Origin of the sequence: Bradyrhizobium aeschynomenes (assembly GCF_013178945.1) — a bacterium.
In the GTDB taxonomy this organism is placed as follows: Bacteria; Pseudomonadota; Alphaproteobacteria; order Rhizobiales; family Xanthobacteraceae; genus Bradyrhizobium; species Bradyrhizobium aeschynomenes.
Genome location: NZ_JABFDM010000009.1, coordinates 169,787 through 227,457, shown reverse-complemented (window position 1 = coordinate 227,457; position 57,671 = coordinate 169,787). Strand labels below are relative to the sequence as shown.

Annotated in this window: 47 protein-coding genes; 17 read left to right on the top strand and 30 right to left on the bottom strand. The window is 66.0% G+C overall.

The features are described from left to right. Positions 1-415: 415 nt before the first annotated feature. A complete protein-coding gene (locus HL666_RS24905; RefSeq protein ID WP_172110017.1) occupies positions 416-607 on the bottom strand; it encodes a DUF1192 domain-containing protein in 192 nt (63 codons plus the stop codon). An 84-nt stretch (positions 608-691) separates the two neighbouring features. Here HL666_RS24905 and HL666_RS24900 point away from each other — a divergent pair, with 84 nt between their 5' ends. Beyond that, positions 692-1,690 (top strand): NAD(P)H-quinone oxidoreductase, encoded by a 999-nt coding sequence (locus tag HL666_RS24900; RefSeq protein WP_172110018.1) that lies wholly within the window; start codon positions 692-694, stop codon positions 1,688-1,690. Positions 1,691-1,858: 168 nt separating this feature from the next. Further along, positions 1,859-4,738, top strand: coding sequence for an EAL domain-containing protein (locus tag HL666_RS24895; RefSeq protein WP_172134417.1), 2,880 nt, complete (start codon positions 1,859-1,861; stop codon positions 4,736-4,738). Between the two features lie 163 nt (positions 4,739-4,901). On the opposite strand, the gene HL666_RS24890 is transcribed toward HL666_RS24895, so the two are convergent. After that, positions 4,902-5,381, bottom strand: coding sequence for a MarR family winged helix-turn-helix transcriptional regulator (locus HL666_RS24890; RefSeq protein ID WP_172134418.1), 480 nt, complete (start codon positions 5,379-5,381; stop codon positions 4,902-4,904). Between the two features lie 301 nt (positions 5,382-5,682). Between HL666_RS24890 and HL666_RS24885 the strand changes: the two genes are divergently transcribed. Both HL666_RS24885 and HL666_RS24880 read left to right on the top strand, forming a co-directional pair. Beyond that, positions 5,683-7,548, top strand: coding sequence for a feruloyl-CoA synthase (locus tag HL666_RS24885; protein ID WP_172184128.1), 1,866 nt, complete (start codon positions 5,683-5,685; stop codon positions 7,546-7,548). 244 nt (positions 7,549-7,792) lie between these two features. Continuing rightward, positions 7,793-9,778, top strand: a complete 1,986-nt coding sequence (locus HL666_RS24880) for a cache domain-containing protein (protein WP_172110022.1) — start codon at positions 7,793-7,795, stop codon at positions 9,776-9,778. 18 nt (positions 9,779-9,796) lie between these two features. On the opposite strand, the gene HL666_RS24875 is transcribed toward HL666_RS24880, so the two are convergent. The 7 genes from HL666_RS24875 to HL666_RS24845 all read right to left on the bottom strand — a co-directional run bounded on the left by HL666_RS24875 (position 9,797) and on the right by HL666_RS24845 (position 17,937). After that, positions 9,797-10,795 (bottom strand): ABC transporter ATP-binding protein, encoded by a 999-nt coding sequence (locus HL666_RS24875; protein ID WP_172110023.1) that lies wholly within the window; start codon positions 10,793-10,795, stop codon positions 9,797-9,799. Further along, positions 10,795-11,793 (bottom strand): ABC transporter ATP-binding protein, encoded by a 999-nt coding sequence (locus HL666_RS24870; protein WP_210262101.1) that lies wholly within the window; start codon positions 11,791-11,793, stop codon positions 10,795-10,797. The genes HL666_RS24875 and HL666_RS24870 overlap by 1 nt, the downstream gene beginning before the upstream one ends. Further along, on the bottom strand, positions 11,793-12,734 hold the full coding sequence (locus HL666_RS24865; RefSeq protein ID WP_172134420.1) for an ABC transporter permease: 942 nt from the start codon (positions 12,732-12,734) through the stop codon (positions 11,793-11,795). The genes HL666_RS24870 and HL666_RS24865 overlap by 1 nt, the downstream gene beginning before the upstream one ends. Then, the gene (locus HL666_RS24860) at positions 12,700-13,659 is read right to left on the bottom strand and encodes an ABC transporter permease (RefSeq protein ID WP_172184125.1); all 960 of its coding nucleotides are present in this window, start codon (positions 13,657-13,659) and stop codon (positions 12,700-12,702) included. Before HL666_RS24860 ends, HL666_RS24865 begins: the two co-directional genes overlap by 35 nt. A gap of 44 nt (positions 13,660-13,703) precedes the next feature. Next, a complete protein-coding gene (locus HL666_RS24855) occupies positions 13,704-15,497 on the bottom strand; it encodes a peptide ABC transporter substrate-binding protein (protein ID WP_172110027.1) in 1,794 nt (597 codons plus the stop codon). 256 nt (positions 15,498-15,753) lie between these two features. Next, positions 15,754-17,547 carry a peptide ABC transporter substrate-binding protein gene (locus tag HL666_RS24850; protein WP_172184123.1) on the bottom strand — a complete coding sequence of 598 codons (1,794 nt, stop codon included), beginning with the start codon at positions 17,545-17,547 and terminating at the stop codon, positions 15,754-15,756. Positions 17,548-17,679: 132 nt separating this feature from the next. Beyond that, positions 17,680-17,937 carry a DUF7662 domain-containing protein gene (locus tag HL666_RS24845; protein WP_172110029.1) on the bottom strand — a complete coding sequence of 86 codons (258 nt, stop codon included), beginning with the start codon at positions 17,935-17,937 and terminating at the stop codon, positions 17,680-17,682. Between the two features lie 132 nt (positions 17,938-18,069). On the opposite strand from HL666_RS24845, the gene HL666_RS24840 reads away from it, so the two are divergent. Further along, positions 18,070-19,575 carry a GGDEF domain-containing protein gene (locus tag HL666_RS24840; RefSeq protein ID WP_172184121.1) on the top strand — a complete coding sequence of 502 codons (1,506 nt, stop codon included), beginning with the start codon at positions 18,070-18,072 and terminating at the stop codon, positions 19,573-19,575. Between the two features lie 26 nt (positions 19,576-19,601). Here HL666_RS24840 and galU read toward each other — a convergent pair whose 3' ends face one another. Further along, positions 19,602-20,483, bottom strand: a complete 882-nt coding sequence (galU, locus tag HL666_RS24835; RefSeq protein WP_172110031.1) for a UTP--glucose-1-phosphate uridylyltransferase GalU — start codon at positions 20,481-20,483, stop codon at positions 19,602-19,604. Positions 20,484-20,701: 218 nt separating this feature from the next. Between galU and HL666_RS24830 the strand changes: the two genes are divergently transcribed. Continuing rightward, entirely contained in the window at positions 20,702-22,102 is a 1,401-nt protein-coding gene (locus HL666_RS24830) for a lytic murein transglycosylase (RefSeq protein ID WP_172184119.1), read from the top strand. A 150-nt stretch (positions 22,103-22,252) separates the two neighbouring features. Next, positions 22,253-24,088, top strand: a complete 1,836-nt coding sequence (locus HL666_RS24825; protein ID WP_172184117.1) for an SGNH/GDSL hydrolase family protein — start codon at positions 22,253-22,255, stop codon at positions 24,086-24,088. Between the two features lie 130 nt (positions 24,089-24,218). Here HL666_RS24825 and HL666_RS24820 read toward each other — a convergent pair whose 3' ends face one another. From HL666_RS24820 to HL666_RS24810, 3 genes are all read right to left on the bottom strand, one after another. Beyond that, complete coding sequence (locus HL666_RS24820; protein WP_172110034.1) at positions 24,219-24,587, bottom strand: CsbD family protein; 369 nt, start codon at positions 24,585-24,587, stop codon at positions 24,219-24,221. A 74-nt stretch (positions 24,588-24,661) separates the two neighbouring features. Further along, positions 24,662-25,396, bottom strand: a complete 735-nt coding sequence (locus tag HL666_RS24815) for an SDR family NAD(P)-dependent oxidoreductase (protein ID WP_172184115.1) — start codon at positions 25,394-25,396, stop codon at positions 24,662-24,664. 73 nt (positions 25,397-25,469) lie between these two features. Continuing rightward, on the bottom strand, positions 25,470-26,609 hold the full coding sequence (locus tag HL666_RS24810) for a PQQ-dependent sugar dehydrogenase (RefSeq protein ID WP_172110036.1): 1,140 nt from the start codon (positions 26,607-26,609) through the stop codon (positions 25,470-25,472). Between the two features lie 137 nt (positions 26,610-26,746). Here HL666_RS24810 and HL666_RS24805 point away from each other — a divergent pair, with 137 nt between their 5' ends. Together HL666_RS24805 and HL666_RS24800 are read left to right on the top strand one after the other, a co-directional pair. Then, on the top strand, positions 26,747-27,526 hold the full coding sequence (locus HL666_RS24805) for an SDR family NAD(P)-dependent oxidoreductase (RefSeq protein WP_172110037.1): 780 nt from the start codon (positions 26,747-26,749) through the stop codon (positions 27,524-27,526). A 133-nt stretch (positions 27,527-27,659) separates the two neighbouring features. Next, the gene (locus HL666_RS24800; protein WP_172184113.1) at positions 27,660-28,547 is read left to right on the top strand and encodes a TauD/TfdA dioxygenase family protein; all 888 of its coding nucleotides are present in this window, start codon (positions 27,660-27,662) and stop codon (positions 28,545-28,547) included. Between the two features lie 183 nt (positions 28,548-28,730). On the opposite strand, the gene HL666_RS24795 is transcribed toward HL666_RS24800, so the two are convergent. Beyond that, positions 28,731-29,381 carry a YqgE/AlgH family protein gene (locus HL666_RS24795; RefSeq protein WP_172110039.1) on the bottom strand — a complete coding sequence of 217 codons (651 nt, stop codon included), beginning with the start codon at positions 29,379-29,381 and terminating at the stop codon, positions 28,731-28,733. A gap of 136 nt (positions 29,382-29,517) precedes the next feature. On the opposite strand from HL666_RS24795, the gene HL666_RS24790 reads away from it, so the two are divergent. From HL666_RS24790 to HL666_RS24780, 3 genes are all read left to right on the top strand, one after another. Continuing rightward, positions 29,518-30,357: a protein-disulfide reductase DsbD domain-containing protein gene (locus HL666_RS24790; protein ID WP_172184111.1), complete on the top strand. Its 840-nt coding sequence runs from the start codon at positions 29,518-29,520 to the stop codon at positions 30,355-30,357. A gap of 102 nt (positions 30,358-30,459) precedes the next feature. Then, positions 30,460-31,833, top strand: a complete 1,374-nt coding sequence (locus HL666_RS24785) for a lipopolysaccharide biosynthesis protein (protein ID WP_172184109.1) — start codon at positions 30,460-30,462, stop codon at positions 31,831-31,833. A 176-nt stretch (positions 31,834-32,009) separates the two neighbouring features. Further along, complete coding sequence (locus HL666_RS24780; protein ID WP_172184108.1) at positions 32,010-32,669, top strand: L,D-transpeptidase; 660 nt, start codon at positions 32,010-32,012, stop codon at positions 32,667-32,669. 40 nt (positions 32,670-32,709) lie between these two features. Here HL666_RS24780 and HL666_RS24775 read toward each other — a convergent pair whose 3' ends face one another. The 14 genes from HL666_RS24775 to cysG all read right to left on the bottom strand — a co-directional run bounded on the left by HL666_RS24775 (position 32,710) and on the right by cysG (position 45,448). Continuing rightward, positions 32,710-33,261, bottom strand: coding sequence for an RNA 2'-phosphotransferase (locus tag HL666_RS24775; RefSeq protein ID WP_172134429.1), 552 nt, complete (start codon positions 33,259-33,261; stop codon positions 32,710-32,712). Between the two features lie 9 nt (positions 33,262-33,270). Further along, positions 33,271-33,522 (bottom strand): SWEET family sugar transporter, encoded by a 252-nt coding sequence (locus tag HL666_RS24770; RefSeq protein WP_006614646.1) that lies wholly within the window; start codon positions 33,520-33,522, stop codon positions 33,271-33,273. A 264-nt stretch (positions 33,523-33,786) separates the two neighbouring features. Continuing rightward, a complete protein-coding gene (locus tag HL666_RS24765) occupies positions 33,787-34,578 on the bottom strand; it encodes a 3-hydroxybutyrate dehydrogenase (protein WP_172184106.1) in 792 nt (263 codons plus the stop codon). A 5-nt stretch (positions 34,579-34,583) separates the two neighbouring features. Continuing rightward, positions 34,584-35,759, bottom strand: a complete 1,176-nt coding sequence (locus HL666_RS24760) for a DUF3734 domain-containing protein (protein WP_172110045.1) — start codon at positions 35,757-35,759, stop codon at positions 34,584-34,586. A gap of 142 nt (positions 35,760-35,901) precedes the next feature. Further along, on the bottom strand, positions 35,902-36,417 hold the full coding sequence (locus HL666_RS24755) for a CAP domain-containing protein (RefSeq protein ID WP_172110559.1): 516 nt from the start codon (positions 36,415-36,417) through the stop codon (positions 35,902-35,904). A gap of 383 nt (positions 36,418-36,800) precedes the next feature. Then, positions 36,801-37,838 (bottom strand): sulfate/molybdate ABC transporter ATP-binding protein, encoded by a 1,038-nt coding sequence (locus HL666_RS24750; protein ID WP_172110046.1) that lies wholly within the window; start codon positions 37,836-37,838, stop codon positions 36,801-36,803. Beyond that, entirely contained in the window at positions 37,828-38,730 is a 903-nt protein-coding gene (gene cysW, locus HL666_RS24745; RefSeq protein ID WP_172110047.1) for a sulfate ABC transporter permease subunit CysW, read from the bottom strand. The genes HL666_RS24750 and cysW overlap by 11 nt, the downstream gene beginning before the upstream one ends. A gap of 9 nt (positions 38,731-38,739) precedes the next feature. Beyond that, positions 38,740-39,573, bottom strand: a complete 834-nt coding sequence (cysT, locus tag HL666_RS24740; RefSeq protein ID WP_172110048.1) for a sulfate ABC transporter permease subunit CysT — start codon at positions 39,571-39,573, stop codon at positions 38,740-38,742. Positions 39,574-39,618: 45 nt separating this feature from the next. Further along, on the bottom strand, positions 39,619-40,608 hold the full coding sequence (locus tag HL666_RS24735; protein WP_172134433.1) for a sulfate ABC transporter substrate-binding protein: 990 nt from the start codon (positions 40,606-40,608) through the stop codon (positions 39,619-39,621). Between the two features lie 201 nt (positions 40,609-40,809). Continuing rightward, positions 40,810-41,535, bottom strand: a complete 726-nt coding sequence (locus HL666_RS24730; RefSeq protein WP_172134434.1) for a phosphoadenylyl-sulfate reductase — start codon at positions 41,533-41,535, stop codon at positions 40,810-40,812. Continuing rightward, positions 41,532-42,050, bottom strand: coding sequence for a DUF934 domain-containing protein (locus HL666_RS24725; protein ID WP_172134435.1), 519 nt, complete (start codon positions 42,048-42,050; stop codon positions 41,532-41,534). The genes HL666_RS24730 and HL666_RS24725 overlap by 4 nt, the downstream gene beginning before the upstream one ends. Beyond that, positions 42,037-43,692, bottom strand: coding sequence for a nitrite/sulfite reductase (locus HL666_RS24720; RefSeq protein ID WP_172184104.1), 1,656 nt, complete (start codon positions 43,690-43,692; stop codon positions 42,037-42,039). The genes HL666_RS24725 and HL666_RS24720 overlap by 14 nt, the downstream gene beginning before the upstream one ends. A gap of 10 nt (positions 43,693-43,702) precedes the next feature. Continuing rightward, the gene (locus HL666_RS24715; protein ID WP_011924226.1) at positions 43,703-44,017 is read right to left on the bottom strand and encodes a DUF2849 domain-containing protein; all 315 of its coding nucleotides are present in this window, start codon (positions 44,015-44,017) and stop codon (positions 43,703-43,705) included. After that, positions 44,018-45,448 (bottom strand): siroheme synthase CysG, encoded by a 1,431-nt coding sequence (cysG, locus tag HL666_RS24710; RefSeq protein ID WP_172184102.1) that lies wholly within the window; start codon positions 45,446-45,448, stop codon positions 44,018-44,020. 234 nt (positions 45,449-45,682) lie between these two features. Here cysG and cysD point away from each other — a divergent pair, with 234 nt between their 5' ends. Together cysD and cysC are read left to right on the top strand one after the other, a co-directional pair. Further along, entirely contained in the window at positions 45,683-46,477 is a 795-nt protein-coding gene (gene cysD / locus HL666_RS24705; RefSeq protein WP_172110560.1) for a sulfate adenylyltransferase subunit CysD, read from the top strand. Between the two features lie 15 nt (positions 46,478-46,492). Further along, positions 46,493-48,409: an adenylyl-sulfate kinase gene (cysC, locus tag HL666_RS24700; RefSeq protein ID WP_172184100.1), complete on the top strand. Its 1,917-nt coding sequence runs from the start codon at positions 46,493-46,495 to the stop codon at positions 48,407-48,409. A gap of 215 nt (positions 48,410-48,624) precedes the next feature. Here cysC and HL666_RS24695 read toward each other — a convergent pair whose 3' ends face one another. Beyond that, positions 48,625-49,656 (bottom strand): cytochrome-c peroxidase, encoded by a 1,032-nt coding sequence (locus HL666_RS24695; RefSeq protein ID WP_172184098.1) that lies wholly within the window; start codon positions 49,654-49,656, stop codon positions 48,625-48,627. A 1,176-nt stretch (positions 49,657-50,832) separates the two neighbouring features. Here HL666_RS24695 and HL666_RS24690 point away from each other — a divergent pair. Further along, positions 50,833-52,995 (top strand): malate synthase G, encoded by a 2,163-nt coding sequence (locus HL666_RS24690; RefSeq protein WP_172134440.1) that lies wholly within the window; start codon positions 50,833-50,835, stop codon positions 52,993-52,995. A gap of 65 nt (positions 52,996-53,060) precedes the next feature. Here HL666_RS24690 and HL666_RS24685 read toward each other — a convergent pair whose 3' ends face one another. Further along, entirely contained in the window at positions 53,061-53,216 is a 156-nt protein-coding gene (locus tag HL666_RS24685; RefSeq protein WP_172110058.1) for a Thivi_2564 family membrane protein, read from the bottom strand. Between the two features lie 186 nt (positions 53,217-53,402). Here HL666_RS24685 and HL666_RS24680 point away from each other — a divergent pair, with 186 nt between their 5' ends. Both HL666_RS24680 and HL666_RS24675 read left to right on the top strand, forming a co-directional pair. Continuing rightward, positions 53,403-55,496 carry a methyl-accepting chemotaxis protein gene (locus HL666_RS24680; protein ID WP_172184096.1) on the top strand — a complete coding sequence of 698 codons (2,094 nt, stop codon included), beginning with the start codon at positions 53,403-53,405 and terminating at the stop codon, positions 55,494-55,496. Between the two features lie 75 nt (positions 55,497-55,571). Next, positions 55,572-57,665 (top strand): methyl-accepting chemotaxis protein, encoded by a 2,094-nt coding sequence (locus tag HL666_RS24675; RefSeq protein WP_172184095.1) that lies wholly within the window; start codon positions 55,572-55,574, stop codon positions 57,663-57,665. Positions 57,666-57,671 lie beyond the last annotated feature (6 nt).

Here is a 57,671-nt window from a genome sequence, read left to right as displayed (position 1 = left end):
CGCGGCAACAATGTGCGGTAGTTGGACGACGATGAATTTATTCACTGTTGCGACGCACAGGGATGCGACCGGTGCGCGCCGATCCGCCGACCGGCACAGCTTCAAGACGATCCCGAGCTAACCGTTCCCGGCATGCGCCGACGTGCTTGCCGGGACGTTAACGGCCTCACGACGCTCCGGGTGATGCAGGGACGATCGCGCGCGGCCAAAAAAAGAGCCGCCGTTGCCGGCGGCTTTGAAGTTGATAACAGGGAGGCGTCAAACAGAGTGGACAGGAGCCACTCAGTGTCCAAACGAGGACGGTTACGGTTGTAAACGCGAAAGCTTAATCAACCGTAAATGGCACAAATTTTTCAAACTTCGTTAGCCATGTCGGCCACTGGCCGACCGTATTTCTACGTGCTGCGGAACCATTCTAGGACTTGAAGATGCTGGCGGCGGCATCGCGCGAGGCGCGCTTCTTGGCCAAGGCCTGCTCGATCCGCTCGATCTCCGAGCGCAGCAGCGCGGCGCGGCCGGTCAGCTCCTCGACCGACAGCATCGAGAGATCCTGCCCGATCTCGTGGGAAACGGCCTTGCGCGGCCGATCGTCGTCCTCGTGTGCCATCTCGCCCTCTCCCGGTTGCCAGCGGGGCCCGGGCTGGCTTAAGCACGCCCCAGCACCCGCTTGATCTCTTGCCAAGGATTTCTCATGGAACAGCTGCCCGCGCAAATGACCGTGGTCGCCATCAGCCAGCCGGGCGGACCCGAGGTGCTGAAGCCCGAGACGCGGCCCGTTCCCAAGCCGGGGCCGGGCGAGATCCTGATCAAGGTGAAGGCCGCCGGCGTGAACCGTCCCGACGTCGCCCAGCGCTCCGGCAGCTATCCGCCGCCGCCCGGCGCCAGCGACCTGCCGGGGCTGGAAGTCGCCGGCGAGGTGGTCGCGCTCGGCGACGGCGCTCTCCGGCACAAGCTCGGCGACACCGTGATGTCGCTGGTGGCCGGCGGCGGCTACGCGCAATATTGCATCGCCCAGGACGCCCAGGCGATGGCGGTGCCTCCGGCGCTGTCCATCAAGGAGGCCGGCGCCCTGCCCGAGACCCTGATGACGGTCTGGCACAACGTGTTCGAGCGCGGCGGCCTCAAGGCGGGCGAGACCCTCCTGGTGCATGGCGGCTCCTCGGGCATCGGCACCATGGCGATCCAGCTTGCCAAGGCGTTCGGCGCCACGGTGCTGGTCACCGTCGGCTCGCAGGACAAGGCGGAGGCCTGCGTCAAGCTCGGGGCGGACCGCGCCATCAACTACAAGACGGAAGACTTCGTGGCGGTGGTCAAGGAGGCGACCGGCGGCAAGGGCGCCAACGTCATCCTCGACATGGTCGGCGGCGACTACATCGAGCGCAACTACGACGCCGCGGCGACTGACGGACGGATCGTCCAGATCGCCTTCCTCGGCAGCGCCAAGGCCACGGTCAACTTCGTCAAGCTGATGGTGAAGCGCCTGACCCACACCGGGTCGACCCTGCGCCCGCGCAGCAATGCCGACAAGGCGGCGATGGTGGCCGCGATCGAAGCCAAGGTGATGCCGTTCCTGCGCGAGGGCCGCATCAAGCCGCTGATGGACTCGACGTTTCCACTCGCAGATGCAGCCAAAGCGCATGCACGCATGGAGACCAGCCAACATATTGGCAAAATTGTGTTGGAAATCTAGGCGCAGTCTAAACAGAGCGTGTTTGGAAACTCTTTGATTTTCCTCGCTTTCGTGCCAATGATCGCGCACATCTGAACCGTGCCTGGAACGGCTCCAAATCCTTTGCGAACGTGCCTTTAAGTTTGAACTGTTTCGCTGTGGTTTGGTGTCGAACGCGGAGATTTGACATTGCGTCTGATCAGGTGCCTGGCGTCCATGGTGGCGCTGGGCCTCGTGATGTGTGGTGCCGCTGCCCCCGCTCAGGCCGTTGACGCCGTCAGCGTTCGCAGCGACGCGCCTGCCATCGACCTGACGGGCATCCTCGATCACCAGCGCAGCGAAAACGACCGCATCCAGGTCTCGACCGCGCCCGGCACCGACGGCATCGTCCGCCGCATCGAAGTCCGCGCCCGCGAGGGCGGCCAGAACTGGATCGTGTTCGCGCTGGCCAACAATACCGATGACCAGCTCGACCGCCTGATCGTGGCGCCGCATTACCGCGTGGTCGGCTCCGGCGTGCTGTGGCCCGATCTCGGCCTGTCGCGAATCGCCACCATCACCCCCTCGATCGGCGACCTGCCGGAGCGGCAGGAGAGCCCGACCGCCGATGTCTTCCGCGTCACCCTCGATCCCGGCTCGGTCGTGACCTTCGTCGCTGAATTGCGCACCGACAAGCTGCCGCAGCTCTATTTGTGGGAGCCGGAATCCTACAAGGACAAGGTCAACTCGTTCACGCTGTACCAGGGCATCGTGATCGGCATCTCCGGCCTGCTTGCGCTGGTGTTGACCATCCTGTTCGTGGTCAAGGGCAGCATCATGTTCCCGGCCGCCGCCGCACTGGCCTGGGCGGTGCTGGTCTATATCGGCGTCGATTTCGGCTTCTGGGGCAAGGTCCTGGACATGTCGAACAACGCCGAGCGGGTCTGGCGCGCCTCCGGCGAGGCGATCCTCGCCGCCACCCTGCTGGTGTTCCTGTTCGCTTACCTCAACTTGTCGCGCTGGCACGTCCGCTATTCGCACATCACGCTGGGGTGGCTGTTCTTCCTGGGGTCGCTGGTCGCGGTGGCGCTGTTCGACCCCGCCGTCGCCTCAGGCATCGCGCGCATCTCGCTGCTCCTGATCGCGGTCGTCGGCTTCGCGCTGATCGTCTATCTTTCGAGCCACGGTTTCGACCGCGCGGTGCTGCTGATCCCGACCTGGTTCCTGCTCACGGTCTGGGTCGGCGCAGCCGGCATGACGGTGGCGGGCCAGGTCACCAACGACATCGTCGGACCTGCGCTGCTCGGCGGCCTGGTGCTGATCGTGATGCTGATCGGCTTCACCGTCATGCAGCACGCCTTCGCCGGCGGCGGCGCAACCACCGGCATCGTCTCCGACGTCGAGCGCCGCGCGCTGGCGCTGGCCGGCTCCGGCGATTTGATCTGGGACTGGGACGTCTCCGCCGACAAGGTGTTCACGAGCCCCGAGACCGAAAGCCTGCTCGGCCTGAAGCGCGGCACGCTCGAAGGACCCGCGGCGAAATGGCTCGAGGTGCTGCATCCGCTCGACCAGGACCGCTTCCGCGCCGCGCTCGACAGCGTGCTCGACCAGCGCCGCGGCCGGCTCGTGCAGGACTTCCGGCTGCGCACGCCCGACGGCCACTTCATGTGGTTCGCGCTCAAGGCGCGCCCCGTGGTCGGCTCCGACGGCGAGGTCTCGCGCGTCGTCGGCACGCTCACGGACGTCACCGAGTTCAAGAATGCCGAGGAGCGGCTGCTCCATGACAGCGTGCACGACAATCTGACCGGCCTGCCCAACCGCAAGCTGTTCATCGATCGCCTCGCCGCGGTCGCCAATTTCGCCAAGACGATGCCGACGCTGCGGCCGACCTTGATGGTGATCGATCTCGACCGCTTCAAGCAGGTCAACGATTCCGTCGGCATCGCGGTCGGCGATTCCATCCTGCTCACGCTCGCGCGGCGGCTGTCGCGCATCCTGAAGCCCCAGGACACGCTGGCGCGGCTGGCCGGCGATCAGTTCGGTCTGATCCTGCTGTCCGAGCAGGATCCCGCCCGCATCACGGCGTTTGCCGAGACCATCCGCAAGACCATCCGCGCGCCGATCGCCTTCAACGAGCGCGAGATCTTCCTGACCGCCTCGATCGGACTCGCGCTGTCCGACCCGCAGACCCAGCTGTCGGAAGACATCATCAAGGATGCCGAGCTGGCGATGTATCACTCCAAGCGCATCGGCGGCGACCGCATCGACGTCTACAAGCCGGCGATGCGCGCCCGCAAGAACGACCGCCTGACGCTCGAGAGCGAGCTGCGCCGCTCGATCGAGCGCCAGGAGATCACGATCCTGTACCAGCCGATCGTGCGGCTGGAGGATCGCTCGATCGCCGGCTTCGAGGCCTTGGCCCGCTGGGATCATCCGAAGCTCGGCCGGATGTCGCCGATCGAGTTCATCACCATCGCCGAGGAGATCGGCCTGATCGTCGATCTCGGCACCTTCGTGCTCGACCAGACCGCGCGGCAGCTCTCGGTCTGGCAGCGCGCGACGCGGCTGCGCGAGCCGATCTTCGCCAGCGTCAACGTCTCGTCGCGCCAGCTGCTCCGCCACGACCTTATCCACGACATCCGCTCGGTGCTGGCGCGCTCGTCGGTGGCGCGCGGCTCGCTCAAGATCGAGCTGACGGAATCGCTGGTCATGGAGAATCCCGAGCACGCGGCGCAGATGCTGACGCGCATCCGCGAGCTCGGCGTCGGCCTCTCGATCGACGATTTCGGCACCGGCCACTCCTCGCTCGCCTATCTGCAGCGCTTCCCGTTCGACACCTTGAAGATCGACCAGTCCTTCGTGCGCACCACCGCGCGGGGCACCCGTCCGGTGATCCTCAAATCGATCATCGCGCTGGCCCACGATCTCGGCATGGATGTGGTGGCGGAGGGCGCGGAGACGGACTCCGATGCCGTCGAGCTCTATCAGCTCGGCTGCGAATACGCCCAGGGCTACGCCTTTGGCGAGCCGATGGACGCCGACGCCGCGATGCGGCTGTTGACCGAAGAGCGGCTGGAAGCGGCAAGCTGAGGGCTGCAATGCATCCAGGGGCGCGACAGCCTCAGGATGCATCTTTTCTTTTGCTTCGTTTCAGGTAGAGTTACCGCGGTACCGCGTAGAGGTGCCGTGTGAGTGATGACCGATGCGTGCTTGCGAGGCAGAAGGCTCGCGACATCGCCTGTTCGCGACGCGCCTAGTCCGTCTCGAACTGCGACAGCGCCGTGAGCGCACGGCGATAATTGTCGGCGCCGAGGCGGCGCGCCACGCGCTTCTCGTGGGCAGCCACCGCGACATTCGCCTTCTTCAGGATCATGCGGCCACGCGGCGTCAGGCCGAGTGCATGCGCGCGGCGGTCCTGCTCGGAGCGCTCGCGCACGATCAGCCCGGCCTGCTGCAGATCGTCGAGCAGGGCGACCATGCGCGCGCGCTCGATGCCCAGCGCCCCGGCGACAGCGATCTGCGTGGCGCCGGGATTGGCGGCGATCGTCTCCAGGATCGAATAGAGGATGACGTCGAGCTCGATCGGTGCAAGCGCCGCGTTGACGTCACGGAAGATCCAGTGCTGCAGGCGCCGGACGAAATAGCCGAGATGGCTCTCGAGCTCGCCGAGGCCGATCCGGGCGTCCTGTCTCGCTACGTCTCGTTGCGCGCGTGCGCGCTCGCTCTTGGGCATGCTGGCTCACTGATATGAGATGCCCATGCCTAGACCCGCGGCATCGCCAGAACAAGCCGCCGCAACTGGTCACGGGAACAATAATTGCAACTTACAACTATTCTGTTAGTCTGACGGGCAACGAATATCAGATGGGAGGGAGGAGCCATGTCGCGCTCAACGACTGCGGCTGACCGCATTGTGACGGCAATGCAGCGGAGCCATGGAGCGGATCGCACGCCGCAGCGCACCGTGTTCTCTCGCCGCGGACCTGCGGGCACGGCTCCCGTCGACATCGCCTCCAACGCAGCGGAGGCCTCCCATGGCGAATGCTGAACGTCGCACCGAACCGCAACCCGCCATGTTTGCCGAGCCGTCGATCGAGGCGATCAGGCGCAAGGACGGCGCCATCATCCTGCGTTCACGCATGGAGCTGCTGCCCGCCGCACGCTGCACCGGCGAATGGCTGGAGCACTGGGCGGGCACCGTCCCGGACCGGACGTTCCTGGCCGAGCGCCGCGGCGAGACCTGGACCTGGCTTACTTATGGCGAGACGCTCGCACAGGCTCGCGCCGCAGCCGCCTGGATGCTGGCGCAGGGACTAAGCCCCGACCGCCCGCTCGCGATTCTCTCCGACAACAGCATCGCGCATGCGGTGCTGGCGCTCGCCGCACAGCATGTCGGCATTCCCGTCTGCGCGATCTCGCCGGCCTATTCGCTGATGTCGACCGATCACGAGAAGCTGCGAGCGATGATCAAGCTGCTCGATCCCGGCGCCATCTTCGTCGCCGCGCACGGCCCGTTCGCCCGCGCGCTCCAGGCGATCGACGGCCTGCACCGCGCGACGATCATCACCGGCGATGGCGAGGGCTCCGGCGCCGTGCCGCTGCAGACCTTGACCACGACGAAGCCCGGCCCGGAGGTCGACCGCGCCTTTGCCGCAGTGACACCCGACACGATTGCAAAGCTGCTGTTTACCTCGGGCTCCACCGGCCAGCCGAAGGCCGTGATCAACACGCACCGGATGCTGACGATGAGCCAGCAGGCCAAGGGCCAGCTCTGGACGTTTCTGCGCGAGGTCGAAGGCGGCCCCGTCATCGTCGACTGGCTGCCATGGAGTCACACCTTCGGCGGCAACCACAATTTCAACCTGGTTCTCGCCCAGGGCGGCTCGATCTATATCGACGGCGGCAAGCCCGCGCCCGGCCTGTTCGAGGCCTCGCTCGCCAATCTCAGGAGCATGGTGCCGACGATCTATTTCAACGTGCCGCGCGGCTTCGACATGCTGGTCGCAGCGCTCAAGACGGACAATGAGCTGCGGCGGAAATTCTTCTCCGGCGTGAAATGCATCCTCTATGCAGCGGCGGCGCTGCCGCAGAATCTCTGGGATGCGCTCAACGAGATGAGCATGGCGACGATCGGCCGCCCGGCGCCGCTGGTGTCGGCCTGGGGCGCGACAGAGACCTCGCCACTCGCGACCGACTGCCACTTCTTCGCCGAGCGCGCCGGCAATATCGGCGTGCCGATTCCTGGCACCGAGCTCAAGCTGGTGCCCACCGGCGAGAAGCTCGAGGTCCGCGTGCGTGGCGCCAACGTGATGCCCGGCTATTGGAAGGCGCCCGAGATCACCGCCGCCGCCTTCGACGAAGAAGGCTTCTACAAGATCGGCGACGCCGTGAAGCTCGCCGACCCCGATCATCCGGAGCGCGGCCTATTCTTCGACGGCCGCATCACCGAGGACTTCAAGCTCAGCTCCGGCACGTGGGTGAATGTCGGCGCGTTGCGTATCGCCGGCATCGCCGCGCTGGCGCCGCTGGTGCAGGATATCGTGATTGCCGGCCACGGCACCGACGAGGTTCACTTCCTGATCGTGCCGAACGTTCCGGCCTGCCGCAGCAAGGCTGGGCTGGCGGACACAGCCTCAGTCGGCGAGGTGCTCGCGCATCCCGCAGTGCGCCAGGCGGTTGCGCAAGGGCTGACGAGACTGCGCACCGAAGCCATCGGCTCGTCGCGCTACGCGACCCGCGCGCTGCTGATGGCGGAGCCTCCCTCGCTCGACGCCGGCGAGATTACCGACAAGGGTTACATCAACCAGCGTGCAGTGCTGAGCCGTCGTGCCAATCTCGTCGCAAGGCTGCAGGACGATGCGGCGTCCGACCTCATCAGGCCGAGTCCAAGCTCCTCCTGAGCGACACGAGGAGCCGAGGCCCGACACCGCGTGCGTCCCCGACAACCGCCGGTGGGGCGGCGCCGGAGCCGAGCCGCTGCGTTGAGTTCGTCTCCGTGCGAACCTTTCGGCCGCGTAGTCCGTAGTACTACGTGCAAGACGGCCTCAATTCGGCATGATGCTACCATGGTCACTTAACCGGGCATCAACTGCGATTCCTTAAATTCGCTCGGGAATTTGATCCTTCTCGTGCCCGGGTACATTCATGGCTCAGCCGCGCTTTTCTCTTGCCCTGCGGATCTACGCGATCATCGGGCTGTCTTTCTGTGGACTCATCGGGCTCGCTGCGACGCAAAGCCAGAATCTCGCGACGGCCCTGAAGGATCAGCGGCAAAGCGAGCTCACCCATCTGACCGAGACCGCCCTCAGCATCGCGCGCGAGGAATACGATTCGATCGCGCGCGACAAGATCGCGCCCGAGGCCGCGCAGAAGAAGGCGGCGGAACGAATCGGCAAGCTGCGCTATGGCAGCGGTGACTACTTCTGGATCAACGACATGACCCCGAAGATGGTCATGCATCCGATCAAGCCGGAGCTCAACGGCCAGAACCTCGCAGACAACAAGGATCCGAACGGCAAGCGGCTGTTCATGGAGATGGTCGACGTCGTCAAGCGGCAGAAGGCCGGCGTGGTCGACTACATGTGGCCGAAGCCCGGCAAGGACGCGCCCCAGCCGAAGATGTCCTACGTCGCCGGCTTCGAGCCCTGGGGCTGGATCATCGGCACCGGCGTCTATGTCGACGATCTCGAAGCGCAGATGTGGGAGAGCAAGCGCGGCGTGTTCATTGCCGCAATGCTGGTGATGCTGATCATCGGATCGATCACCTTGATCATCGCGCGCCGGATGTCGTCGGGGCTGGCGTCCATGGGCGCCGCGCTGACCGAGCTCGGCCACGGCAATTTCGAGATCAAGCTGCCGGGCCTGACCCGCAGCGACGAGCTCGGCGACATGGCGCGCTCGATCGAGCAGTTCAGGCAGAAGACCGAGGAAAAGGCGCGGCAGACCGCCATGCTCGAGGATGAGCAGCGCCAGGTCGCCGAGCGGATCAAGAGCAAGGCGCTGCAGGAGATGGCGGAGGCGGTGGAGCAGGCCGCCAGCAGGGCCGTCGGCGAGGTCGCCGAGGGCACCGGCCAGATGGCCGGTAACGCCAAGTCGATGACCGACAGCGCCCTGACGCTGGAGCGCAACTCGAGCAGCGTCGCGGCGGCCGCCGAGCAGGCGCTCGCGACCACGCAGACGGTCGCCAAGGCCTCGTCGCAGCTCGCCGCATCGATCTCGCAGATTTCCAGCCAGGTGAACTCTTCGCGCGAGCTGACGCGCAAGGCCGTGGCGGCCTCGTCCGAGGCCCAGGCGACGATTGCGAAGTTGTCGGAAGCGGCCGACAAGGTCGGCGCCGTGACCAGCCTGATCAGCGAAATCGCCGGACAGACCAATTTGCTGGCGCTGAACGCGACCATCGAGGCCGCCCGGGCCGGCGACGCCGGCCGCGGCTTTGCCGTCGTCGCCTCCGAGGTCAAGTCACTGGCCGAGCAGACCGCAAAAGCGACCAGTGAGATCGCGCAGCAGATCGCCGAGATCCAGGACTCGACGCGAGCCTCGGTGAGCTCGATCGGCGCAATCGGAGAGGTCATCCGCAACGTCGAGGCGGTATCCTCCGGAATTGCGGACGCGATCCAGGCGCAGAACAGCGTAACCATCGAGATCTCGCGCACGGTCGAGGAGACCTCGGCCGCGGCCCGCGAGGTCGCCACTCAGATCGCCGAGGTGTCCCGCGAGGCCAGCGAGGCCGGCCGGCGCTCGACCGACATCCGCGACGGCTCGACCACTGTCGCCGAGAAGGTACAGCGGCTGCGCACCGAACTGGTCCGCGTGATCCGGACCTCCACGGCCGACGTCGACCGCCGGCTCTCGACCCGGCTCAACATCAATCGCCCGGGCACGCTGCAGGTGAACGGGGACCCCATCTCGGTCGTCGTTCGCAACCTGTCGCTCGGCGGCGCCCTGCTCGAATCCGTTCCGGTGCGCCTGTCGGTGAACACGTCGGTGACGCTCGCGATCGGTGGCATGGTGTCCGACCTGCCGGGCACGGTCACCCGCGTCGGCGACAGAACGGCGCTCGTGCAGTTCACGCTGAACCCCGAGCAGACGGCGCGACTGACGGCCCTGGTCTCCGACCGCCAGGCGGCGTAACGCGCGACCAGACCCGCGTCAGCGGAAATGGCAGGCGACGAGATGCCCCTCGTCGCTCGCCTTGAGCGGCGGCACTTCCTTGCTGCACACGTCCTTGGCGATCGGGCAGCGGGTGTGAAAATGGCAGCCCGACGGCGGATTGATCGGGCTCGGCACCTCGCCCTTGAGACGGACGCGCTTGCGCTTCACGCTCGGATCCGGGATCGGCACCGCCGACAGCAGCGCCTCGGTGTAGGGATGCTTCGGCGCCGAATAGAGCTGGCGTGACGGCGCGGTCTCGACGATGCGGCCGAGATACATCACCGCGACGCGGCGGCTGATGTGCTCAACCACCGAGAGGTCGTGCGCGACGAACAGATAGGCGATGCCGAACTTCTGCTGCAGATCCTCGAGCAGGTTGATGACCTGCGCCTGGATCGAGACGTCGAGCGCCGACACCGGCTCGTCGCAGATGATCAGCTTGGGCTCGACCGCGATCGCACGCGCAATGCCGATGCGCTGACGCTGGCCGCCGGAGAATTCGTGCGGATAGCGCGTCATGTGGTCGGCCTGCAGGCCGACGGTCTCGAGCAGATGGACGATGCGCGCTTCATATTGTTGTCGCGATGCCGCCAGCCCATGGATCGTCAGCGCCTCGCCGATGATGGCGCCGATCGTCATGCGCGGGTTGAGCGAGGCGTACGGATCCTGGAAGATGATCTGGATGTCGCGGCGCAGCGCGCGCAGGTTTTCGCCCGACAGCGCGATGACGTCCTTACCCTCGAACTTCAGCTCGCCCGAGCTCGGCTCGATCAGCCGGAGCACGCAGCGGCCGGTGGTCGACTTGCCGCAGCCGGACTCTCCGACCAGGCCGAAGGTTTCGCTCGGCTCGATGTGGAAGTTGACGCCGTCGACCGCGCGCACGCTCCCGACCTGGCGCTTCAGCAGCCCGCCGCGGATCGGAAACGCCTTGGTGAGGTTGCGCACCGTGAGCAGCGGCGCCGGCGCGGTGGAAGGGGCAATGGCAGCTTCGATCATCACAGCAACGTCTCTTCGGCGCGGATGCACGCCACCTTGTGGCCGGGCTCGATCTCGCGGAGCGGAGGCTGCGCGATCCTGCAATCGGGAATGGCGAAGCGGCAGCGCGAGGCGAAGCGGCACCCCTCCGGCGGATTGACCAGCTTCGGCACGCTGCCCGGGATGCTCTCCAGCCGGCTCTTCTTGACCGCTGCGAGATCGATGCGCGGGATCGAGCGGATCAGGCCCTGGGTGTAGGGATGGCGTGGATTGGCGAACAGGCGATCGACCGGCGCCTCCTCCGCCACCCGGCCCGCATACATCACGACGACACGCTGGGCGACCTCGGCGACCACACCCATGGCGTGGGTGATCAGCATGATCGACATGCCGAGCCGCTCTTTCATGTCGAGCAGCAGATCGAGGATCTGCGCCTGGATCGTCACGTCGAGCGCCGTGGTCGGCTCGTCGGCGATGAGGAGCTTGGGATTGCACGACAGCGCCATCGCGATCATCACCCGCTGGCGCATGCCGCCGGAGAAATGATGCGGATAATCGTTCACGCGGGCTTTCGGATTGGGGATCTGCACCAGCGCCAGCATCTCCGCCGCGCGATCCATCGCCGCCTTCTTGGACAGGCCCTGATGCAGCCGGATCACCTCGGCGATCTGGTCGCCGACCGTGTACACCGGATTGAGCGAGGTCATCGGCTCCTGGAACACGATCGCGATCTCGCTGGCGCGGATCTTGTTCATCTCCGACGAGCCCAGCGGCACCAGGTCGCGGCCCCGCCACAGGATCTGGCCCCCCGCGATGCGCCCGGGCGGCATCGCGATCAGCTTCAGCACCGACATCGCGGTCACGGTCTTGCCGGAGCCGGACTCGCCGACGACACACAGGGTCTCGCCGCTGCCGATCGAGATGTCGACGCCGTCGACGGCCTGAACCTGGCCCTCGTCGGTGTTGAAATAGGTCTTCAGCCCCTTGATCTCGAGGAGCGGAGCTACGCGCGCGTCCATCACATCACCTTCCGCGGATCGAGCGCATCGCGCAGGCCATCGCCGATGAAGTTGATCGCGATGACGGTGAGGAAGATCGCGCCGCCGGCGAACAGCGCCCAATGCGGCGCGATGTCGAGATAGTCCTTGGCGTCGAACAACAGCCGGCCCCAGGTTGGAATGTCCGGCGGGAAGCCGAGGCCGAGAAACGACAGCGTCGATTCCGCGATGATCGCGGCGGCGACGTCGATCGTGCCGGCGACGATGACCGGGCCGAGCGCATTCGGCAGGATGTGACGTGCGACGAGACGGAAATTGGAGGCGCCGAGCGCGCGCGCGGCTTCGACGAACTCCTTCTCGCGCAGCGACAGGAACTGCGCGCGCACCAGCCGCGCCACCGGCATCCAGCGGAAGCCGCCGATCACCAGCACGATCAGGACGAAGGTGCCGCCCTCCGGCCCGACCAGGCCCTTCAGCAGGTCGCGGAACAGATAGATCACGAGCAGCAGCAACGGCAGCTGCGGCAGCGACAGGAACAGGTCGGTCAGCCACATCAGCGCGGCATCGACCGGCCCCTTGGAGTTGCCGGCAATGGCCCCGATGACGACGCCGACGAACAGGCCGACCGCCATCGCCGCAAAGCCGACCGCGAGCGAGATGCGGCCGCCATAGATCATGCGGGCGAGAAGATCCTGGCCGAGATCATCGGTGCCGAACGGATGGTCCCATGACGGCGCCGCGAGCCGCGCGGTGAAATCGATCTCGTTGATCGGCACCCGCCAGATCCACGGGCCGACGACGATCGCGAGCGCCAGCAGCGCCAGCACGACGATGCTGACGGCCGCGAGGCGATGGCGCAGGAAGCGCCTGATGGCATCTCGTCCGGGCGAGAAGCGGCGTTTCTTCGAAGCCGGCGCGAGCGCCGTCTCAACGGAAGGAGATGCGTGGGTCAAGCCAGCCATACAGGATATCGGCGATGAGGTTGAACAGGACGACGAGGCAGGCGAACACGAAGGTCACCGCCATGATGACGGGCGTATCGTTGGCGAGGATCGCGCTGATCAGGAGCGAGCCGATGCCGGGAATGCGGAAGATCTGCTCGGTGACGATGGCGCCGCCGAACACCGTGGGCATCTGCAGCGCCACCAGCGTCACCACCGGGATCAGCGCATTGCGCACCACGTGCTTGACGATGACCTTGCTCTCGTCGAGCCCCTTGGAGCGCGCCGTCGTGACGTAATCGAGCTTGATGACGTCGAGCACGGCCGAACGCACGTAGCGCGTATACGACGCGGCCTGATAGAGGCCGAGCACGGTGACCGGCATCACCGCCTGCTTGAAGTTCTCCCACCACCACATCCAGCCCGTGGCCTGGATGTCGGCACGATAGACGAACGGCAGCCAGCCGAGATTGACGCTGAAGATCAGGATCAGCAGCAGGCCGGTGAAGAAGGTCGGCAGCGAGAAGCCGATGAAGGCGAAGGTGTTGGCGATCTGGTCGAAAATCGAATAGGGCCGCCGCGCCGCCAGCACGCCGACCGGGATCGCCACGATCAGCGCCAGCAGCTGCGCGGTGCCGACCACGTAGAGCGTGGCCGGGATGCGCTGCAGGATCAGGGTGTCGACGTTGACTCGGCTGGCGAACGAGAAGCCCCAATCGCCATGGATCATGGCGACCAGCCAGCGCACGTAGCGCACCATGATCGGATCATCCATGCCGAACTTGACGCGCAGGGCCTCGCGAACCTCCGGGGGAATGTTCGGGTTGCTCGCGAGCTCGCCGAACGGATCGCCCGGCGCTAGCGCAAGCAGCACGAACAGAATGAGGCTGATGCCGAGCAGGCTCGGCACGGCGACGATGAGGCGCCTGAGAAGGTAGTTTCCCATCGCTCCACCTCTACGATGTCTGGCTGGTCATGCTGATGGCGCGATCAGGTCTCGCGATACCAGTTGGCAATCTGCCAGAGATCGTTGTCCCAGCCGCTCTTGTTCGCGACCATGCCGTTCTTCAGACCGATGCAGTTGCGGCGGTTGATCTCGGGCAGGATGTAGTTGTCCTGGACCACGAGATCGTTGAGCTTGATGAACAGCGCCGCACGCTTGACCGGATCGAGCTCGCTCGAGGCCTGCTTGTAGGTCTCGTCATACTCCTTGTTCCGCCAGCGCGAGATGTTGCGGCCCTGCCACTTGTTCTCCTTGGTCGAAACCTCCCACGAGGTGAACTGGTTCATGAAGAACTGTGGGTCGGCCTGCGGCATGGTGGTCTGGTACATCTCCATGTCGCAGTAGAAGTGCGGATAGGTGTCGGGGTTGGCCGGGTCGGAGGAGAAGAACACCGAAGCCACCACCGACTTCAGCTCGACCTCGATGCCGGCCTTCTGGAACGCCTGCTTGATGATCGCCTGGTTCTTCTGGCGCGGCGCGTTGATCGAGGTCTGGAACACCAGCTTGATCGGCTTGCCGTCCTTCTCGCGAATGCCGGACGAATTCTTCTTCCAGCCAGCCTCCTCCAGGATCTGGTTGGCCTTCTCGATCGAGAACTCGAACTTGTTGTTCGGCGAGCGGAAGCGCTCCGGGTTGTTGAGGAAGTTCGCGGTCGCAACGCCGGCGCGGCCATAGATGAACTTCTGCACCGAGGCGCGGTCGATCAGGAGGTTGATGGCCTTGCGCACCGCCGGGTCGGTGAAGAACGGATGCTTGGTCTTCACGCTGGAGCGCTCGCCGTCGACCTCGGTCCAGGGATCGGTGGTGTTGAGCGCGATGTACTCGATATGGCCGGTGACCGTGAGCTGCGCCCTGCCCTGTCCGCCGGCTTCCAGCTTGGTCAGGATCTCGTCCTCGACCTGCAGATTGTAGGCGTAGTCGTACTCGCCGGTCTGCAGCACCGCACGCGCCGCGGACACCGCGTCACCACCGCCCTTGACCTCGACCGTGTCGAAATACGGCCGGTTGGCCTGGTGATAATCGGGATTGCGCTTGGCGGCGATGGAATCGCCGGGCTTGAAGTCGACGTAGACGTAGGGGCCGGTTCCGACCGGCTTCAGGTTGGTCGGCGCCTCGCGCGACTTGGCGCCGATATAGTCGGCGAACAGATGCTTCGGAATGACCAGGCCGTAGGCAGCGACGAACGGATCGGCCCAGAACGGCGTCGGCTGCTTGAAGTTCAGCTTCACCGTGTAGTCGTCGATCTTGTCGATCGACTTGATGCCGCGATAGCTGCCGACGGACACTGCGGCGGTATCGGGATTGACCGAATATTCCCAGTTGAAGATGACGTCGTCGGCGGTGAACGGCTTGCCGTCATGCCATTTCACGCCCTGCTTCAGCTTCCAGGTGACGGAAAGACCGTCGGCGGCGAGCAGGCCGTTCTCCTTGCTCGGAATTTCGGCGGCAAGGATCGGCACCAGATTGCCGTCGGCATCCCAGCCGGCGAGCGGCTCGTAGAACAGCCGGCTCGCTTCCTGATCCTTGGTGCCGTTGGCGAAATGCGGGTTGAGCAAGGTCGGCGCCTGCCAGAACAGCAGCTTGAGCGGACCGCCGCCCCCGGCCTTGGTCGGCTTGTACGTGATCGGTTCGGCCGCCTGGACGACGCCGGAATGGGCGAGCATCGCGCCGGCCATCGGCGCGGTCAGTCCCACGGCAATCATCCGCTGCACAAATTCGCGCCGCGACAGGCGCCCTGTTTTGACATCAGCGATCTGGCTACGGAGGTCACGCTCGTTCATTCATCGACTCCAGTGTGGTGCTGATTGCCAAAAAAAGCGCCCCGCCAAACATCATCGCGGAGCTGCACAAAATTGGATCAGCCTTCGAAGCCAGTGTCAAAGCAGAATCCGGGCCAATTTCGTAATATGGAAGGGAATGTTTGTCGCACGCCGCAGTGCGGTAAAAGCTTGCTGCGAAGCATCCCCGGAAAATGGAACTGCTTCCGCCGTGACGGCCACGGCGGAGAGCGTCGTTTGGCCAGTTCCGAGCTTGCGCTCAGCTTTCCCGGTACCAGCTGGGTAGCTGCCAGAGATCGTTGTCCCAGCCCGAGGAATGCGTCTGCAGCCCCTTGCGGATGCCGCTGACGCGAGGGCGGTTGAGCTCCGGCAGCACGTGGCGACCCGCGCAGACCGTATCGTTGAGCTTGATGTAGAGCGCGGCGCGCTTCACCGGATCGAGCTCGCGCGTCAGCTCGTTGTAGAGATCGTCGAACTCCTTGCTCTGCCAGCGCGAGATGTTGCGGCCCTGCCATTTGTTGGCCTTGGTGGCGGCCTCCCACGACACGTACTGGCTCAGGAAGACCTGCGGCTCCGGCGACGCCATCGTCATCAGGTACATTTCCATGTCGCAGTAGAAATGGCTGTAAGTGTCGGGATTGGCGATGTCGCTGGAGAAGAACACCGACCCGACGACCGACTTCAGCTCCATCTCGATGCCGGCCTTCTGGCAGGCCTGCTTGATGATCGCCTGGTTCTTCTGCCGCGGGCCGTTGGTCGAGGTCTGGAACACGATCTTGAGCGGCTTGCCGTCCTTCTCGCGCACGCCGCTCGCGCCCTTTGTCCAGCCGGCGCTCTCAAGAATCTGATTGGCCTTCTCGATGTTGAACTCGAAGCTCGTGTTCTTCGAGCGATAGCGCTCGGGATTGTTGATGCAGTTCGCCGTGGCGATGCCTCCGCGGCCGTAGATGAACTTCTGGATCGAGGTGCGGTCGATCAGCAGGTTGATCGCCTCGCGCACGGCCGGATCCGAGAACAGCGGATGCCTGGTCTTGAGACTCGACCGCTCGCCGTCGACCTCGACATTGGGATCGGTGGCGTTGAGCAGGATGAATTCGAGATTGCCGGTCGGCACGATCTCGGCGACACCGGTGCCGCCGGCCTCCAGCTTGACCAGGATCTCGTCCTCGACCTGCAGATTCCACGCGTAGTCGAACTCGCCGGTCTGCAGCACCGCGCGCGCGGCCGATACCGCATCGCCGCCGCCCTTGATCTCCAACGTGTCGAAATACGGCCGGTTCGGCATGTGATAGTCGGGATTGAGCTTGCCCGTCAGCATGTCGCCGGGCTTGAAGTCGACGAACAGGTAGGCGCCGGTGCCGACCGGCTTGAGATTGTTCGGCGCCTCGCGCGACTTGGCGCCGATATAGTCGCCGAACAGATGCTTCGGAATGATCGCGCCACGCCCGCCGACGAACGGCGTGAACCATTGCGGTGTCGGCTGGCTGAACACGAGCCGGACGGTGTGGTCGTCGATCTTCTCGATCGTCTTGATGTCCTTGTAGTCGCCGATCGTGACCGCCGACGTCTCCGGGGTGCTGGCATATTTCCAGTTGAAGATCACGTCCTCGGCCGTGAAAGGCTGACCGTCATGCCATTTCACGCCGGGTTTGAGCTTCCAGACGACCCAGGTGCCGTCGGACGCGACGGTGCCGTTGGCGACGCTGGGAATCTCGGCCGCGAGCACCGGCACGAGATTGCCCTCGGCATCCCAGCCGGCCAATGGCTCGTAGAACGCGCGCGAGGATTCCTGGTCCTTGGCCCCGATCGCAAAATGCGGATTGAGCAGCGTCGGCGCCTGCCAGAACAGAATCCGCAGCGGTCCGCCGCCGCCGGCCTTGGTCGGCTTGTAGGGAAACGCCTGCGCGGCCATGGCGACCCCGGAATGCGCCAGCATCATTCCGGCCAGCGGCGCGGTCAGCCCGAGGGCAAGCATCCGCTGCACGAAGTCGCGGCGCGACAGCCGCCCCTCTTTGACCGCAGCGATCTCGCGGCGGAGGTTCTGTTCATTCATGGCCGTGTCTTTCTCCAAACCTTCGGCGACTATTTGAGCGGGCTGCCGTCGCCCCTTCAAGGCTCCGTATGGCCGCATGCGCGGCGGCCTCCAGCCGAAGGCACGATCCGGGCCAACGGCTGCGACACCGATTCAGCGCGGCGGCTTCAGCTTGCGGAAACGGACGCCCTTTCCATCGGGCAGCCGCGTGGCGACATAGCCCGCCGCGAGGCAGGCCTCGCGCTGCGGCATCTTCTCCTGCGGACTGCGCAGGCTGTCCCACCAGGAAGCTCGCTGCGCGGCGCGCGGCAGGCTGTCGCCGATCAGCTCCTCGATCTCATCGAGGCTGAGCACCAGCTCGGGACGGCTCTGCCGCTCCAGGTAATCGCGCAGGGCATCATAGTCGGGCAAGTTCAACTCCATCGGACAGGGCAGCCTCGGCGCGCCGCAACTCGCGACTGCAATCACTCGTTAACCTAACATGGGTTACTTCGGCGTATCCGTCAGGCTACGGACGGGACTCCACGGGGACGGGACGAGCCGATGCGCTGGAAACGCCGAACGGGCCAGGCCAAGCCGCCTTGGCGTCTCTCGGCGCGCACGCTGGTGACCTGCTCCATCTCGACCATCATCGGTTTCTCCGCCATCTGTGCCAGCGTCATGATCGACCTGCGCCGGGGCGAGGACGTCCGCGCCCGGCAGTCGCTGGACAATCTCGCCGCCGGCATCGGCGCCGACATCAGCCGCAACATCGAGCTGTACGATCTCTCCTTGCGCGCGGTCGCCGGCAACCTGTTGCTGCCCGAAATCAAGCAGGTCAGCAAGCCGATCCGCCACCTGATCCTGTTCGATCGGGCTTCCACCGCGAGGAATTTCGGCGCCATCCAGGTGTTCGACGCCGCGGGACGGCTCACCATCGACTCGGCGAGCCTCGATCCTCTGCCCGAGGACCGCAGCGATGCCGAATTCTTCCAGGTGCATCGCGATCGCGCCGACATCGGCCTCTTTGTCAGCCGGCCCGCGGAGCGTGGCGGCCAATATTTCATCGTGCTCAGCCGCCGCGTCTCCGCGCCCGACGGCGGCTTCGCCGGCGTCGTCGCCGGCTCGATCCGCCTCGGCTATTTCCGCGACCTGTTCAGCCGGCTCTCGCTTTCGCCCGGCGTCGGCATCACCGTGTTCGGGCGCGACGGTACCATCATCGTCACCGCGCCGTTCGATGCCGCTGCGATCGGCCGCAATCTGGCACGGGCGCCGGAGGTGACCCGCGCTCTCACCGAGCCGAGCGGCTGGTCGAGCACCGGCGCGCTGGACGACCAGTCGCGGCTGCTGATCTGGCACAACGGCAACGATCCGCTGGTAGTGGTCGCCAGCCGGACCTGGGACAGCGTCTATGCGGTCTGGCGCAACGAGGCCGCGCAGATTGGCGCGATGATGCTGGCGCTCATCGTGTTCGTGCTCGCCGCAACGCAAGTCGCCGCGCGCGAGATCCAGCTGCGCACCAAGGTCGAGTCGAGCCTCGAACGGCTGGCCACCACCGATCCACTGACCGGCCTGAAGAACCGTCGCAAGTTCGACGAGACGATCGAGATCGAGTGGCGGCGCGCGCAGCGGGCGCAGGCCCCGCTGGCGCTGCTGATGATCGATGCCGATCATTTCAAGAGCTACAACGATACCCATGGGCACCAGGCGGGCGACCAGGTGCTGGTCGGGATCGCCGTCTGCATTTCGGATTCGGTGCGGAGGGCCGGCGACTGCGCGGCGCGCTATGGCGGCGAGGAGTTCGCGGTGCTCCTGCCGGGGACCGCGGAGACCGACGCGCTGCACGTGGCGGAGACGATCCGCACCAAGGTCGCGCTCTGGGCGGGAGAGACGGCCAACACCTCGATCAGCATCGGCGTCGCCAGCATCACGCCATCGCGCGAGACCGATTGGTCCGGCCTGTTGAATGCCGCCGACAGGGCGCTCTACATGGCCAAGGCGGCGGGCCGCAATTGCTGCGCCACCGCGGCGGTACAGCGGCCGCTCCGCTCAGTCGTGCTGGCGGCGTGACGCCGCCAGCCGCACCCGTCTTGCGATCAGCTCTTGGCCTCGAGGTACTTCTTCATGTCGGCGCGCAATCCGTCGCGCAGATCGGCGCGCGCCATGGCGAAGGCGATGTTGGCCTTCAGGAAGCCGGACTTCGAGCCGCAATCATGCCGCTCGCCGTCGAAATCCACGCCGTAGAACTTCTGCGTCTTCGACAGCCCGATCATCGCGTCGGTCAGCTGGATCTCGCCGCCGGCACCGCGCTCCTGCGTCGCCAGGATCTGGAAGATCTCCGGCTGCAAAATATAGCGCCCGGTGATCGAGAAGTTCGACGGCGCGGTGCCCTTGGCCGGCTTCTCGACCATGCCGTCGACCTCGAAGATCTTGCCGTCACGCGGGCCTACGCCGCAGATGCCGTATTGATGGGTCTGGTCCGCAGGCACCTCCTGCACCGCGAGCACGTTGCTCTTCTCGGGCAGCTTGCTGGCCGCAGCGATCATCTGCGCCAAGCAACCCGGCGCGTTCAGCACCAGCTCGTCCGGCAGCACCACCGCGAACGGCTCGTCGCCGACGATATCGCGCGCGCACCACACGGCGTGGCCGAGGCCGAGCGGCGCCTGCTGGCGGGTGAAGCTGACCGCGCCGGCCTCCGGCTGGTCGCGCGCCAGGATCTCGATCTCGGTCTTCTTGCCGCGCGCCGCGAGCGTCGCGTCGAGCTCGTACATGCGATCGAAATGGTCCTCGATCGCGGTCTTGTTGCGCCCGGTGACGAACACGAAGTGCTCGATACCGGCCTCCTTGGCTTCATCGAAGACGTATTGGATGAGCGGCTTGTCGACGATCGTCAGCATCTCCTTCGGCATCGCCTTGGTGGCGGGAAGGACGCGGGTGCCGAGACCGGCGACCGGAAAAACGGCTTTGCGGATCTTCATGGGGATGACTAGACCTTGTGGCGATATGAATGCGAAATCGATCGCATTTTAGGTAGCTCGTTTGCAGCCGAGAACAAAGGCGGATGTTGGTCCAGTGTTCCGCGCGAGGCGGATCGAAAGGCTAAATTTCGCTGCGGAAATCGTCTACCTTGTTAATCTCCCGTTAAGCAGGACCGGGCCTCGTGGAGGCCGATCTTCCACGCGATCTGGATCGAGACATGATGCGACGGAACGTGATGCTGACAGCTCTGAAGGCCGGTGCCGGGGCGGCAGTTCTGGCCACGGCGTTGACGGTGGTGTCCGGTTCCGCATTGGCGCAATCCGGCAATCCGCTGAACTTCCTGGACGGCCTGTTCACGGGGACCCTGACCAAGGGAAATCCAAGCCCAAGCCAGCCCGCGCAGGCTCCCTCCCCGGGCGGCCCGCAACCCTGGAGCGGCGAGGACGGCGCCTCCGGCCATCCGCTGATGACCGCGGCTGCGATTCGCGAGGCGGCGGGCAATTTCGATGCGTGCGTCGCCGGGATGTGGCCAGATGCCGCACGCCGCAACGTCACCCAGGACAATTTCCAGCGCTTCACCGCCGGCCTGTCGCCGGACCTGCGCATCATGGACCTGATGGACGCGCAGCCGGAATTCACCAAATCGATCTGGGATTATCTCGACATTCTGGTGAACGACAATCGCATGGCCAAGGGCCGCGAGGTGCTGGCGAAGTACAAGCCGCAGTTCGATGCGGTCGAACGCACCTATGGCGTCGACCGCTACATCATCGCCGCGATCTGGGGCATCGAGTCCAACTACTCGACCCAGATCGGTGACCGCAGCGTGCTGCAGTCGACTGCGACGCTCGCCTGCATCGGTCGCCGCCAGGCCTATTTCAAGGACGAGTTCCTGTCGGCGCTGGAGATCCTCAACCGCGGCGATCTCAGGCCCGAGCAGCTCCGCGGCTCTTGGGCAGGGGCCTTCGGCCCGACCCAGTTCATGCCCACCGCTTTCAAGCGCTTCGCCGTGGATGCCGACGGTGACGGGCGCCGCGACGTCGTCGACAACCCCGCCGACCTGATCGCCTCGACCGCCAACAACCTCAAGAAGGACGGCTGGCAGAGCGGCCAGAGCTGGGGCTACGAGGTCGTGGTGCCGCAGGGCTTCAACTACATGCTGGCCGACCGCGCCAAGAGCATGAGCTTCGGCCAATGGCAGCAGCTGGGGCTGCGCCGCGCCGACGGCCAGCCGTTCCCCGCCACGACCGAGAAGGCCTATCTGCTGGCGCCAGCGGGCGCCCAGGGACCCGGGTTCCTGATGCTGCAGAACTTTCGCGTCATCATGAAATACAATCCCGCCGAGGCCTATGCGCTGGCGATCGGGCATTTCGCCGACCGTCTGCGCGGCGCGCCGCCGTTCGTGCAGGCCTGGCCGCGCGAGGAGCGCACACTGTCGCGCGCCGAGCGGCTGGAGCTGCAGCAGCTGCTGGCCCAGCGCGGGTTTTACCGCGGTACGCCTGACGGCCAGTTCGGCGGCCAGACCCGCGAGGCATTACGGAGCTTCCAGGCCTCGATCGGGGCGCCGGCGGACGGTTTTGCCACCTCCGACGTGCTGGAACGGCTGCGCGGACGCTGATCTGCCCCGATCGGCCCGCTCCGGTAACCTTTTGGGGCGATTGCCAGGAGACATCAACACCATCCGGTGAATGCCCGTTTGCGGCCTGATTCGGGTCCTATTATATGGTTGGTCACGGTTTCGCCGCACAGCAGGTGCGGACGGGTGCGCATGTCAAAGCTGAAGTCCATCCTCAAGCTGTTGAACGAGCCCGGCCCGGCGGTCGTGCTGGCGGTCGTGATCGCCATGCTGGTCGGGATCACCGGCCCGGCCTCGGCCCAGTTCTTCAATTTCAACCCGTTCTCCTCACCCCGTCCGGCTCCGCGCGGCGGCGGCGGTGGCGGAGGCTGGTTCGGCGGCGATTTCTTCTCGCCATACCAGCCGCAGCAGCCGAAGAAGGTCACCCAGGACTACTCCAAGGCGCCGCCGCCGGAGAAGCGCGACAATGCCAGCGCACCGGACCGCAATGTGTTGGTGCTCGGCGACGGCATGGCCGACTGGCTCGCCTACGGCCTCGAGGACGCCTATTCCGAGCAACCGGACATGGGCGTCACCCGGCGGATCAGGACCACTTCCGGTCTCATCAAGTACCAGCCCAAGGGCGAGCCGGCCGACTGGGCCGCCGCCGCCAAGGGCATCCTGGCCACCGAGCGCGCCGACGCGATCGTGATCATGCTGGGGCTCAACGATCGGATCTCGATCCGCGAGCCGGCCGTCGAGAAGACCGACGACAAGAAGGCGGACAAGGCCAAGAAGGACGCCAAGGCCAAGCCCGGCGAGCCGAAGCCGGGAGATGCCAAGCCAGGAGAGGCCAAATCTGGAGAGGCCAAGTCTGGAGAGACGAAGGCTGGCGACGCCAAACCAGGCGACCCCAAGGCCGGAGATGCCAAGCCCGACGCGAGGACGGACACCGCCGCCAAGCCGGACAGTGAGCTGCCGCAGGACGAGGTCGACAACGACGCTCCCGCGGTCGCAGCGCCGGAGAGGACCGCGCGCGCACCGGGCGGCCTCACCGAATTTCGCGACGAGCGCTGGGTCGAGCTCTACACCAAGAAGATCGAGGAGCTGATCGCGGTCGCCAAGACCAAGGGCGTCCCGGTGCTGTGGGTCGGGCTGCCCGCCGTGCGCGGCCCCAAGGGCACGGCCGATACGCTGTTCCTGGATTCACTTTATCGCGACGTCGCCGGCAAGACCGGCATCACCTATGTCGACGTCTGGGACGGCTTCGTCGACGAGGCCGGCCGCTTCCTGCACAAGGGCCCGGATTTCGAAGGTCAGATCCGCCAGCTGCGCTCCTATGACGGCGTCTATTTCACCAAGCCCGGCGCACGCAAACTGGCGCATTATGCCGAACGCGAGATCAACCGGCTGCTCGCGGCCCGCTCCACGCCGCTGGAGCTGCCGAATGAGCCGGCCACGCCGGACGCCAATGCGGTCCCCGGCCAGCCCGCGCCGCGCCCGATGGCGGGGCCAATCCTGCCGCTGGTGGCCTCGTCGGTGGGCACCGATCAACTGCTCGGCGGCCCCGGCTCCCGCCCCGCGGCGGTCGACGCATTGGCCTCGCGAACGTTGGTCAAGGGCGAGGCGCTGAGCCCGCCAGCCGGACGCGCCGACGATTTCGCCTGGCCACGCCGCGAGGTCGGCCGCGAACAGGCCAAGGAGCCGCCGAAGGAGCTTGCCAAGCCGGATACGCCGGTCGCGTCGACGTCACCGGCCGAGGCCAATCCGGCAGCCTCTGGCCAGCTTCCGCTGCAGCAGCGACCGAAGCGGTTGACGACGCCGGCTGCACCTGGGCAAGCAGCGCCCAGTCAGGCGCAACAGCCGAATCCCAATGGACAGGCGAACCAGAACGGCCGGGGTTTCCAGGAGTTCTTCGGCTTCGGCGCGCCGCAACAACAGCCGGCGCCGCCACCGAGGCCGCCGGCCGCCCGCAATCCCAACGGCCCGCCGCGGCCGCCGGCAGCCGTGGGCCGTTCGGCGGCGGCGCTCGACGGGCCCATCCGCTGATCGCGGACGCAGCAGGATTGGTCAACGATCAGACCGTGACGCGACTCGATGCCTCAAATGACAAACCGGCCCGCATTCGGAGGAATGCGGGCCGGTTTTCGATTCAGTCAGTCGTCGTTCGCGCGAGATCTCAGTAGCGCCAGCGCTGCGGCTGCGGCCGGCTCGACGGGCGCATCAGCATGGCGAGCATGAAACCGATGCCTCCGGCGACCAGCAGCGCCCCCATCGGATTGTCCTGAACCCGCTTGGTCAGCGCCTGGGTGCCGTCACGCAGCGTGTCGGTGCTGCTGCCGAACGTGTCCTTGGCGTAGTCCATGGCCGCATCGCCGGCATCGCGCGCGGCGTCCTTGGCCTGGCCGTAGAGATTCTGCACGACACCCGACGCCTCGCGCGCACGCCCTGACGCCTGGGTGCTCTTGTCGCCGGTCATCTCACCGATGCTGCCTTCGACCTTGCCTGCGACATCCTTCGCCGTTCCGGTCAAACGATCCGTATCCATCGCCGCTTCTCCTTGTCTCGCGTTGCGGGCTTTCCGCTGTGCTAACCAGCAGGGACGAGGACGGTTCCGGCCGACTACAAAATCAGGCCGCCGTCGACGACGATGGTCTGACCGATGATGTAGGACGACAGCGGCGAGGCGAGGAACAATGCAGCGCCCGCCATGTCCTGCGGCGTGCCCAGCCGCCTCAGTGGAATGCGCTGCAGGGCGCCTTCCAGGCGCTGCGGATTGGCGGTCGTCACCTTCGTCATCTTGGTATCGACGAGACCCGGCGCGATGCCGTTGACGCGGATGCCGTCCGCGGCCCACGCCTCGGCCAACGTCCGTGTCAGCCCGACTGCACCGGTCTTGGACGCGTTGTAGGCCGGATTGCCCATGGTCGAATGAAAGGCCGCAGTCGACGACACGATGATCAGCGCGCCCTTGGCATCGCGCAGCAGACTGTGAAACTTCGTCGCACAGGCCATCAGGCTGATGAGATTGACCTCCATCACCTTGCGGAAGCCATCCATCGCGAACTCGCCGCGCCGGTACAGCACCGCGCCCTGTGCCAGCACCAGCACGTCGAGCCGCCCGAAGCGCGGCGCGAACGCCTCGATCGCGGCGGCATTGCTGACATCGAGCTGCTGGTAGTCCAGCCCGTCGAGATCGGAGCCTTCGTCAGCCGCATAGTCCGCCGCGCTGGCGCGCGTGCCGCAGACCGCGACATCGGCGCCCTGCTGTCGAAACGCCTGCGCGATGCCGTTACCGATGCCGCTGGAGCCGCCGACCACCAGCACCTGCCGTCCCGAGAAATCGAGCGCGTTCATCTCCCTGGCCCTTGTCTTGTTGTTTGTTCGACCTGTGTGGAGAGCACCGGCCGCGCTGTCAACGCCCGCGGCCTCACTTCGCCGGCGTCAGCCGCTTGAGCCGGCCGGGCGAGTCGTCCTCGATGATCCAGACCGCGCCGTCGGGCGCGACCGCAACGTCGCGGATGCGCTCGCCCATGTCCCAGCGCTCGGCCTCGTCCGGCTGGCCGTCCCCACGGAACGCCACACGCACTAGCGCGTGCGCCCTGAGCCCCCCGATCAGCGCCGATCCCTTCCATTGCGGGAACAAGGCGCCATCGTAGAAGGCGAGGCCCGCGGGCGCGATCACCGGATCCCAATAGAGCGGCGGCGCCGTGAGATCCGGCCGTGTCGCATGACGCGGGATCGGCGTGCCGTCGTAATTGTCGCCGTTCGAGACCAGCGGCCAGCCATAGTTCTTTCCCGGTTCGATCAGGTTCAGCTCGTCGCCGCCGCGCGGGCCCATCTCGTGCAGCCAGAGCCGGCCGTCCGGGGCGAAGGCAAGGCCGTAGGGATTGCGATGGCCCGTGGTCCATGTCTGGGCCCGCACACCCTTGTCCTCGGCCATCGGATTGTCCGAGGGCGTCGCGCCATCGAGATTGAGCCTGAGCACCTTGCCGCGGGCCTGGCGTGGATCCTGGGCGCTGGTCGGCTGCATGCGGTCGCCGACGGTCAGGAACAGATGTGTTCCGGCTGGATCGAAAGCGATGATGCCGCCGGGCTGACCGCCGCCGCCCGCCGGCGTCTGCCGCCAGATGACCGTTGGCTCGCTCAGCATGGCGCGATCGTTGGCCAGCGACAGAACGGCACGGGTGAGCACGAGGCGGCTGCCCTCGGTGCTCGGCTCGGTATAGCTGATATAGACCTGCGACGTCGTCGCGAAGGTCGGTGAGATCGCGATGTCCAACAGGCCGTTCTGCCCGCGTGCGGCTACCGCCGGCACGTTGCCGATTTCGGTCTTCTGCCCGCTCTGAGTCACAATGTAGATCCGGCCGGGCTTCTCAGTGATCAGCATCCGGCCATCGGGCAGGAAGGCGATGGCCCAGGGCGTGTCGAATTCAGCCACGGTCTGCGCGTTGAAGGGCTGCACCGCGCTGACCCTTCGGCCGCCGGCATTGATGCCGTCCGCCTGCGCGACATCGGCAGCAAGCCATCCCAGTGCCAGAGCCAGGCCGATGACTGTCTTGAGCGCCATGATCACTCCAATTCGTTGATCCCTGTCGTGAGGCAACGCGCATGCGGCCATGTCAGATCGGTGCTGACCAAATGCGTCCGATCAGTGATAATCCCGAAGGCGCCGATGCGATGCGCATTTTTCCGTGAGCCGCAAATATGCAGGACCACAAGCAGCTCAGCCGCTCCGTCCAGGGATTGAACGTCCTGATCACGGGTGCGGCATCCGGGATGGGCCGCGCGACCGCGCGCGTGTTCGCCGATGACGGGGCGCGGGTCGCCGTCACCGACATCGACGCGGACGGCGCGCGCGCCGTGGCGAGGGCCATCGCGGCGGCGGGCGGAACGGCGCGCGCCTGGCAGCTCGACCTGACCGATCGCGACGCCATCACGGCCGTTATCAACGAGACCGCGGCACATTTCGACGGGCTCGACATCGTCGTCAACAATGCCGGCATCTCGGTGCGCGTCGCGATTGACGACGCCAGCTATGACGACGCCTGGGCCAAGAGTCTTTCCGTGATGCTCACGGCGCAGCAGCGCGTCATCCGCGCCGCGCTGCCGCACCTGCGTCGGTCGCGATGCCCGCGCATCGTCAATATCGCTTCGACCGAGGCGCTCGGCGCGACCGCGCTGCACAGCGCCTATTCCGCCGCCAAGGCGGGCGTCACCGGATTGACGCGCTCGCTCGCGGTCGAGCTCGGCCGCGACGGCATCACCGTCAACTGCATCTGCCCGGGGCCGATCAAGACCGCGATGACCGCGCGCATTCCCGACGAGCAGAAGGCCACCTATGCGAGACGCCGCACCGCGCTCGGACGCTACGGCGATCCCGAGGAGGTGGCGCACATGACGCTGAGCCTGTGCCTGCCGGCGGCCTCGTTCATCACCGGCGCCGTCATTCCGGTCGACGGCGGGCTGATGGCCCGCAACGCCTGACGTCTGACGGGCCGGCATGACAGCCGTGCGCGAGGTCGCCCGGCGCACGAATTGACTTCACGCATCGCCGGCGTAGCCTTGCACCGGAAGCGGACGTCAGTTCGCCATCATGAGGGCACGCAAGGAGGACGCCATGGCGATCGCCATTCGGCAGTTGCATCCCCATTTCGTCGGCGAGGTCTCTGGCGTCGATCTGCGCACTCCCCTCACACGCGACGACGTCGCGCAGCTGCAGGCCGCGATCGATCACTACGCCGTCCTGGTGTTCCATGATCAGGACATCAGCGACGAGCAGCAGCTCGCCTTCGCGCTGAATTTCGGCGAGCGCGAGCAGGCGCGCGGCGGTACGGTCACGAAGAAGGAGGACTATCGCCTCACCACCGGGCTCAACGACGTCTCCAACCTCGGCAAGGACGGCAAGCCGCTGCCATCAGACCATCGCACGCATCTGTTCAATCTCGGCAACTGCCTGTGGCATTCCGACAGCTCGTTCCGGCCGATCCCGGCGAAGTACTCGATCCTGTCGGCACGCATCGTCAATCCGAAGGGCGGCAACACCGAGTTCGCCGACATGCGCGCGGCCTATGACGCGCTCGATCAGGAGACGAAGGCGGAGATCGAGAATCTCGTCTGCGAACACTCGCTGATGCATTCGCGCGGCTCGCTCGGCTTCCTCGACTACAGCGACGAGGAGAAGGCGATGTTCAAGCCGGTCAGGCAGCGCCTGGTGCGCACGCATCCTGCACATGGCCGCAAGTCGCTGTATCTGTCATCGCATGCCGGCGCGGTGGTCGGCATGAGCGTGCCCGAGGGACGGCTGCTGTTGCGCGATCTCACCGAGCACGCCACGCAGCCGGAGTTCGTCTACATCCACAGATGGACGCGACACGATCTCATCATGTGGGACAATCGCCAGACCATGCACCGCGTGCGCCGCTACGATCAGTCGCAGCCCCGCGACATGCGCCGCGCGACGGTAGCCGGCACCGAGCCGACGGTGGCGCAGCAGGCTGCGGAGTAGCTCGTCTCCACCGCGGCTGTCAGAAGAAGTCGTCATTGCGAGGAGCGAAGCGACGAAGCCATCCAGGGTCGTCACGGGACGACGGATTGCTTCGCTGCGCTCGCAATGACCGTGGAGAGGCAGAGGGCCCACTATGGCGGGCTGTGAGGCCGCCGGGCCGGGACGCGCGCTTATCGAGAGGACCTACGCATGGCCCGCGGCGTTGGACAGCATGCCGGGATCGATGCCGATCTTGCGCAAGGCCAGATCGTACTTGTTCTCGACATTATCGCCGAAGATCAGCTCGGGATCGGCGTCGCAGTGCAGCCAGCCATTGTCCTGGATCTCCTCCTCGAGCTGGCCCGCACGCCAGCCGGCATAGCCGAGCGCGAGAATGGCATGCTTCGGGCCGTTGCCCTTGGCGATCGCCTTGAGGATGTCGATCGTCGTCGTCAGGCAAACGCCGTCGTTGATCTTCAACGTCGCGTTGGCGATGAAGTAGTCGCTCGAATGCAGCACGAAACCGCGTCCGGTATCGACCGGACCGCCGCTCAGCACCTTCATGGTCTCGGCGCTGTCCGGCAGGCTGATCTGATCGCCCTTCTCGATGATATTCAGTTGCATCAGGAGCTGCGGGAAATCGATGCTGCCGGCCGGCCGGTTCACCATGATACCCATGGCGCCTTCAGCGGAGTGGGCGCACAGATAGATCACGGAGCGCTCGAAGCGGGAATCACCCATCACCGGCATTGCGACCAGCAACTGGCCGTCGAGGTAACCGCCTTGAGAGGCATGATCCCCGATCCCGGTCATTTTGCGGCGAATGTCGCCGAGCCTTTTTGCTTCAGGATTCATCCGCAAGGACTCTCATGATGGTTGATATCCTGATATTGGGATGCGCATCTGTCAATCAAGGTTCAGGCCTCAGCGTCCGAATCCGCTCACAAGCAATTCAATGGTTTGCGCCCGATCCAAACTTTAAAGACGTCTCATGTCCGCCTTGGTTCCTCGTCTTCCCGCCACACTGCTCGCCGCCGTCGTTCTGCTGTCCTGGCCTTGTGCCGGTGCACGGGCGCAGGATTCCTCGCCTTGGCAGCGCGACGGCCACTCCGCGATCCGCCTGCTCGCAGGGTCGCGCAGCGGGCCGGTCATGCTCGGCGGCATCGCCATCCAGCTGCAGCCGGGATGGAAGACCTACTGGCGCACGCCCGGCGATTCCGGTGTGCCGCCGCGATTCGACTTTTCCAAGTCGGACAATGTCGAAGCAGTGACCGTCCTGTGGCCGGCGCCGACCAAGTTCGACGACGGCGCCGGCGGACATTCGCTCGGCTATCACGATCAGGTCGTGCTGCCGTTGCGCATCGTCGCCAAGAGCGCCGACAAGCCGATGACGTTGCGCGCCGACATCAGCTACGCCGTCTGCGAGAAGATCTGCATCCCGGTGGAAGCGAAGGCGGAGCTCGCCTTCACCAGCGTCGCCAGCACCGAGGACGCGTCACTGTCGGCCGCGCTCGACACCGTGCCGAAGCCCGCCAATGTCGGTGACGCCACGCCGTTGACGATCCGCAGTGTCAGGCGCGACGGCAAGAAGGACGTCATCGTCGATGTTGCCGCGGCTGATCCGCGCGGCATCCATCTCTATGTCGAGGGACCGACGCCGGACTGGGCCTTGCCGATCCCGCAAGCGCGCGACAGCGACACGCCCGGCATCAAGCGCTTCGCCTTCGAGCTCGACGGCGTGCCGCCCGGCGTCAAACCCGACGGCGCGGCGCTGAAGTTCACTCTGGTGGCGCCCGACAAGGCCTACGAGTTCAACGTCAACCTGCCATGACCCGCGCCGGCAGACTGGGCGCAGCCCGTCCAACCCATTCTTAACGATGCGTTGATAGGACAGGATCCTCGCCGCCCTCCGTGCGGCCGTGGAGCCTTCGCCGTGGCCGTGATCGACACCCGCACCACCGCATCGTCAGGCCTCGCAGCCCGGCTGAAAGCGCGCCTGCGCGCGCTCGGCGGCAGCGGCGAAGCGTCGCTGACGCGGCGGCTGGCCGGCACCATTTTCCTGATCCGCGTGCTCAGCGCCGGCCTCGCCTATCTCAGCCAGATCCTTCTGGCGCGCTGGATGGGCGGCTCGGACTACGGCACCTACGTCTATGTCTGGACCTGGGTGCTGCTGCTCGGCAGCATGCTCGATTTCGGCATCGCCTCCTCGGCGCAGAAGATCATCCCGGACTATCGCACCTCGGGCCAGCACGCGCTGCTGCGCGGCTTTCTCTCCGGCGGCCGCTGGCTGACCTTGGCGACGTCCACGGTCGCCGCGCTGCTGCTCGCCGGACTGATCGCGTTGCTGTCGCCGTGGATCGACGCCAGCGAGCGCATGCCGCTCTACATCGGCTGCCTCACGCTGCCCGCCTTCGTCGTCGCCAACACCCAGGACGGCATCGCGCGCTCGCACGACTGGATGGCGCTCGGGCTGATGCCGCAATTCATCATCCGCCAGACGCTGATCATCGGCTTCACCGCCGGCGCCTTCATGCTCGGGCTGCAGCTCGGCGCCACCGTGGCGATGGCCGCGAGCGCCGCGGCGGTGTGGCTCGCGATGCTCGGCCAGATGCTGGTGCTGAACCGCAGGCTCGGGCGCCACATCGAGGCGGGGTGCAAACAATACGATCTGCGCGGCTGGCTCGCGATCTCGCTGCCGATCCTGCTGGTCGAGAGCTTCTATCTGCTGCTGTCCTACACCGACGTGCTGGTGCTGCAGCAATTCCGTTCCTCCGAGGAGGTCGGCATCTATTTCGCAGTCGTCAAGACGCTCGCGCTGGTGTCGTTCATCCACTACGCGATGTCGGCGACGACGGCGCATCGCTTCGCCGAATATCACGCGCTCGGCGACAAGGCGCGACTGTCGGCCTATGTGGCCTATGCGATCAAATGGACGTTCTGGCCGTCGCTGGCGGCGACGCTGGTGCTGCTCGCGCTCGGCAAGCCGCTGCTGTGGCTGTTCGGCGCGCAATTCACTGCGGGCTACGACATCATGTTCATCGCCGCGATCGGCCTCGTGGTCCGCTCCGCGATCGGTCCCGTCGAACGGCTCCTCAACATGCTCGGCCAGCAGCGCGCCTGCGCGATGGCCTATGCGGCGGCGTTCGTGATGAACCTCATTTTGTGCATCCTGCTGGTGCCGCAGTTCGGCGGCCATGGCGCGGCGGCGGCCACCTCGCTGTCCCTCGCGTTCGAGACCGTGCTGCTGTTCCGTATCGTCAAGCAGCGCCTCGGCCTTCACGTTCTCGCCTTCGGCAAGGCATCGTGAGGAACCGGTCTCGACGCATCTGTTGCGTCATCTTGACCTTCGCCCGACGGAACTGAGAGCGTCGCATCACCGCAGCCTGGGACACGCAGCGATCACGCAAGTGTTGGGTGCAACGCCTTGATATTGGCGCGATCCTCCGGGCACATGAATTCGACCGCGCGTTGGGGGAGATCGAGATGTCGAGACTGGGGCTCGCAGTGTCGCTGGCCGGCACTTTGTTGGTGGCCGGCTGCATGGAAGCGACGTTGTCGCCGACCTCCGATGCAGCGCTCACACCCCGCGATCGTCAGCTGCTCGCGCGCGCCCCCCACGCCGAGGCGCAGATCCCGCAGCAGTTCCAGCGCCACATCGTGGAGTACACGCGGCAGGAGCAGCCGGGCACGATCGTCGTCGATACCGATGCGCGCTTCCTCTACTACGTGCTGCCCGAACGCAAGGCGATCCGCTACGGCGTCGCCGTCGGCGAGGAGGCGCAGGCCTTCCACGGCGTCGCCACGGTCGGCAAGCTCGCCGAATGGCCGGACTGGGTTCCCACCGCCGAGATCCAGGCCCGGCTCGGGCCGTATCCGAAGCGCGTCGCCGGCGGCCCCGCCAATCCGCTCGGCGCCCGCGCGATCTATCTCTACGAGGGCAACAAGGACTCGCTGTACCGCATCCACGGCACCAACCAGCCGGAATATATCGGCCAGGCGATCTCGTCCGGCTGCATCCGCATGACAAATACCGACGTCGCCGATCTCTACAGCCGCGTGCAGCTCGGCTCGACCGTGGTCGTGCTGCCGCCCGGCCAGAGCGTCGCCTCGACCAACACGAACATCTTCGCGCGCCGCAGCTGACCGCTGCGGCGTTCCGCATGTCGGCCGGACCGTGCTCAGCTCAGGGCGCGGCGGCAGTGGTCAGGAATTCCGGCGGCACCACGTCGGTCAGCCAGACACCGTTGTCAGCAACGTAGAATCGCAGGCCCGCACGATGCATCGCTGCGGCATCGACCCGCAGCACGATCGGCTTGCCGTGCCGCCGCCCGACATTCACGGCCGTCGCGTGGTCGAGAGACAGATGCACCTGCTGGCGTGATTGCGGCTTCAAGCCCTGCGCCATGATCGCTTCGACGAACCTGGTCGCCGTGCCGTGATAGAGCACAGCCGGCGGCTCGCGCGGCGTCAGGCCGAGCTCAACAGCCACCGAATGGCCCTGCGCGGCGCGAATGCGCTGCCCATCCTCCGAGACGGTGAAGCGCTTCTTGTCACTGGTCGCGACCACGTGCTCGAGGTCCGCCCGGCTGAACGCCGTTCCCGCCGCGGCGGCGCGGGCGATCAGATCATCGATGACAACCCAGCCCCGGGCGTCCAGCGCGAGGCCGATCGTCTCCGGCTGATGCCGCAGCACGAGACTCAGGAATTTGCTCAGGCGCACCGGATCGGAAGCCATCGTCAGCGCCTAACCGTAGCGCAGCTTCAGGCCGAGGATCGCCGCGACCAGGCCCAGCGTGATGGCGTTGGCGACGACCAGCGGCAGGTCGCTGATCAGCGCGCCGTAGAGCAGCCACATCGAGTTGCCGGTGGTCTGCAGCACGAACATGCCCATCGAGATGTCATGGGTCGAGCGCGAGCGCCAGGCCTTGATGACCTGGGGCAGGAACGAGCATGTGGTGCAGGTGGCGGCGCCGAGGCCGATGATCGTGGTCAGCAAGATGAAAAGTCCGTGCGCTGGTCGTGGAAACGCACGCTTGTAGAATGACCCGCGCCGAAGCGAAACCCGCTCCGGCGCGAATTTGATCGCTTCGCGTGAGAGGTGCTCGACTTCGCGACACCCTCGGTCATTCCCCGCGAAAGCGGGGAATCCAGTACGCCGCGGCCCCTCGATCACGGCCTGCCGTCTCTGGAATACTGGATCGTCCGCCTGCGCGGACGATGACAGCAAGGGTGGGGCAGGCCCCGCCCCAACCAGACAAAGCTACGCGGCGGTCCAGCCGCCGTCGATCGACAGATTGGTGCCGGTGATCTGCGCGGCATCGTCACCGCACAGGAACAGCGCCAGCGCCGCCACCTGCTCCGACGTCACGAACTCCTTGGTCGGCTGTGCCGCCAGCAGCACGTCGTTGATGACCTGCTCCTTGGTGAGATTGCGCGCCTTCATCGTGTCGGGGATCTGCTTCTCGACAAGCGGCGTCCAGACGTAGCCCGGCGAGATGCAGTTGCAGGTGATCTTGAAGGTGGCGAGCTCGAGCGCCACCGTCTTGGTGAGCCCGGCGATGCCGTGCTTGGCCGAGACATAGGCCGACTTGAACGGCGAGGCCACCAGCGAGTGCGCGGAGGCCGTGTTGATGATGCGGCCCCAGCCGCGCTTCTTCATCCCCGGCACCGCGGCGCGGATGCCATAGAAGGCAGAGGAGAGATTGATGGCGATGATCTGCTCCCACTTCTCCGGCGGGAAATCCTCGACCGGCGAGACGAACTGGATGCCGGCATTGTTGACAAGGATGTCGACCGAGCCGAACGTCGTCTCGCCGAGCGCGATCATGCCGGCGATCTCGGCCGGCTTGCTCATGTCGGCCGGCGAGTGCACGGCCTTCACCTTGAAGTCGCTCTCGATCGCGGCGCGCTCCTTCTCGATGTCGGCGGCTGCGCCGAAGCCGTTGAGCACGATGTTGGCCCCGGCCGAGGCAAAGGCGCGCGCATAGGCCAGCCCGATGCCGCTGGTCGAGCCGGTCACGACCGCGGTCTTGCCCTTCAAATTCGTCGTCATGTGCTTCACTCCTTCTTGGCGGCGGCGAGGCCGCCGTCCTGCGTGAGATCGTAGGTGACCATGGTCTCGCCGGACTGCGGCCGCTCCAGCCAGTCCTTGTGACTCATCGATTGGTGGACGTCGCGCACGCCCGCCTCCCAATGCTCGATCATCGCGACATGGGAGAAATCATAGTCCTTGGAGGACGTCTCGTAGTTCTTGCTGCGATAGATCAGGTGCACCACCGTCACGGTGTTCTCCTGCGCCGCCTTGCACAGGATCTCCAGCGACGGATCGTTGCGCAGCTCGTCGGGCAGCTTGGCGTAAAGCTCGCGGAACGCCTTGCGCGTGTTGTGGATCATCCGGTTCTTGTCGGTGTTCATCCGCGTGCGGCTCGAATAGCGGATGTCCTTCTCGCGCTCGGCCGCTTCCAGCAGTGTTCGCGGCAGGTCACCGCGCGCGGAGAACAGGTCGACCTGGAAGATCAGCAGATCGCGATCGGTCTCGCTGTCGAGCACGTAGTCCAGCGGCGTGTTCGACGCGATGCCGCCGTCCCAATAATGCTCGCCGTCGATCTCGACCGGCGGGAAGCCGGGCGGCAGCGCGCCCGAGGCCATGATGTGCTCAGGCCCGATACGCTTGCCCTGCTTCTTGAATTCGACATTGTCGAAATAGGTGAAATTGCCGGTGGTGACGCCGACGGCGCCGACCGACAAACGCGTCTTGAGGTCGTTGATGCGATCGAAATCGACCAGCCGCTCGAGCGTCCGCTTCAACGGCGCAGTGTCGTAGTAGCTGACGGATTGCAGGCTGCCGGCCGGCCACAGCGGGGCCGGCGGGAAGCGCGGCGTGAAGAAGCCGGGCACGCCGAACGCCGCGATGAGCGCCGCGCTCGCCTCGTTGAAGGCCGAGCGGTGATGGTCGCCGTCGAGCAGCGGCTTCCAAGGCACCGGGGACGACACCATCTCCCAGAACTCCTTGAGACGGCCGATGCGCTTGTCGCGGTCGTTGCCGGCGATGATCGCGGCATTGATCGCGCCGATCGAAATACCGGCGACCCATTCCGGCTCGAAGTCGAAATGACACAGTGCCTGGTAGGCGCCGGCCTGATAGGAGCCGAGCGCGCCGCCGCCCTGCAGGACGAGAACACGTTGCGACTGGGTGGGGGTTGCGGGCTGCGGGGGAAATGGATGCTGCGTCATTACGGCGGTCATTAGCAAAACAAGCGCCAACGTGGCGTCACTTCGCGGTGACGTCAATCCACCCCAAGGTCTGGGTGACGACCGTCACACGAGATCGCAGCGGACGCGGCACCAGTGCGCAAGGCTGCGGCAGGCCTGCCTGTCACGACGGCTTCTTGGCATCCGGCGTGGCAAGAATCATGGTCCAGAACACCTTGTACTTGGTATTGGGCGCGTAGCTCGCGGCGATGCCTATTTTGGTGACACCCGTCTTGAGCATGTTGGCCCGGTGCGGCGGCGAGTCCCGCCAGCCGGAAAAGGCCTCCGCCAGCGTATGGTAGCCGGCCGAGACGTTCTCCACCGCCACCACCGCATCATAGCCCGCACCCGTCAAGCGCTTGGCCAGCGGCGCACGCACGTCGTGATCGAGCTTGTTCTTGTCGGCCATCGCGTTCGATTGCGACTCCGCGAGCCGCATCAGCTCGGGGTCGACCTCGACCGTGCCGAGCCCGTTGTTCTGACGGTACTGTGAGATCATCGTCGCGGCAGCGACGGCATCGAGCTTCGCTCCGGCAACCGCCATGTCGGCATACATGGTCGGCGCCTGCACGACCGGCGCCTCCGCCGCGCAGCCGGCGAGCAGGAATGCGATGGAGAAAGCGATTGCCCGATGCTTCAATGAACCGATCCCTATGCCGATAACAGAGGCGGGTTGTTGCACATCAACCGTGGCTGAAAGGTGAATCGACGGTAAGTTCCATCGATGCAATTCGAGCCGTTCCGGCCGGCAACGGTTCGTCAACCATAATGCCAGTTCGGTCAAGCCAAGGACGGCGCAACACCCTCGGTGTCGTCCCGGCCTCCGCGCCGGGACCCATAATCCGCAGCGGCTCTGGTGAGACGTGATGCCGCTCCAGCGTGCCTCGAACAGGCTGCACGGAGTATGGATCCCGGATCGGCGCCCGCCAACGCTTTCGCGTTGCCGGGCTTGTCCGGGACGACACCGAATTTTGGTCGGCGGCCTGTGACTGACGACTCGAAGTGGAGTTTGACGCGACCACCCTACCCGCCGGCGAAGATCCGGTAATGCCGCGGCTTCAGTCCGACCCTATCTCCGATGCGCAGCTCGCGATCGCGCGGGGCGTCGATCTCGATGGTGGAGCCTTCCGTGAGCGCGATCTCGGCGCGCTGCACCGGACCGAAGCTGCGCACATGGGTCACGGCGCCATGCAGCGTGCCGCTGTCGGCCGGGCCGATCAGCATGTCGTGGCGGCGCACGAACAACGTCGAGGCGCCAGCGGCGCCGCCCTCCACGGCGATGTCCAGAGGCCGGCCGTTGAGATGCACGGCGCCGCCGGTGACCTCCACCGGCAGCATGATCGATTCGCCGATGAAGCCATGGACGAAGGCGGTCGCCGGGCTGTCGTAGACGTCGCTGGGCGAGCCGACCTGCTCGATGCGGCCCTTGTCCATCACCACGACGCGGTGCGCGACCTCCAGCGCCTCCTCCTGATCGTGCGTGACGAAGATCGACGTGACGTTGATCGAGTGATGCAGGGTGCGCAGCCATTGCCTGAGCTCCTTGCGCACCTTGGCGTCGAGCGCGCCGAACGGCTCGTCGAGCAGCAGGATGCGCGGCTCGATGGCGAGCGCGCGTGCCAGCGCGATACGCTGGCGCTGGCCGCCGGAGAGCTGGCTCGGGTAGCGGTCGGCGAGCCAGTCGAGCTGCACGAGGTCGAGCAGCTCCTTCACGCGTGCGCGGATCTGCGCCTCGGTCTTGCGGATGCGACGCGGCTGCACGCGCAGGCCGAAGGCGACGTTCTCGAACACGTTCATGTGCCGGAACAGCGCGTAGTGCTGGAACACGAAGCCGACATGGCGCTCGCGCGCACCACGGTCGAGCGCGTTCTCACCGTCGAACAGGATCTCGCCGGCGTCGGGCCATTCCAACCCGGCGATGATGCGCAGAAGCGTGGTCTTGCCGGAGCCTGAGGGGCCGAGCAGCGCCAGCAGTTCGCCATTGGCGACCTTGAGGTCGACGCCGTCGAGCGCCTTGAACGCGCCGAAGCTCTTGACGACGCCTCTCGCTTCAATCGTCATGCGGCATGTCCCCGTCGATGTTGCGTTCGAGAATGGTCTTGGCGATGAGCGTGATCAGCGCGAGCATCGCGAGCAGCGAGGCGATCGCGAACGACGCCACCATCTGGTACTCGTTGTAGAGGATCTCGACCAGCAGCGGCATGGTGTTGGTCTCGCCGCGGATGTGGCCTGAGACCACCGACACCGCGCCAAACTCGCCCATCGCGCGCGCGTTGCAGAGCAGGACGCCGTACAGCACGCCCCATTTGATGTTGGGCAAGGTGACGCGGAAGAAGGTCTGCAGGCCCGAAGCGCCGAGCGAGATCGCCGCCTCCTCCTCCTGCGTGCCCTGCTCCTGCATCAGCGGGATCAGGGCGCGAGCCACGAACGGAAATGTGACGAAGATCGTGGCGAGCGCAATGCCGGGAAACGCGAAGAGAATCTGCAGATCGTGATCCTGCAGCCACGGCCCGAGAAAGCCCTGCGCGCCGAACAGCAGCACGAAGACGAGGCCGGAGATCACGGGGCTCACCGAGAATGGCAGGTCGATCAACGTGATCAGGAAGGTCTTGCCGGGAAAGTCGAACTTGGTGATCGCCCAGGCAGCGGCAAGGCCGAACACCAGGTTGGTGCCGACCGAGACAGCCGCGACGCCGAGCGTGAGGCGGATGGCGGACCACGCCTCGGGGTCGGCCAGCGCGGACAGGTAGGCCACCACGCCCCTGCCGAACGCCTCCACGAACACGACCACAAGCGGCAGCACGACGAAGATGGACAGAAAGGCGATCGCCAGGGTGATGATGGCGACGCGAACGATGGCAGGCTCGGCGCGCGGATCGCGGCGGGCGGCGCTCTCGGCAAGGCTGCGCGCCGAACCGTCCGGCGTCCGTTGCAGGGTCATCTCGATGCTCATGTCGCGGCCTCAGGTGGACGCCTGGGACTGGGCCCAGCGCTGCAGGCGATTCACCGCGAAGATGATTACGAATGCCACCACAAGCATCACCACGGCAATGGCCGTGGCGTCGGCATAGCGGAACTCGGACAGGCGGATCACGATCAACAGGGGAGCAATCTCGGAGACGTTCGGGAGATTACCTGCGATGAAGATCACCGAGCCGTACTCGCCGACCGCGCGGGCGAAGGCGAGCGCGAAGCCGGTGAGCAGCGCCGGCGTCAGGCTCGGCAGGATCACCTTCGTGACGATGTGCCAGCGGCTGGCGCCGAGGCTGGCGGCCGCCTCCTCGATCTCCGGATCGAGATCGATCAGCACCGGCTGCACGGTGCGGACCACGAAGGGGATGCCGATGAAGATCATCGCGATGAAGATGCCGAGCGGCGTGAACGCCACCTTGATCCCCATCGCGGCCAGCGGCGCGCCGAGCCAGCCCTTTTGCGCGAACAGCGCCGTCAGCGCCACACCGGCGACCGCCGTCGGGAGCGCGAACGGCACGTCGACGATGGCGTCGAACAGCCGCCGGCCCGGGAAGCGGTAGCGCACCAGCGCCCAGACCACGATCGTGCCCATCACGAGGTTGACGCACGCAGCCGCGAAGGAGAGGCCGAACGAGATCTTCAGCGCGCTCAAGGTGCGCCGGCTGGTGACGATGTCCCAGAACTGCGCCAGGCTCAGGTCGGTCGAGCGGACGAACAGCCCGGCCAGGGGAATCAGCACGATCAGGGACAGCCAGGTCAGCGTCAGTCCCATGGTGAGACCGAAGCCCGGCAAGGTGCTGCGTCGGGGTGCAAGTACGCTCAAGAAGCCACCTGGCTCATTCCGATGTCCCTATCCCGTACCGCATCATCAGTTCTTGTAGATCTGATCGAAGATGCCGCCCTCGCCGAAATGATCCTTCTGCGCCTTGGTCCAACCGCCGAACACGTCGTCGATCGTGAACAGATCGAGCTTGGCGAACGCGTCGGCGTAGCTCTTGGCCACGTCGGGATCGCGCGGACGATAGAAGTTGCGTGCGGCGATTTCCTGGCCTTCCTTCGTATACCAGTACTTCAGATAAGCTTCGGCAGCCGCCTGCGTGCCCTTCTTGGCCACAACCCGGTCGACGACGGCAACTGGCGGTTCGGCCAGGATCGACAATGACGGCGAGATGATCTCGAACTTTTCCTTACCGAATTCTTTCAACGCCAGATAGGCCTCGTTCTCCCAGGCCAGCAGCACGTCGCCGACGCCGCGCTCGACGAAGGTGACGGTGGCACCGCGGGCGCCGGTGTCGAGCACGGGAACGTGCTTATAAAGGTCGGCGACGAACTGCCTGGCCTTGTCGGCCGAGCCGGTCTTCTTCAGCTGGTAGCCCCAGGCGGCCAAGTAGTTCCAGCGGGCGCCGCCGGAGGTCTTCGGATTGGGGGTGATGACGTCGACCCCCGACTTGAGCAGGTCGTCCCAGTCCTTGATGCCCTTGGGGTTGCCCTTGCGGACCAGGAACACGATCGTCGAGGTGTAGGGCGCGGCGTTCTGCGGCAAACGCTTCTGCCACTCCTTGTCGAGCAGCCCCCTGCCCGCGATGGCATCGATGTCATAGGCCAGCGCCAGGGTCACGACGTCCGCCTGCAGGCCGTCCATCACGCTGCGCGCCTGGGCGCCGGAGCCGCCATGCGACTGCTTGATCTCGACGCTCTTGCCGGTCTCCTTCTGATAGCTCGCCGCAAACGCCCTGTTGAACTCGACATACAGCTCACGGGTCGGATCGTAGGACACGTTGAGCAGGCTCACGTCGGCGGCATAGGCCGATCCCGCCCAGGCCAGACCAGCGACAACAGCCAGAACACGCCGCATCATCGAAGCTCTCCATTCCAGGCCCGCAATGTTGCAGGCGCGTCCTGCAGATCGCCGGATCTGCCCGTCCGAGTCAACGAAACCGGATTTTCTTGTTTCCGGCTGGACATCAGCATTTTGCTACGATGTGCCCAGCCTCGGCATAGCTGTTCTTGCCGCGACACAATGTCGTCGTGACTGCCCTCAGAGCCGGCCGGGATTCAACTAGACCGCCGAGGTTACCACCGTGTGGATGCCGCATTCGGTCTTGTCACGGCCGCGCCAACGGCCCGCGCGTTCGTCTTCGCCATGATCCGACCGGCTCGTGCAGGGCATGCAGCCGATCGAGCGGAAGCCCGCGGCCACCAGCGGATGCTGCGGCAGGTCCGCCGAGCGATAGATCTCCGCGATGTCGTCGCGGGTCACATTGGCGAACGGATTGAATTTCACCCGCGTGCCGTCCTGCTCGACGACGGGAATCGCCGCGCGCAAGCCGCCCTGGAAACGCTTGCGGCCGTTGATCCAGGCTGCGAAGGGCGCCAGCGCCCGCGCCAAGGGTTCGACCTTGCGGATGCGGCAGCAGGCGTCGGGATCGGAGAACCAGAGTTCGTTGTCGGCATCCTCGCGCGCCAGGGCCGCGGCGTCGGGCTTGATCGAGCGTACGTCGCGCAAGCCAAGGATCTCGATCAGCCGGTCGCGGTAAGCGAGCGTCTCCGTGAACATGTGCCCGGTGTCGAGGAAGATCACCGGGATCGCCGGATCGACATCGGCGGTCACTTTCAGCAGCGCCGCCGATTCCGAGCCAAAGGAGGAGACGACCGCAAGCCGCTCGCGGCCGATCGCCTGCAACGCAGCCGCGATGACCTCTTGCGGCGAGGCCGTGCGCAGCGCGGCGTCCAGCGACGCGACAGGGACCTGTCCGAGGGACGACGATGCAGCCAAAGTGCTCACAGTCCTGCACTCTCCGAATGACGCAGCTGCAACCGCTGATGCAGCGCCGAGAGCCGGCCGTCGCCGGCCGGCTGGTAGAACACCGAATAGCGCTTCACGGTCTCGGTGAACGCTTCCGCGTCCGCCTGCTTCTTGACGTCGAACGCGTCGAAGCCGGCGCGCAGCATGAACACGAACTGATCGCGCAGCACCTGGCCCGTGGCGCGCAGCTCGCCGCGATAGGAGTAGCGCTCGCGCAGCAGGCGCGCCTGGGTGTAGGCGCGGCCGTCGCGGAAGCTCGGGAACACCAGCGCGACCAGCGCGAGCCGGTCGAGATAGGGCACGAGATCGTCGACATCGCGATTGTTCGGCCAGATCACGCCGAGCTTGCCACTGGTGCGGCCGGCCAGCGCCTCGGGGCCGGCGAGGAACCGCGTCTCGGAGACGAGGATCGCGCCTTGCGCTGGCAGCTCGGCATCGTCGGTGAGGCGGACGAACGCGTCCGCGATGATGTGTCCGCCCTTAACGAGTGGCATAAACCCGCTCCCTGAATGGTTCGACCCCGAGCCGCTTCACCGTGTCGACGAACAGCTCCTCGGGGCGCGCGCGCAGCGCAAGATAGGCTTCGACGATGTCCTCGACGACATCGGCAACTTCGGCATAGGGCACCGCGGGGCCGATCAGGCTGCCGAGTTCGGCGCCCTCGTCGGCACGGCCGCCGATCGTGATCTGGTAGAATTCCTCGTTGTTCTTCTCGACGCCGAGGATGCCGATGTGGCCGACGTGATGATGGCCGCAGGCATTGATGCAGCCAGAGATGTTGATGTGCAGCCGGCCGATCAGGTTCGCGGTGTCGTGATTGGCGAAGCGCCGCGTGATCTCCTGCGCGATCGGAATCGAGCGCGCATTTGCCAGCGAGCAATAGTCGAGCCCCGGGCAGGCAATGATGTCGGAGACGAGGTTGACGTTGGGGATCGCCAGCCCGATCGCCTCGAGCGCCTTCCACACCGCCGGCAGGTCGCGCTTGCGCACATGCGGCAGCGCCAGGTTCTGCTCGTGGCCGACGCGGATCTCGCCGAAGGAATATTTGTCGGCGATGTCGGCGAGCGCATCCATCTGGTCGGCGGTCGCATCGCCCGGCGGCTTGCCGATGGGCTTCAGCGACACCACCACGATCGCATAGCCCTGCGTCTTGTGGGCGAACACCGAGTTCTTGCGCCAGGCCTCGAAGGTCGGATCGGCTGCGGCCTGCCTGAGCTCGTCCGGCATCGCCGGCAGCGTCTCGTACGCCGGATAGAAGAACCGCGAGCGGATGTCCTCGATGATGCCCTGGTCGAGCTTGAGCACACCGTCGCGAATCTGCTGCCACTCCTCCTCGACCTCGGCCGCGAATGTCTCGATGCCGAGCTCGTGCACCAGGATCTTGATGCGCGCCTTGTAGATGTTGTCGCGGCGGCCGTACTGATTGTAGACGCGCAGGATCGCCTCGACATAGCTGAGGATGTCGTGGCCGTGCACGAACGGCTTGATGGTCTTCGCGATGAAGGGCGAGCGGCCCAGGCCGCCGCCGACGAGCACCTCGAAGCCGGTTTCGCCCTGCTCGTTCTTGAGGAGCCGCAGGCCGATGTCGTGGATCTTGATCGCGGCGCGATCGTGATCGGAGGCCGTGATCGCGATCTTGAACTTGCGCGGCAGGAACGAGAATTCCGGATGAAGCGTCGTGAACTGGCGCAGCAGCTCGGCCCAGATGCGGGGATCCTCGATCTCGCCGGGCGCGACGCCGGCCCACTGGTCGGAGGTGACGTTGCGCATGTTGTTGCCGGAGGTCTGCATCGACTGGATGCCGACTTCGGCGAGGTCGGCCATCGCATCCGGCAGCTCGGCGAGCTTGATCCAGTTGAACTGGATGTTCTGCCGGGTCGTGAAGTGACCGTAGCCGCGGTCGTAGCGGCGCGCGACATGCGCCAGCCGGCGCAGCTGATTCGATGCCAGGGTGCCGTAGGGAATCGCGATGCGGTACATGTAGGCGTGCAGCTGCAGATACACGCCGTTCTGTAGCCGCAGCATCTTGAACTCGTCCTCGGACAATTCGCCCGAGAGGCGACGCTTCACCTGGTCGCGGAATTCGGCGACGCGCTCGTTGACCAGGGTGCGGTCGATTTCGTCATAAGCATACATGAGAGGGCCTTCAGGCTTGAGCCGGGAGCGCGATGGTGGCGCCCGTCAGCCGGATGTGTTCACGCATGTTGCCGGGCTTCACCGCGCCGTCGGCTGCGACCTCGACCGGGGCGATATAGGGACCGATCGCGTTGAGATCATCGGCCACCGCCTCCGTCAGCAGCGCGCGCGCCTCGTCGGCGGTGCGCACGATCGCCGCGTCGGTCAGCTCATCGGACCAGCTCTTGCTGCCGGTGCGGTAGATGACGGCGCCGTCCCACGTGCGGTTCGCGGTGACGATCGAGGGACCGGTGATCTTGATCTTCTGTTGCAGCGGGGAGGTCATTCAGACGGGTTCCAGGAGTTGTGCAATCACGCCACTGAGGTTCTGCTGACGCCACGGCGCCGAATGCGCCACGACGTCACCGATGATGAGGATGGCCGGGCCGCCATCGATCTTGGCAACGAGGTCCGGCAATTGATCGAGCGTCCCGACCGCGGCTTGCGCATCGGGGCGCGTCACGCGCGCGAACACGCCGACCGGCGTGTGCGGCGAGCGTCCCGCCGCGAGCAGGCCGCAGCGCACGGCCGGCGCCGCCGTCATGCCCATGTAGACGACGACCGTCATCTTCGTATCCGTCAGGACAGACCAGTCGACCGCCTCGGCGTCGCGCTCCTTGTGCGCGGTGAGGAAGGTGATGCGCAGTGCCTTGCTGCGGAAGGTCAGCGGCACCTCGAACTGCGCGGCGGCGCCGATGCCCGCCGTGATGCCCGGCACGATGCTGTAGGACACGCCGGCCTTGCGCAGCGCATCCACTTCTTCGCCGCCGCGGCCGAACACGAAAGCGTCGCCGCCCTTCAGGCGCACCGCGCGCTTGCCCTCGCGGGCGGCGTCGATCAGCAGCTTGTTGACCGCGTCCTGGCCGATGCCGGGCTTGCCGACACGGCGGCCGACCGGCACGCGCGAGGCGTCGCGGCGGATGCGGTCGAGAATTTCGGGAGTCACCAGCTCGTCGTAGTAGACGACGTCGGCGTCCTGCAGCGCGCGCAGCGCCTTGATGGTCAGCAGATCGGGATCGCCGGGACCGGCGCCGACCAGGGTGACATGGCCTTCGCTGCGGCCGGCATGGTCGGCGCCCGCGAATGCGGCGGGATCGGCGATGCCGTGCAGCGCCGCTTCGGCTTCCTGCTTGCGGCCGGCCAGCACCAGCGCGCCGATCGGGCCGTCGACGATGCGCTCCCAGAAGCGGCGGCGCAGCGGCATCTCCGCTATCAGCGGGTTGATGGTCTTGCGGAAATCGCCGATGAAGCTCGCGAGCTCGCCGATCCGTGCCGGCAGCAGCGCCTCGATGCGCTCGCGCACGCGCCGCGCCACCACCGGCGACGAGCCGCCGGTGCCGATGGCGACCACGACGTCGCCGCGATCGACGATCGCCGGGAAGATGAAGCTGGAATGCGCGAGGTCGTCCATCACGTTGACGGGCAGACCCATGCTGCGCGCCCGCGCCGACATGGCCACGCCGATGTCGCCGGCGCCCGCGCACAGCACCGCGATGACGCCAACGAGATCGGCACTCAGCGGATCACCGTCAGCACGCTCGATCTGGCCGTGATCATCGCGCAAGCCGCCGAGATCGAAGTCGCCATCGGTCGCAAACCAGCGGATGCGGGCACCCGCGGACAGCAACACCCGCAGCTTGGCACGCACGAGCTCGCCCGCGCCGATCAGCAGCACGGGGCCGGTCTTGAGATCGAGAAACACCGGCAGATATTGCATTGCGCTCTTCGGCTTCGACTCTTCGGGGTTGACTGGAATTATTTTCTATATAAGTGTCAGGTCGCGGACGTAAAGAGAAAATTATTCCTTGGCTTCGCCATAGAATTTTCTCCCAAGCAGGCGATGGCTGACAGCATGCACATTCTCACCAACGACGTTTCCAAAGACCGGTTGCCCTCATCCGAGATCGAGCAAGCATCTTCCATGCCGCGCGTCCTCAGCGCCGCGCCCACGATGGACCATCTCGATCAGCTGGAGGCGCAGAGCATTTACATTCTCCGCGAGGCCTTTGCACGGTTGAAGAAGCTCGCGCTGCTGTGGTCGCTCGGAAAAGATTCCAACGTGATGATCTGGCTGGCACGCAAGGCGTTCTTCGGCCGCGTACCGTTTCCGGCCATGCATGTCGATACAGCCAAGAAGTTTCCGGAGATGTACGCTTTCCGCGACACCTACGCGAAGGAGTGGGGCCTCGACCTGAAGATCGAGCCGTGCCCGCCGATCGATGCCGTCGATCCGACGCTGCCGCCCGCCGCCCGCTCGGCCGCGCGCAAGACCGAGGGCCTGAAGATGGCGCTCGCCAAGCACGGCTTCGACGGCCTGATCGCCGGCATTCGCCGCGACGAGGAGGCGACGCGCGCCAAGGAGCGCGTGTTCTCGCCGCGCGGCGCCGAAGGCAACTGGGACGTGCGCGACCAGCCGCCGGAGTTCTGGGACCATTTCAACGCCTCGCCGCCGCAGGGCGCTCACTTGCGCATCCATCCGATCCTGCATTGGACCGAGGCCGACATCTGGGCCTACACCGCGCGCGAGAACATCCCGATCATCCCGCTGTATCTGTCGAAGAACGGCAAGCGCTATCGCTCGCTCGGCGACCAGGACATCACCTTCCCGGTGGCCTCGAACGCCTCGAACATCGCCGAGATCCTCGCCGAGCTCGAGAGCACCAAGGTCCCGGAGCGCGCCGGACGTGCGCTCGACCACGAGACCGAGGACGCCTTCGAGCGTCTGCGCGTGGCCGGCTATCTCTGAGCGGAGCCCGAGGCAATGAACATGAGAGTCCCGGCCGCCGCCCCCGCCACGCCGAACGGCACCAGCCGCCCGCAAGTCAGTATCGTCATCGTCGGCCATGTCGATCACGGCAAGTCGACCCTGGTCGGCCGCCTGCTGCATGAGACCGGCAGCCTGCCGGACGGCAAGCTCGAGATGCTGCAGGCAGTCTCGGCGCGCCGCGGCATGCCGTTCGAGTGGTCGTTCCTGCTCGACGCGCTGCAGACCGAGCGCGACCAGGGCATCACCATCGACACCACCCAGATCCGCTTCCGCACCAATGCGCGCGAGGTCGTGCTGATCGACGCGCCCGGCCACGCCGAGTTCCTGCGCAACATGATCACCGGCGCCTCGCAGGCCGACGGCGCGGTGCTGATCATCGACGCGCTCGAAGGCGTGCGCGACCAGACCCGCCGCCACGGCTATCTCCTGCATCTGCTCGGCGTGAAGCAGGTCGCGGTCGTCGTGAACAAGATGGACCGCGTCGATTTCGGCGAAGCCCGCTTCAACGACATCAAGGCCGAAATCTCGGCGCATCTCGAAGGCCTCGGCGTCAAGCCGGTCGCGGTGATCCCGATCTCCGCCCGCGACGGTGACGGCGTGGCGCAGCTCACCTCGCGCATCGGCTGGTACAAGGGCCCGACCGTCGTCGAGGCGCTCGACGGCCTGGAGCCGGCCAAGCCGCTGTCGAGCCTGCCGCTGCGCCTGCCGGTGCAGGCGATCTACAAGTTCGACGACCGCCGTATCGTCGCCGGCCGCGTCGAGGCCGGTGAGTTGCGCTCAGGCGACGAGATCGTGATCATGCCGGCCGGCAAGATCGCCAAGATCAAGACCGTCGAGGGCTGGCCGCAGACCCCGGTGACAGCAGCGCAAGGCGCGGGCCGCTCGGTCGGCATCACGCTCGACCGCGAGCTGTTCATCGAGCGCGGCGACGTCATCGCCCATGTCGGCCGCGAGCCGCAGGCCGCGCGCCGGCTACATGCGCGCATCTTCTGGCTGCACGACCAGCCGCTCGCCAAGGGCGACAACATCCTGGTGCGGCTGGGCACCCGCGAGGCGCGCGGCAGCGTGGTGGCAATCGAGAAGGCGGTCGATCCCGGCTCGCTCTCGAACGAGGAGAACGCGTCGATCGCGCGCAACCATGTCGGCGAGATCGAGATCGCGCTGACCCAGCCGGTCGCCATCGATCCCTATACCGAGAATGCGCGCACCGGTCGCCTCGTCATCGAGGTGCAGGGCCGCATCGCCGGCGGCGGGCTGGTGCTGTCGATCGCAGCCGGCAAGCGCGCGGCGCCGGTCGACATCATGCCGGTGGAATCCGCCCTGCAGCCGCAGGAGCGCGCCGACCGCTACCGCCACAAGGGCGCGGTGGTGTGGATGACCGGCCTGCCCGGCGCCGGCAAGTCGACGCTTGCTCGCGCTCTCGAGCGGCGGCTGTTCAGCCGCGGCGGCGCGCCGGTGCTGCTCGACGGCGACACCGTGCGCGCCGGGCTCAACAGGGATCTCGGCTTCACGCCGGAGGACCGCGCCGAGAACATCCGCCGCCTCGCCGAAGTCGCGACCCATCTCGCCCGCAACGGCCACATCGCCATCGTCGCCGCGGTCTCGCCCGCGCGCGAGGACCGCGCCGCCGCGCGACGCGTCGCCGGCGACCTGTTCCGCGAGGTCTACGTTGCCACAGCCGCCGAGATCTGCGAGAGCCGCGATCCCAAGGGCCACTACGCCAAGGCCCGCGCCGGAAACTTGCAGAACTTCACCGGCATCGGCACCGACTACGAGCCGCCGCTGGATGCGGAGCTCGTGATCGACACCGCAACGCGCGGCATCGCCGATGCCACCGATGAGCTCGAATCGCTGCTGTCGAAAACGGGCGTGCTGTTCGACGACATCGCCGACCTCGGCGCGAATATCTGACGTCTTGGTTCAAGAACGTCCCACACCACGTCATTCCGGGGCAAGGCCGCAGGCCTTGAACCCGGAAACTCGACGTTATTGCATTCTTTCCTAACAACCTCGAGATTCCAGGTTCGATCGTCATCGCACAACCGCTTCGCGGCTGCGCATTGCCGATCGCCCCGGAATGACGGGCAGGACGTCAGAGCTCGATGTGGTGACTGCTCAGACCCGCGCTAAAGCGCCCCGACATAGGCAGTGAGATCGTCGACCTCGTCCTCGGTCGGCAGCCGCGAGTCCATCTTCTTGGCATAGACGTCCCACATGAGCTTGACGGCATCGCGCAGCGATGCGGTGCGGCCATCGTGGAAGTACGGCGCGGTCGATGCGACCGCATGCAAGGTCGGCACCTTGAACTTGCCGCCGGTGCCGATGTCGTCCTTGCTCTTCTTGTCGAAGCTCGGCAACTGATGACAGGTGCCGCAGCCGCCATCGCCGATATAGAGATCATAGCCGCGCTTCACGGCCGCGCTCGCGTCGGGCCGCGGCGTGCCGTCCTCCTTGACCTGCCAGTTGGCCGGATAGTTCAAGGTGCGCACATAGGCGACCAGCGCCGCCAAGGTCTGCTGCGACGGCTCCGCCCCCTTCATGCGGTTGACGATGATGCCGCGGATGCTGTCTTCGAGCGTCGCCGCCTGCCCCGCCCAGCCGAACACCGCGCGCTCGCCGACGCCCCACAAGGTCGGCGTGTTGCGGCCGTTGGGATCGCCGTCGGCGACGACATCGAGGCCGACATAGGTCTTGTTGTTGGTGTGTCCGGTCGAGAAGTGGCAGGTGGCGCAGGACGCCTTGTTGCCGCCCGACAGGCTCGTATCGTTGAACAGCTCCAGCCCCTTGGCGGCGAGCTCGGTCTCGGACAGCGGCCCGGGCGGCGTCACCGCCGCGCCAACCGTCGTGGACTGCGCCGGCGGCTCCGTCGCACCAGCCGTGGTGGGCTGCGCCGGCGGCGGCTCGGTCGCCGCGGTGGCGGGCGGAGTCTTCGGCTTCTTCGCCGCGGCGGCGGCGTGCCGACCCCTGGGCTTGTGAGCAGGCTCGGCCGCATGCACGGACTTCGGCTTCAACGCGGCGACGAGCATCTGCATCAGCGTCGGCGCCGGCTTCGTCTCGGCCGGGCGGAGATATGGCGTCACCGACTTGTCCGCCGCAAGCGCGGGCAGCGTGAGCAGGCCCAGACACAGGACGACCGACCGCAGCCCAGTGAACGACATCACCCGTCTCCCCCCGACACGCTAGATGCAAGTCGTTATCGACAGCCTTTACGTCCGAAGTGGGACTGTGCAGGGGCAATGAATCGGCGCGGACAAAGTCCTTGCGAGACGCACGCACGAGCCCATGCTCGTGCTTCAGTTCTCCCTGCGAGTAGCTTGTCATCTGGTAGGTGGCGACGGCCAGGCGGCACGCATCGAGATTCATCCGCAAATCCGAATTCATCAACGTCCCCAACCTGATTTGGCCTGTCCAGTCCCGGGCGCAAAAATTTTTCTATTTCTTTTTTCCAGAAACCATGATCTTATCCGTGCATCCCGTCCCACACGAGGGACAGTTCGCGACCGTCACGGACGTCGGGTGCGGGATGCGGTGGGCGCCTTTGGCTGCGGTGTGAGCGATCATGCTGGCGGACAGTCCTTAAGGCGCACGGCCAAGCCGTGGGGTCCTGGCATCCCGACGCTGATGCCACGTCTGCGAAGCGCCCACGCGTCGCGCGGGCAACGGTGACCAGAAAGCCCGGCGCACCGGGGAGACCACGGAGCAACCGTAAATCCATCGCGCAGGGAAGGCCGGATGTCCGGCTCGTACCTGTGGTGACTGCCGCCTGCTTTTTTTCTGCAGGCGGGCCATGGGTGCAGCCAGCACCCGGCCTTCCCTGCGCCTCTCGTGATCGGGGGGCGAGCAAGAGTAAAGCTCGGACGCGATCATGCGCCGCGAGAACGAAGTCGCATGAGCCATGACCTCCACGAGCGATGATCTCGCTGGGTTGGGCGTTGCCTCCCCACCCACAGCCGTCATCGCCCGGCTTGACCGGGCGATCCAATTTTCCAAAGACGCCAGAGGCTCCATGAGAGACCGCGGCGTACTGGATCACCCGCTTTCGCGGGTGATGACAGTGGTGGAGATCGCGACATCCACAGCAAAGCGATGGACCTTTCGCGGGTGATGACAGCGGAGGCGGTGGCGACAGGATCGAATGCGGCGGCCTGGGGTTGTTCCAGGAGCGCCCAAGCTCGCGAGGCCCCCCCAACCCCCGACCAACTGCGATACCCCTCCCCCCTTCCTTGGCCCTCGCTTTGGCGCTAAATGCACTGCACAAGCTGCCCCGGAGGCGGCCATTTCAGCCTGACCAGATCACGCGCAACGTCGCCCCTATTCGAGAGAAACGTCTCATCATGACCCGTATCGACGCCCATGGACTGAAGATCGCCCCCGTCTTGTTCGACTTCATCGCCAAGGAGGCCGCGCCCAAGACGGGAATCGATCCGGACGCGTTCTGGGCCGGCGTCGCCGCGATCCTGCGCGATCTCGGCCCGAAGAACCGCGAGTTGCTCGCGTTCCGTGACACGCTGCAGGACAAGATCGACGCCTGGCACCTCGCCAACAAGGGCAAGGCTTTCGACCTCGGCGCCTACACGGCGTTCCTGAAGGAGATCGGCTATCTGCTGCCGGAGCCGGCGACCCACAAGGTCGAGACCGCCAATGTCGACGAGGAGATCGGCAAGATCTGCGGCCCGCAGCTGGTGGTGCCGCTGACCAATGCCCGCTACGCGCTCAACGCCGCCAATGCACGCTGGGGCTCGCTGTACGACGCCTTCTACGGCACCGATGCCATCCCGCATGATCCGAGCGAGGGTGGAAAGGGCTACAACAAGGCCAGGGGCGACAAGGTGATCGCCAAGGCCAAGGCGTTCCTCGACGCGGCCGTGCCGCTCGCCACCGGCAGCCACACCGACGTCACCGCCTACAGCGTCATCGCCGGCCAGCTCTCGGCCAAGCTCAAGAGCGGCAACGCCACAGCGCTCAAGGACGCCGCACAATTCGCCGGCTATCAGGGTTCGGCCGAGGCGCCGTCGGTGATCCTGCTCGCCAACAACGGCCTGCACATCGAGGTCGTGATCGACCGCAGCCACGTGATCGGCAAGGACGATCCCGCTGGCGTGTCCGACATGATCCTCGAGGCCGCGGTCTCGACCATCCTCGACATGGAGGACTCGGTTGCCGCCGTCGACGCCGAGGACAAGGTGCTGGTCTATCGCAACACGCTCGGCCTGATGAACGGCACGCTGTCCGCCGATTTCGAGAAGGGCGGCAAGACGCTCACGCGCGCGCTGAACAGCGACCGCAGCTACACCACGCCATCGGGCGGCACGCTGACCCTGCATGGCCGCAGCCTGCTGCTGATCCGCAACTGCGGACACCACATGTTCACCGACGCCGTGCTCGGCGCCGACGGCGAGGAGATTCCGGAAGGCATCCTCGACGCCGCCGTGACCGGCCTGCTCGCGATCCACGACCTCAAGGGCAACTCCAAGACCAAGAACAGCCGCACCGGCTCGATCTACATCGTCAAGCCGAAGATGCACGGTCCCGACGAAGTGGCGCTGACGGTGGAGCTGTTCGCGCGCGTCGAGAAGCTGCTCGGCCTGCCGGAAAACACCATGAAGGTCGGCATCATGGACGAGGAGCGCCGCACCACGGTGAACCTGAAGGCCTGCATTCAGCAGGCGTCCAAGCGCATCGTCTTCATCAACACCGGCTTCCTCGACCGCACCGGCGACGAGATCCACACCTCGATGGAAGCGGGTCCGATGATCCGCAAGAACGAGATGAAGGCGCAGCCCTGGATCAAGGCGTACGAAGACTGGAACGTCGACATGGGCCTGATCGACGGCCTGCCCGGCCACGCCCAGATCGGCAAGGGCATGTGGGCGGCGCCGGACAAGATGGCCGACATGCTGGCGCAGAAGATCGGTCACCCCTCGGCCGGCGCCACCACCGCATGGGTGCCGTCGCCGACCGCGGCCACGCTGCACGCTTTGCACTATCACCAGGTCAACGTGCACGCCCGTCAGGACGAGCTCACCAAGGGCGGCCCGCGCGCCAAGCTCGGCGACATCCTCACCATCCCGGTGTCGAACTCCAACTGGGCGCCGGACGACGTCCGCCAGGAGATCGACAACAACTGCCAGGGCATTCTCGGCTATGTCGTGCGCTGGATCGATCAGGGCGTCGGCTGCTCCAAGGTGCCCGATATCCACGACGTCGGCCTGATGGAAGACCGCGCGACGTTGCGCATCTCCAGCCAGCATCTCGCCAACTGGCTGCACCACGGCGTGGTCAGCAAGGACCAGGTGATGGATTCGCTGAAGCGCATGGCCGTCGTCGTCGACAAGCAGAACGCCGGCGACCCGCTGTACCAGCCGATGGCGCCCTCGTTCGACGGCGTCGCGTTCAAGGCGGCCTGCGACCTGGTGTTCGAGGGCCGGACCCAGCCGAACGGCTACACCGAGTACATCCTCACCGCGCGGCGGCGCGAGGCGAAGGCTCAGGCCTGACACTGCAAAGCCCCGGCGATCAGCCGGGGCTTTTTTTGATCTGCAGGAGGTAACATGATGCTAGTTCATATCACCGCGATGTAGCGCAGCAGCGAGATCACGCCCAGCACGATCACGATCACGCGGCAGATCTGCTTGGCCCGGCCGTCGAGCGGCAGCAGGTTGATCAGATACAGGATCAGGATGACGACGAGGAACGTGACGAGAGCACTGATGAGCATGAACGACCCCTCTGCAAGGCATGGACTGCGGTTGCCGACCTAACCCGCCTGTCGAGCGTTGGTTCCGTGCCCGGAACTTGGGCATGAGAGGCACTGGTCCCGTAGTTCTACCGAGTCGAAGCGACGGCCGAATCTTTACCGTTGGCCCGCAAAATCCCTGAGCTTTCAAGGATTCAAGAGACCGCCATGCTGAACCGCCTGACCATCTCCTCACTGCTGAAGACGGTGATCGTCACGGCCGCCCTTGCCGTCATCACCCTGTTTTCGCTCAACGCCTGGACCTCCTGGAGCAGGCTGCAATCCGCCCAGCGGATCGCGCGGGTGGCGGAGGTGTCGGGCGTCGTGTTCAAGGCGATGAACAGCATGCGCAGCGACCGTTCGACGACGATCAGGGTGCTCAACGCGGACCAGGCGATGGATGCCGACACCGAGAAGTTCCTGCGCTCGGCCCGCGACATCTACGTGCCGGCGCTGAACCGCAGCCTCGATCTGTTGAAGAGCATCGCTTTTGCGCAAGCGCAGGCCCTGATCGCCGATCTCGACCGGCTCAACAAGACCATCACGGCCGAGCATGCCGAATTCTGGATCGAGATCGTCAAGCCGAAGGCCGCCCGCCGGGCTGGCTTGGCGAAGGAATATGGCGAGACGTTCGACGCACTGCTGGCGCTGCTCGACAAGATCTCGGTCAATGTTGCCGCCAGCGTCAACCACCAGAGCGCGACCGTCGACCAGTTGCTGATGATCAAGCAGATGGCCTGGCTGATGCGCAACACGGCCGGTGAAGCGTCGCTGGTCGTCAGCAACGGACTGACCACAGGCAAGGTCTCCCCGGACGCGGTGCTGGCCTACAACAAGCTGGTCGGCGGCATCGAGACCGGATGGAAGGCCGTCCAGCTCGCCACCGCCGGCATGGAGATGTCCCCCGCGCTCTCTGCCGCCATGTCGACCACGGAGAAGGCCTATTTCACCCCGGACTATGCCGGCCTGCGCGAGCGCCTGCTGGCCGCGCTGCAGAAGGGCGAGAAGCCGGAGCTGACCGCCTATCAGTGGAGCCCGTTTTCGGTGAACAAGATGACGAGCGCCGTCGCCCTGGCCGAGGCGGCGCTCGACGCCGCCAAGGAGCATTCCAGCGCGCAGCAGAGCGCAGCGACGGAGTCGCTGATCCTTCAGCTTGTGCTGCTGCTCACCGCCCTGGTCCTGAGCGGCGCGGCCATGGCTGCCGTCACCGGGCGCGTCATCCGTCCGCTGCACCGGATGCGCGACGCCATGCTCGCGGTCGCAGGTGGCGACCTCAGCGTCGACACCGGCTACACCAATCGGCAGGACGAGATCGGCGCGCTGGCCAATGCGCTCGAGACATTCAAGCAGCAGGCGCAGGACAAGCTCGCGATCGAAGCCCAGGAGCGCGAGCGCAACGCCGCAACCGCGACGCGCCAGCGCGCGATCGAAGCCTATGTCGCCGAGTTCGAGGGACTGGTCCGCAAATCGCTCGACCAGCTGGGCCGGGCCTCCACCGACATGCAGGCGACGTCGGCCAGCCTGACCAACGTGTCGCGGCAGACCAACGCCCGCGCCGAGGTCGCCGAGAAGGCCTCGAACGACGCCTCCATGAGCGTGCAGACGGTCGCCTCCGCCGCGGAGCAGCTCAACGCCTCGATCGCCGATATCAGCAAGCAGGCCTCCCATGCCGCGGGGATCGCCAGCCGTGCCGTCGAGCAGGCGCGCATGACCGATGGCACGGTGCAGGGCCTGTCGCAGTCGGCGAACCGCATTGGCGAGGTGGTCGGACTGATCAACAGCATCGCCTCGCAGACCAACCTGCTGGCGCTCAACGCGACCATCGAGGCGGCGCGCGCCGGCGAGGCCGGCAAGGGCTTTGCGGTGGTGGCCTCCGAGGTCAAGACACTGGCGAGCCAGACCGCCAAGGCCACTGACGAAATCTCCGAGCAGATCTCCGACATTCAGCGCGTCGCCAACGACGCGATCGACGCCATCCAGCGCATCGGCGGCATCATCGGCGAGGTCAACGAGGTGGCCACCGCGATCGCCGCGGCTGTGCAGGAGCAGGGCGCGGCGACCCAGGAGATTTCACGCAGCACCCAGTTCGCGGCCGACGGCACCAAGAACGTCTCCGACAACATCACCGGCGTGAAGTCGGATGCCGACGCGGCAGCGGCTGCGGCGGAGAACGTGCGGCATGCGTCGGAGACGCTGGAGCACCAGAGCAGGAGCCTCGGCCATCAGGTCACGGACTTCCTGGGCAAGATTCGGGCGGCCTGACGACTTGTGGAGATCACTCGGATTTAACTTGTTACCACCTAGCACACCGGAAGACCCGGAGAGTTCGAGAGACCCATGCTTAGTCGCTTCACCGTCGCCGCGATCCTGAAGACCGTCATCACCATTGCCGCGCTGATCATCATCGGCACCTTCGCCTGGAATTCGTGGGAGTCATGGCGGCGGCTGCAGGTCACCGGCAACATCCTCAAGGTCACCGACGCCTCGGCATTCCTGTTCACGGCGATGACCAACCTGCGCAGCGACCGGTCGACCACGCCCCGCGCGATCAATGCCGAACAGGCGATGGAGCCGGCAGCCGAAAAATATGTGCGCTCACTGCGCGACACCGAAATGCCCGCGCTGGCGCGCGCCCGCGAGCTGCTGCCGACGATCGAATTCGCGCAGAGCCAATCCCTCATCCCGGAGCTCGAGCGGCTCGAGAAAGCGCTTATTGGCTATCAAACCGAGTTCTGGAGCGAAGTCGCCAAGCCGAAATCCCAGCGTCGCCTGGCGCTCGCAGATAATTATGTGCAGACGGTCAGCGCGCTGCTGACGACACTCGACAAGATCAGCACGGCGCTGGTCACCAGCGTCAATCATCAGGATGCGGCCATCGACCAGTTGCTGTCGATCAAGCAGTTCGCCTGGCTGCTGCGCAGCGTCGCGGGCGAGGCGTCGTCGATCGTCGGCAACGCCATCAATTCCGGCAGCATCTCGCCCGAGAACCAGCTCGCCTATACCAAGCTCATGGGTGGAGCCGAGGCGAGCTGGACGGCGCTGCAGCTCTCGACGAGCGGCATGGAGCTGCCGCCGGCCCTCTCGACGGCACTCAAGGCGGCGCAGACCGCCTATTTCGAGCCGCAGTATACGGGGCTCGCAGACCGGCTCGTTGCTGCGGTCGTCAAGGGCGAGAAGCCGGAGATCACGACCACGCAATGGAGCCCGCTCGCGGTGGGGCGCATGGCCACGGCGATCACCGTCGCGGATGCCGCGCTCGATGCAGCGAAACAGCAGGCCAGCGCCCAGAATGCCGCCGCTCTGCGCTCGCTACTGCTGCAGTCCGCGCTGCTCATTCTGGCCATCATCGCCGCAACCGGCGCCATCATGGCTATCAGCGGGCACGTGATCGTCCCGCTCCACACGATGCGCGATGCAATGCTGAAAGTGGCCTCGGGCGATCTCGCCGTCAACACCGGCTACATCCAGCGCCAGGACGAGATCGGCGCGTTGGCCCGTGCGCTCGAGACGTTCAAGCAGCAGGCGCAGGACAAGCTTGCGATCGAGGCTCAGGAGCGCGAGCGCAATGCCGCCACGGCCGCGCGCCAGCGCGCGATCGAAGCCTATGTGGCCGAGTTCGAAGGCCTCGTCGGCGCGTCCCTGGAGCAGCTCGGCCGGGCTTCGACCGACATGCAGGCGACGTCGGCGGGCCTGACCAACGTGTCCCGGCAGACCAATGCCCGCGCCGAGGTGGCCTCGAAGGCCTCGAATGACGCGTCGATGAGCGTGCAGACCGTCGCGTCCGCTGCGGAGGAGCTGAACGCCTCGATCGCCGACATCTCCAAGCAGGCCTCGCATGCGGCGGGGATCGCCAGCCGCGCCGTCGAGCAGGCGCGCATGACGGATGGCACCGTGCAGGGCCTGTCGCAATCGGCCAACCGCATCGGCGAGGTCGTCGGCCTGATCAACAGCATCGCTTCGCAGACCAACCTTCTGGCGCTGAATGCGACCATCGAAGCCGCGCGCGCCGGCGAGGCCGGCAAGGGTTTTGCCGTCGTCGCCTCTGAGGTGAAAACATTGGCAAGCCAGACCGCGAAGGCGACCGATGAGATCTCGGAGCAGATCGCCGACATCCAGCGGGTCGCCAACGATGCGATCGACGCCATCCAGCGCATCGGCGGCATCATCGGCGAGGTCAACGAGGTCGCAACCGCCATTGCCGCCGCCGTGCAGGAGCAGGGCGCAGCCACGCAGGAGATTTCGCGCAGCACGCAGTTTGCCGCCGACGGCACCAAGAACGTGTCCGACAACATCACCGGGGTGAAGTCGGACGCGGATGCGGCTGCGGCCGCGGCGGAGAACGTGCGCAACGCCTCGGAGACGCTGGAGCACCAGAGCAGGAGTCTCGGCCATCAGGTCACGGACTTCCTCGGCAAGATCCGCGCGGCCTGATGCCGC

What these genes read in the sequence shown, in the direction of transcription:
- galU (WP_172110031.1), bottom strand. Translation starts at nt 20,483, where the DNA reads ATGAAGATCCGCAAAGCCGTTTTTCCGGTCGCCGGTCTCGGCACCCGC.
- cysD (WP_172110560.1), top strand. Translation starts at nt 45,683, where the DNA reads ATGGACCATCTCGATCAGCTGGAGGCGCAGAGCATTTACATTCTCCGC.
- HL666_RS24690 (WP_172134440.1), top strand. Translation starts at nt 50,833, where the DNA reads ATGACCCGTATCGACGCCCATGGACTGAAGATCGCCCCCGTCTTGTTC.
- HL666_RS24775 (WP_172134429.1), bottom strand. Translation starts at nt 33,261, where the DNA reads ATGGCTTCCGATCCGGTGCGCCTGAGCAAATTCCTGAGTCTCGTGCTG.
- cysC (WP_172184100.1), top strand. Translation starts at nt 46,493, where the DNA reads ATGAACATGAGAGTCCCGGCCGCCGCCCCCGCCACGCCGAACGGCACC.
- HL666_RS24900 (WP_172110018.1), top strand. Translation starts at nt 692, where the DNA reads ATGGAACAGCTGCCCGCGCAAATGACCGTGGTCGCCATCAGCCAGCCG.
- HL666_RS24880 (WP_172110022.1), top strand. Translation starts at nt 7,793, where the DNA reads ATGGCTCAGCCGCGCTTTTCTCTTGCCCTGCGGATCTACGCGATCATC.
- HL666_RS24870 (WP_210262101.1), bottom strand. Translation starts at nt 11,793, where the DNA reads ATGGACGCGCGCGTAGCTCCGCTCCTCGAGATCAAGGGGCTGAAGACC.
- HL666_RS24725 (WP_172134435.1), bottom strand. Translation starts at nt 42,050, where the DNA reads ATGCCACTCGTTAAGGGCGGACACATCATCGCGGACGCGTTCGTCCGC.
- HL666_RS24735 (WP_172134433.1), bottom strand. Translation starts at nt 40,608, where the DNA reads ATGATGCGGCGTGTTCTGGCTGTTGTCGCTGGTCTGGCCTGGGCGGGA.
- HL666_RS24850 (WP_172184123.1), bottom strand. Translation starts at nt 17,547, where the DNA reads ATGAATGAACAGAACCTCCGCCGCGAGATCGCTGCGGTCAAAGAGGGG.
- HL666_RS24825 (WP_172184117.1), top strand. Translation starts at nt 22,253, where the DNA reads ATGTCAAAGCTGAAGTCCATCCTCAAGCTGTTGAACGAGCCCGGCCCG.
- cysG (WP_172184102.1), bottom strand. Translation starts at nt 45,448, where the DNA reads ATGCAATATCTGCCGGTGTTTCTCGATCTCAAGACCGGCCCCGTGCTG.
- HL666_RS24855 (WP_172110027.1), bottom strand. Translation starts at nt 15,497, where the DNA reads ATGAACGAGCGTGACCTCCGTAGCCAGATCGCTGATGTCAAAACAGGG.
- HL666_RS24675 (WP_172184095.1), top strand. Translation starts at nt 55,572, where the DNA reads ATGCTTAGTCGCTTCACCGTCGCCGCGATCCTGAAGACCGTCATCACC.
- HL666_RS24830 (WP_172184119.1), top strand. Translation starts at nt 20,702, where the DNA reads ATGATGCGACGGAACGTGATGCTGACAGCTCTGAAGGCCGGTGCCGGG.
- HL666_RS24715 (WP_011924226.1), bottom strand. Translation starts at nt 44,017, where the DNA reads ATGACCTCCCCGCTGCAACAGAAGATCAAGATCACCGGTCCCTCGATC.
- HL666_RS24760 (WP_172110045.1), bottom strand. Translation starts at nt 35,759, where the DNA reads ATGACGCAGCATCCATTTCCCCCGCAGCCCGCAACCCCCACCCAGTCG.
- HL666_RS24695 (WP_172184098.1), bottom strand. Translation starts at nt 49,656, where the DNA reads ATGTCGTTCACTGGGCTGCGGTCGGTCGTCCTGTGTCTGGGCCTGCTC.
- HL666_RS24875 (WP_172110023.1), bottom strand. Translation starts at nt 10,795, where the DNA reads ATGATCGAAGCTGCCATTGCCCCTTCCACCGCGCCGGCGCCGCTGCTC.
- HL666_RS24885 (WP_172184128.1), top strand. Translation starts at nt 5,683, where the DNA reads ATGGCGAATGCTGAACGTCGCACCGAACCGCAACCCGCCATGTTTGCC.
- HL666_RS24860 (WP_172184125.1), bottom strand. Translation starts at nt 13,659, where the DNA reads ATGGGAAACTACCTTCTCAGGCGCCTCATCGTCGCCGTGCCGAGCCTG.
- cysW (WP_172110047.1), bottom strand. Translation starts at nt 38,730, where the DNA reads ATGAGCATCGAGATGACCCTGCAACGGACGCCGGACGGTTCGGCGCGC.
- HL666_RS24685 (WP_172110058.1), bottom strand. Translation starts at nt 53,216, where the DNA reads ATGCTCATCAGTGCTCTCGTCACGTTCCTCGTCGTCATCCTGATCCTG.
- HL666_RS24800 (WP_172184113.1), top strand. Translation starts at nt 27,660, where the DNA reads ATGGCGATCGCCATTCGGCAGTTGCATCCCCATTTCGTCGGCGAGGTC.
- HL666_RS24780 (WP_172184108.1), top strand. Translation starts at nt 32,010, where the DNA reads ATGTCGAGACTGGGGCTCGCAGTGTCGCTGGCCGGCACTTTGTTGGTG.
- HL666_RS24680 (WP_172184096.1), top strand. Translation starts at nt 53,403, where the DNA reads ATGCTGAACCGCCTGACCATCTCCTCACTGCTGAAGACGGTGATCGTC.
- HL666_RS24795 (WP_172110039.1), bottom strand. Translation starts at nt 29,381, where the DNA reads ATGAATCCTGAAGCAAAAAGGCTCGGCGACATTCGCCGCAAAATGACC.
- HL666_RS24890 (WP_172134418.1), bottom strand. Translation starts at nt 5,381, where the DNA reads ATGCCCAAGAGCGAGCGCGCACGCGCGCAACGAGACGTAGCGAGACAG.
- HL666_RS24765 (WP_172184106.1), bottom strand. Translation starts at nt 34,578, where the DNA reads ATGACGACGAATTTGAAGGGCAAGACCGCGGTCGTGACCGGCTCGACC.
- HL666_RS24840 (WP_172184121.1), top strand. Translation starts at nt 18,070, where the DNA reads ATGCGCTGGAAACGCCGAACGGGCCAGGCCAAGCCGCCTTGGCGTCTC.
- HL666_RS24820 (WP_172110034.1), bottom strand. Translation starts at nt 24,587, where the DNA reads ATGGATACGGATCGTTTGACCGGAACGGCGAAGGATGTCGCAGGCAAG.
- HL666_RS24865 (WP_172134420.1), bottom strand. Translation starts at nt 12,734, where the DNA reads ATGGCTGGCTTGACCCACGCATCTCCTTCCGTTGAGACGGCGCTCGCG.
- HL666_RS24750 (WP_172110046.1), bottom strand. Translation starts at nt 37,838, where the DNA reads ATGACGATTGAAGCGAGAGGCGTCGTCAAGAGCTTCGGCGCGTTCAAG.
- HL666_RS24790 (WP_172184111.1), top strand. Translation starts at nt 29,518, where the DNA reads ATGTCCGCCTTGGTTCCTCGTCTTCCCGCCACACTGCTCGCCGCCGTC.
- HL666_RS24815 (WP_172184115.1), bottom strand. Translation starts at nt 25,396, where the DNA reads ATGAACGCGCTCGATTTCTCGGGACGGCAGGTGCTGGTGGTCGGCGGC.
- HL666_RS24905 (WP_172110017.1), bottom strand. Translation starts at nt 607, where the DNA reads ATGGCACACGAGGACGACGATCGGCCGCGCAAGGCCGTTTCCCACGAG.
- HL666_RS24805 (WP_172110037.1), top strand. Translation starts at nt 26,747, where the DNA reads ATGCAGGACCACAAGCAGCTCAGCCGCTCCGTCCAGGGATTGAACGTC.
- HL666_RS24810 (WP_172110036.1), bottom strand. Translation starts at nt 26,609, where the DNA reads ATGGCGCTCAAGACAGTCATCGGCCTGGCTCTGGCACTGGGATGGCTT.
- HL666_RS24720 (WP_172184104.1), bottom strand. Translation starts at nt 43,692, where the DNA reads ATGTATGCTTATGACGAAATCGACCGCACCCTGGTCAACGAGCGCGTC.